At 66.3% G+C, this 55,474-nt stretch carries 57 protein-coding genes (2 of these 57 only partly in view); 38 read left to right on the forward strand and 19 right to left on the reverse strand.

The window, feature by feature from the left end:
- The 23 genes from fliL to ACW9UL_RS09425 all read left to right on the forward strand — a co-directional run.
- Window positions 1-209, forward strand: the end of a protein-coding gene (fliL, locus tag ACW9UL_RS09315) for a flagellar basal body-associated protein FliL (protein WP_457790337.1). The gene continues 310 nt to the left of window position 1, outside the view; the window shows 209 of its 519 coding nt (coding positions 311-519); the start codon falls outside the window, past its left edge; its stop codon occupies window positions 207-209.
- Between the two features lie 12 nt (window positions 210-221).
- The gene (gene fliM / locus ACW9UL_RS09320; RefSeq protein WP_457790339.1) at window positions 222-1,193 is read left to right on the forward strand and encodes a flagellar motor switch protein FliM; all 972 of its coding nucleotides are present in this window, start codon (window positions 222-224) and stop codon (window positions 1,191-1,193) included.
- 39 nt (window positions 1,194-1,232) lie between these two features.
- On the forward strand, window positions 1,233-1,703 hold the full coding sequence (gene fliN, locus ACW9UL_RS09325) for a flagellar motor switch protein FliN (protein WP_457790341.1): 471 nt from the start codon (window positions 1,233-1,235) through the stop codon (window positions 1,701-1,703).
- A 2-nt stretch (window positions 1,704-1,705) separates the two neighbouring features.
- Window positions 1,706-2,137, forward strand: a complete 432-nt coding sequence (gene fliO, locus ACW9UL_RS09330; RefSeq protein WP_457790343.1) for a flagellar biosynthetic protein FliO — start codon at window positions 1,706-1,708, stop codon at window positions 2,135-2,137.
- Window positions 2,137-2,922, forward strand: a complete 786-nt coding sequence (fliP, locus tag ACW9UL_RS09335; protein ID WP_457790345.1) for a flagellar type III secretion system pore protein FliP — start codon at window positions 2,137-2,139, stop codon at window positions 2,920-2,922. Before fliO ends, fliP begins: the two co-directional genes overlap by 1 nt.
- A 10-nt stretch (window positions 2,923-2,932) precedes the next feature.
- Entirely contained in the window at window positions 2,933-3,202 is a 270-nt protein-coding gene (fliQ, locus tag ACW9UL_RS09340) for a flagellar biosynthesis protein FliQ (RefSeq protein WP_021441781.1), read from the forward strand.
- Between the two features lie 152 nt (window positions 3,203-3,354).
- Window positions 3,355-4,131 carry a flagellar biosynthetic protein FliR gene (fliR, locus tag ACW9UL_RS09345; RefSeq protein ID WP_457790347.1) on the forward strand — a complete coding sequence of 259 codons (777 nt, stop codon included), beginning with the start codon at window positions 3,355-3,357 and terminating at the stop codon, window positions 4,129-4,131.
- Window positions 4,132-4,140: 9 nt separating this feature from the next.
- Complete coding sequence (flhB, locus tag ACW9UL_RS09350) at window positions 4,141-5,277, forward strand: flagellar biosynthesis protein FlhB (RefSeq protein ID WP_457790349.1); 1,137 nt, start codon at window positions 4,141-4,143, stop codon at window positions 5,275-5,277.
- A gap of 302 nt (window positions 5,278-5,579) precedes the next feature.
- Complete coding sequence (flhA, locus tag ACW9UL_RS09355; protein WP_457790351.1) at window positions 5,580-7,709, forward strand: flagellar biosynthesis protein FlhA; 2,130 nt, start codon at window positions 5,580-5,582, stop codon at window positions 7,707-7,709.
- Window positions 7,710-7,720: 11 nt separating this feature from the next.
- Window positions 7,721-9,031, forward strand: coding sequence for a flagellar biosynthesis GTPase FlhF (gene flhF / locus ACW9UL_RS09360; RefSeq protein WP_021441785.1), 1,311 nt, complete (start codon window positions 7,721-7,723; stop codon window positions 9,029-9,031).
- 96 nt (window positions 9,032-9,127) lie between these two features.
- Window positions 9,128-9,958, forward strand: a complete 831-nt coding sequence (fleN, locus tag ACW9UL_RS09365; protein WP_031302501.1) for a flagellar synthesis regulator FleN — start codon at window positions 9,128-9,130, stop codon at window positions 9,956-9,958.
- The gene (fliA, locus tag ACW9UL_RS09370; protein ID WP_031302503.1) at window positions 9,955-10,701 is read left to right on the forward strand and encodes an RNA polymerase sigma factor FliA; all 747 of its coding nucleotides are present in this window, start codon (window positions 9,955-9,957) and stop codon (window positions 10,699-10,701) included. Before fleN ends, fliA begins: the two co-directional genes overlap by 4 nt.
- 77 nt (window positions 10,702-10,778) lie before the next feature.
- Window positions 10,779-11,153, forward strand: coding sequence for a chemotaxis response regulator CheY (locus tag ACW9UL_RS09375; protein WP_169968482.1), 375 nt, complete (start codon window positions 10,779-10,781; stop codon window positions 11,151-11,153).
- Window positions 11,154-11,172: 19 nt separating this feature from the next.
- A complete protein-coding gene (locus tag ACW9UL_RS09380) occupies window positions 11,173-11,961 on the forward strand; it encodes a protein phosphatase CheZ (protein WP_021441788.1) in 789 nt (262 codons plus the stop codon).
- A 13-nt stretch (window positions 11,962-11,974) separates the two neighbouring features.
- The gene (locus tag ACW9UL_RS09385) at window positions 11,975-14,146 is read left to right on the forward strand and encodes a chemotaxis protein CheA (RefSeq protein ID WP_457790354.1); all 2,172 of its coding nucleotides are present in this window, start codon (window positions 11,975-11,977) and stop codon (window positions 14,144-14,146) included.
- Between the two features lie 42 nt (window positions 14,147-14,188).
- The gene (locus ACW9UL_RS09390) at window positions 14,189-15,328 is read left to right on the forward strand and encodes a protein-glutamate methylesterase/protein-glutamine glutaminase (RefSeq protein WP_457790356.1); all 1,140 of its coding nucleotides are present in this window, start codon (window positions 14,189-14,191) and stop codon (window positions 15,326-15,328) included.
- Window positions 15,329-15,353: 25 nt separating this feature from the next.
- The gene (locus ACW9UL_RS09395; protein ID WP_021444532.1) at window positions 15,354-16,094 is read left to right on the forward strand and encodes a flagellar motor protein; all 741 of its coding nucleotides are present in this window, start codon (window positions 15,354-15,356) and stop codon (window positions 16,092-16,094) included.
- A gap of 12 nt (window positions 16,095-16,106) precedes the next feature.
- Window positions 16,107-16,925, forward strand: coding sequence for a flagellar motor protein MotD (gene motD / locus ACW9UL_RS09400; RefSeq protein WP_021444533.1), 819 nt, complete (start codon window positions 16,107-16,109; stop codon window positions 16,923-16,925).
- 82 nt (window positions 16,926-17,007) lie between these two features.
- Window positions 17,008-17,796 (forward strand): ParA family protein, encoded by a 789-nt coding sequence (locus tag ACW9UL_RS09405; protein WP_457790359.1) that lies wholly within the window; start codon window positions 17,008-17,010, stop codon window positions 17,794-17,796.
- An 87-nt stretch (window positions 17,797-17,883) separates the two neighbouring features.
- Window positions 17,884-18,672, forward strand: coding sequence for a CheW domain-containing protein (locus tag ACW9UL_RS09410; RefSeq protein ID WP_457790361.1), 789 nt, complete (start codon window positions 17,884-17,886; stop codon window positions 18,670-18,672).
- A gap of 98 nt (window positions 18,673-18,770) precedes the next feature.
- A complete protein-coding gene (locus tag ACW9UL_RS09415; RefSeq protein ID WP_021445082.1) occupies window positions 18,771-19,250 on the forward strand; it encodes a chemotaxis protein CheW in 480 nt (159 codons plus the stop codon).
- Complete coding sequence (locus tag ACW9UL_RS09420) at window positions 19,250-19,648, forward strand: DUF2802 domain-containing protein (RefSeq protein ID WP_122108406.1); 399 nt, start codon at window positions 19,250-19,252, stop codon at window positions 19,646-19,648. Before ACW9UL_RS09415 ends, ACW9UL_RS09420 begins: the two co-directional genes overlap by 1 nt.
- A 116-nt stretch (window positions 19,649-19,764) precedes the next feature.
- A complete protein-coding gene (locus ACW9UL_RS09425) occupies window positions 19,765-20,208 on the forward strand; it encodes a rhodanese-like domain-containing protein (RefSeq protein ID WP_122108405.1) in 444 nt (147 codons plus the stop codon).
- Here ACW9UL_RS09425 and ACW9UL_RS09430 read toward each other — a convergent pair.
- The gene (locus tag ACW9UL_RS09430) at window positions 20,189-20,530 is read right to left on the reverse strand and encodes an EscU/YscU/HrcU family type III secretion system export apparatus switch protein (RefSeq protein ID WP_457790364.1); all 342 of its coding nucleotides are present in this window, start codon (window positions 20,528-20,530) and stop codon (window positions 20,189-20,191) included. The genes ACW9UL_RS09425 and ACW9UL_RS09430 overlap by 20 nt on opposite strands.
- Window positions 20,527-22,068 carry a flagellar hook-length control protein FliK gene (fliK, locus tag ACW9UL_RS09435; protein ID WP_397497369.1) on the reverse strand — a complete coding sequence of 514 codons (1,542 nt, stop codon included), beginning with the start codon at window positions 22,066-22,068 and terminating at the stop codon, window positions 20,527-20,529. Before fliK ends, ACW9UL_RS09430 begins: the two co-directional genes overlap by 4 nt.
- Window positions 22,069-22,229: 161 nt before the next feature.
- On the opposite strand from fliK, the gene ccmA reads away from it, so the two are divergent.
- From ccmA to ACW9UL_RS09485, 10 genes are all read left to right on the forward strand, one after another.
- Window positions 22,230-22,874 carry a cytochrome c biogenesis heme-transporting ATPase CcmA gene (gene ccmA, locus ACW9UL_RS09440; protein ID WP_457790365.1) on the forward strand — a complete coding sequence of 215 codons (645 nt, stop codon included), beginning with the start codon at window positions 22,230-22,232 and terminating at the stop codon, window positions 22,872-22,874.
- Entirely contained in the window at window positions 22,871-23,542 is a 672-nt protein-coding gene (ccmB, locus tag ACW9UL_RS09445; protein WP_122108401.1) for a heme exporter protein CcmB, read from the forward strand. Before ccmA ends, ccmB begins: the two co-directional genes overlap by 4 nt.
- Window positions 23,543-23,614: 72 nt before the next feature.
- A complete protein-coding gene (locus tag ACW9UL_RS09450) occupies window positions 23,615-24,370 on the forward strand; it encodes a heme ABC transporter permease (RefSeq protein ID WP_457790367.1) in 756 nt (251 codons plus the stop codon).
- Window positions 24,367-24,543, forward strand: a complete 177-nt coding sequence (gene ccmD / locus ACW9UL_RS09455; protein WP_021443802.1) for a heme exporter protein CcmD — start codon at window positions 24,367-24,369, stop codon at window positions 24,541-24,543. The genes ACW9UL_RS09450 and ccmD overlap by 4 nt, the downstream gene beginning before the upstream one ends.
- Window positions 24,540-25,028 carry a cytochrome c maturation protein CcmE gene (gene ccmE, locus ACW9UL_RS09460; RefSeq protein WP_457790370.1) on the forward strand — a complete coding sequence of 163 codons (489 nt, stop codon included), beginning with the start codon at window positions 24,540-24,542 and terminating at the stop codon, window positions 25,026-25,028. The genes ccmD and ccmE overlap by 4 nt, the downstream gene beginning before the upstream one ends.
- Complete coding sequence (locus ACW9UL_RS09465; RefSeq protein ID WP_397497367.1) at window positions 25,025-26,998, forward strand: heme lyase CcmF/NrfE family subunit; 1,974 nt, start codon at window positions 25,025-25,027, stop codon at window positions 26,996-26,998. The genes ccmE and ACW9UL_RS09465 overlap by 4 nt, the downstream gene beginning before the upstream one ends.
- Window positions 26,995-27,534 carry a DsbE family thiol:disulfide interchange protein gene (locus tag ACW9UL_RS09470; protein WP_457790372.1) on the forward strand — a complete coding sequence of 180 codons (540 nt, stop codon included), beginning with the start codon at window positions 26,995-26,997 and terminating at the stop codon, window positions 27,532-27,534. The genes ACW9UL_RS09465 and ACW9UL_RS09470 overlap by 4 nt, the downstream gene beginning before the upstream one ends.
- On the forward strand, window positions 27,531-28,019 hold the full coding sequence (locus tag ACW9UL_RS09475) for a cytochrome c-type biogenesis protein (RefSeq protein WP_021443798.1): 489 nt from the start codon (window positions 27,531-27,533) through the stop codon (window positions 28,017-28,019). The genes ACW9UL_RS09470 and ACW9UL_RS09475 overlap by 4 nt, the downstream gene beginning before the upstream one ends.
- Window positions 28,016-29,227 carry a c-type cytochrome biogenesis protein CcmI gene (gene ccmI / locus ACW9UL_RS09480; protein WP_457790374.1) on the forward strand — a complete coding sequence of 404 codons (1,212 nt, stop codon included), beginning with the start codon at window positions 28,016-28,018 and terminating at the stop codon, window positions 29,225-29,227. The genes ACW9UL_RS09475 and ccmI overlap by 4 nt, the downstream gene beginning before the upstream one ends.
- Window positions 29,224-29,547, forward strand: a complete 324-nt coding sequence (locus ACW9UL_RS09485) for a hypothetical protein (protein WP_457790376.1) — start codon at window positions 29,224-29,226, stop codon at window positions 29,545-29,547. The genes ccmI and ACW9UL_RS09485 overlap by 4 nt, the downstream gene beginning before the upstream one ends.
- Before the next feature lie 77 nt (window positions 29,548-29,624).
- On the opposite strand, the gene ACW9UL_RS09490 is transcribed toward ACW9UL_RS09485, so the two are convergent.
- From ACW9UL_RS09490 to gcl, 6 genes are all read right to left on the reverse strand, one after another.
- Entirely contained in the window at window positions 29,625-30,542 is a 918-nt protein-coding gene (locus ACW9UL_RS09490; protein ID WP_457790378.1) for an urea transporter, read from the reverse strand.
- Window positions 30,543-30,753: 211 nt separating this feature from the next.
- Window positions 30,754-32,169, reverse strand: coding sequence for a pyruvate kinase (pyk, locus tag ACW9UL_RS09495; RefSeq protein WP_457790380.1), 1,416 nt, complete (start codon window positions 32,167-32,169; stop codon window positions 30,754-30,756).
- Complete coding sequence (locus ACW9UL_RS09500) at window positions 32,166-33,440, reverse strand: glycerate kinase type-2 family protein (RefSeq protein ID WP_457790382.1); 1,275 nt, start codon at window positions 33,438-33,440, stop codon at window positions 32,166-32,168. The genes pyk and ACW9UL_RS09500 overlap by 4 nt, the downstream gene beginning before the upstream one ends.
- A gap of 198 nt (window positions 33,441-33,638) precedes the next feature.
- Window positions 33,639-34,529 carry a 2-hydroxy-3-oxopropionate reductase gene (locus tag ACW9UL_RS09505; protein ID WP_017679198.1) on the reverse strand — a complete coding sequence of 297 codons (891 nt, stop codon included), beginning with the start codon at window positions 34,527-34,529 and terminating at the stop codon, window positions 33,639-33,641.
- A gap of 13 nt (window positions 34,530-34,542) precedes the next feature.
- Complete coding sequence (hyi, locus tag ACW9UL_RS09510) at window positions 34,543-35,325, reverse strand: hydroxypyruvate isomerase (protein WP_457790384.1); 783 nt, start codon at window positions 35,323-35,325, stop codon at window positions 34,543-34,545.
- A 114-nt stretch (window positions 35,326-35,439) separates the two neighbouring features.
- Complete coding sequence (gene gcl, locus ACW9UL_RS09515) at window positions 35,440-37,215, reverse strand: glyoxylate carboligase (RefSeq protein ID WP_457790386.1); 1,776 nt, start codon at window positions 37,213-37,215, stop codon at window positions 35,440-35,442.
- Window positions 37,216-37,549: 334 nt separating this feature from the next.
- Between gcl and ACW9UL_RS09520 the strand changes: the two genes are divergently transcribed.
- Window positions 37,550-37,984: a GlcG/HbpS family heme-binding protein gene (locus ACW9UL_RS09520; RefSeq protein ID WP_021442614.1), complete on the forward strand. Its 435-nt coding sequence runs from the start codon at window positions 37,550-37,552 to the stop codon at window positions 37,982-37,984.
- Window positions 37,985-38,237: 253 nt separating this feature from the next.
- Here ACW9UL_RS09520 and ACW9UL_RS09525 read toward each other — a convergent pair whose 3' ends face one another.
- Window positions 38,238-38,882 (reverse strand): TetR/AcrR family transcriptional regulator, encoded by a 645-nt coding sequence (locus ACW9UL_RS09525; protein WP_021442613.1) that lies wholly within the window; start codon window positions 38,880-38,882, stop codon window positions 38,238-38,240.
- A gap of 212 nt (window positions 38,883-39,094) precedes the next feature.
- On the opposite strand from ACW9UL_RS09525, the gene moaA reads away from it, so the two are divergent.
- Window positions 39,095-40,090, forward strand: coding sequence for a GTP 3',8-cyclase MoaA (gene moaA, locus ACW9UL_RS09530; protein WP_457790389.1), 996 nt, complete (start codon window positions 39,095-39,097; stop codon window positions 40,088-40,090).
- A gap of 43 nt (window positions 40,091-40,133) precedes the next feature.
- Entirely contained in the window at window positions 40,134-40,973 is an 840-nt protein-coding gene (locus ACW9UL_RS09535) for a substrate-binding periplasmic protein (RefSeq protein WP_457790391.1), read from the forward strand.
- A 4-nt stretch (window positions 40,974-40,977) separates the two neighbouring features.
- Here the strand turns inward: ACW9UL_RS09535 and ACW9UL_RS09540 are convergent, their stop codons facing one another.
- From ACW9UL_RS09540 to puuE, 7 genes are all read right to left on the reverse strand, one after another.
- Entirely contained in the window at window positions 40,978-42,444 is a 1,467-nt protein-coding gene (locus tag ACW9UL_RS09540; protein WP_122108387.1) for an NCS1 family nucleobase:cation symporter-1, read from the reverse strand.
- A 483-nt stretch (window positions 42,445-42,927) separates the two neighbouring features.
- Window positions 42,928-43,788 (reverse strand): outer membrane protein OmpK, encoded by an 861-nt coding sequence (locus ACW9UL_RS09545; protein ID WP_457790393.1) that lies wholly within the window; start codon window positions 43,786-43,788, stop codon window positions 42,928-42,930.
- Window positions 43,789-43,864: 76 nt separating this feature from the next.
- Window positions 43,865-45,367, reverse strand: a complete 1,503-nt coding sequence (locus ACW9UL_RS09550; RefSeq protein ID WP_021443274.1) for a nucleobase:cation symporter-2 family protein — start codon at window positions 45,365-45,367, stop codon at window positions 43,865-43,867.
- 426 nt (window positions 45,368-45,793) lie between these two features.
- Window positions 45,794-47,095: a urate hydroxylase PuuD gene (locus ACW9UL_RS09555; protein WP_397485058.1), complete on the reverse strand. Its 1,302-nt coding sequence runs from the start codon at window positions 47,093-47,095 to the stop codon at window positions 45,794-45,796.
- Between the two features lie 47 nt (window positions 47,096-47,142).
- Window positions 47,143-47,646: an ureidoglycolate lyase gene (locus ACW9UL_RS09560; RefSeq protein WP_457790396.1), complete on the reverse strand. Its 504-nt coding sequence runs from the start codon at window positions 47,644-47,646 to the stop codon at window positions 47,143-47,145.
- Window positions 47,647-47,690: 44 nt separating this feature from the next.
- Window positions 47,691-48,206, reverse strand: coding sequence for a 2-oxo-4-hydroxy-4-carboxy-5-ureidoimidazoline decarboxylase (uraD, locus tag ACW9UL_RS09565; RefSeq protein ID WP_457790398.1), 516 nt, complete (start codon window positions 48,204-48,206; stop codon window positions 47,691-47,693).
- Window positions 48,203-49,147, reverse strand: a complete 945-nt coding sequence (gene puuE / locus ACW9UL_RS09570; protein WP_122108382.1) for an allantoinase PuuE — start codon at window positions 49,145-49,147, stop codon at window positions 48,203-48,205. Before puuE ends, uraD begins: the two co-directional genes overlap by 4 nt.
- 404 nt (window positions 49,148-49,551) lie before the next feature.
- Here puuE and uraH point away from each other — a divergent pair, with 404 nt between their 5' ends.
- On the forward strand, window positions 49,552-49,905 hold the full coding sequence (uraH, locus tag ACW9UL_RS09575; RefSeq protein WP_021443269.1) for a hydroxyisourate hydrolase: 354 nt from the start codon (window positions 49,552-49,554) through the stop codon (window positions 49,903-49,905).
- 476 nt (window positions 49,906-50,381) lie between these two features.
- On the opposite strand, the gene ACW9UL_RS09580 is transcribed toward uraH, so the two are convergent.
- Window positions 50,382-51,722: an NCS2 family permease gene (locus ACW9UL_RS09580; protein WP_021443268.1), complete on the reverse strand. Its 1,341-nt coding sequence runs from the start codon at window positions 51,720-51,722 to the stop codon at window positions 50,382-50,384.
- Between the two features lie 594 nt (window positions 51,723-52,316).
- Here ACW9UL_RS09580 and ACW9UL_RS09585 point away from each other — a divergent pair.
- Entirely contained in the window at window positions 52,317-53,084 is a 768-nt protein-coding gene (locus ACW9UL_RS09585) for a GntR family transcriptional regulator (protein ID WP_021443267.1), read from the forward strand.
- 141 nt (window positions 53,085-53,225) lie between these two features.
- Here the strand turns inward: ACW9UL_RS09585 and guaD are convergent, their stop codons facing one another.
- Together guaD and xdhC are read right to left on the reverse strand one after the other, a co-directional pair.
- Window positions 53,226-54,527 carry a guanine deaminase gene (gene guaD, locus ACW9UL_RS09590; protein ID WP_457790402.1) on the reverse strand — a complete coding sequence of 434 codons (1,302 nt, stop codon included), beginning with the start codon at window positions 54,525-54,527 and terminating at the stop codon, window positions 53,226-53,228.
- A gap of 169 nt (window positions 54,528-54,696) precedes the next feature.
- A protein-coding gene (gene xdhC / locus ACW9UL_RS09595; RefSeq protein WP_457790404.1) for a xanthine dehydrogenase accessory protein XdhC crosses the window boundary here: on the reverse strand, window positions 54,697-55,474 show its 3' portion. 74 nt of this gene lie beyond the right edge of the window; only the last 778 of its 852 coding nucleotides appear in the window; its start codon lies beyond the right edge, outside the window; the stop codon is at window positions 54,697-54,699.

Raw genomic sequence — 55,474 nt, forward strand, 5'->3', positions numbered from 1 at the left:
GCCTGGACAAGCTCAAGGTGCACATGCCGGTGCTGCGCAACCGCCTGGTGATGCTGCTCGCCGGCCAGGACTTCGCCACCCTGCAAACCGCGTTGGGCAAGGACATGCTGCTGCAGCAGGCGCTGGCCAGCGTGCAGGAGCTGGCCCAGCAGGAAACCGGCGGCACCGTGGTCGAGCAGGTGCTGTTCACTAACTTCGTATTGCAGTAGCCGGGAGCGAACATGGCCGTGCAAGACTTGCTGTCCCAGGACGAGATCGATGCGCTGCTGCACGGCGTCGACGACGGCCTGGTCGATACCGAGGACGCCGCCGAACCGGGTGGTGTCAGGCAGTATGACCTGACCAGCCAGGATCGCATCGTCCGCGGACGCATGCCGACCCTGGAGATGATCAACGAACGCTTCGCCCGCTACACCCGCATCAGCATGTTCAACCTGCTGCGCCGCTCGGCGGACGTGGCGGTCGGCGGCGTGCAGGTGATGAAATTCGGCGAGTACGTGCACTCGCTGTACGTGCCCACCAGCCTCAACCTGGTGAAGATGAAGCCGCTGCGTGGCACCGGCCTGTTCATTCTCGACGCCAAGCTGGTGTTCAAGCTGGTGGACAACTTCTTCGGCGGCGACGGCCGCCACGCCAAGATCGAGGGGCGCGAGTTCACCCCCACCGAGCTGCGCGTAGTGCGCATGGTGCTCGACCAGGCCTTCGTCGACCTGCGCGAGGCCTGGCACGCGGTGATGGACATCAACTTCGAGTATGTCAACTCGGAGGTCAACCCGGCGCTGGCCAATATCGTCAGCCCGAGTGAAGTCGTGGTGGTGTCCACCTTCCATATCGAACTGGACGGTGGCGGCGGCGACCTGCACATCACCATGCCCTATTCGATGATCGAGCCGATCCGCGAGATGCTCGATGCCGGCTTCCAGTCCGACGTCGACGACCAGGACGAGCGCTGGATCAAGGCCCTGCGCGAGGACATCCTCGACGTCAGCGTGCCGCTGGCCGTCACCGTGGCGCGGCGCCAGCTCAAGCTGCGCGACATCCTGCACATGCAGCCGGGCGACGTGATCCCGGTGGAGCTGCCGGACAACGTGATCATGCGCGCCAACGGCGTGCCGACTTTCAAGGTCAAGCTCGGCGCACACAAGGGCAATCTGGCCCTGCAGGTGCTCGAGCCGATCGAACGTCAGCGCTGAAGGCGCTGGCAACTCCATTGAGCCAGGCGAGGAAAGACGATGGCAACCGAAGAGAACACCTCCCCCGAGGAACAGGCGCTGGCCGACGAATGGGCAGCGGCGCTGGCCGAGGCAGCTGATGCCGGCCAGGACGATATCGACGCCATGCTGGCTGCACAGAACACTACTGCCCAGCCCGCGGCGCCGCGGGCGCCGATGGAGGAGTTCGGCAGCGCGCCGCCGCCTGGCAACCTGCCGATTAATCTGGAAGGCCCCAACCTGGACGTGATCCTGGATATCCCGGTGTCGATCTCCATGGAAGTGGGCAATACCGACATCACCATCCGCAACCTGCTGCAGCTCAACCAGGGCTCGGTGATCGAGCTGGATCGCCTGGCCGGAGAGCCGCTCGACGTGCTGGTCAACGGCACCCTGATCGCCCACGGCGAGGTGGTGGTGGTCAACGAGAAGTTCGGCATCCGCCTGACCGACGTGATCAGCCCCAGCGAACGCATCAAGAAGCTGCGCTGACCATGCTCCGCTTCCTCGCCCTGCCGTTGTCCCTGCCCATGGTGGCCCTGGCTGCCGAGCCCGCCGGCCAGGCGACCACGCCGCTGGCTGGCAGCGATATGGCCGGCCAGCTCGGCCAGTTGCTGCTCGGCCTGCTGCTGGTGATCGGCTTGATCTTCCTCCTCGCCTGGCTACTGCGCCGGGTGCAGCAGCTGGCGCCGCGCGGCGGCCAGGTGATCAAGCTGCTGGCCAGCCAGTCGCTCGGCCCGCGCGACCGCCTGGTGCTGGTGCAGGTGGGCAACGAGCAGATCCTGCTCGGCCTGTCCGCCGGGCGCATCACCCCGTTGCACGTGCTCAAGGAGCCGGTGCACCTGGCCGACGCCGAGCCGGCCACGCCGGAGTTCGCCCAGCGCCTGATGGAGCTGCTGGGCAAGGACCAGAAGGACAAATCCTGATGCTGCGCTTGTTGCTGGTGCTGCTGCTGAGCCTGGGCGCCTCGCTGGCCTATGCCGAAGATCCGCCGCTCGGCACCTCGCTGATCCAGCAGGGCGGCAACCCGCTGTCGATCCCGGCCATCACCCTGTCCACCGACGCCGAGGGCCAGCAGGAGTATTCGGTCAGCCTGCAGATCCTGCTGATCATGACCGCGCTGAGCTTCATTCCGGCGTTCGTCATGCTGATGACCAGCTTCACCCGCATCATCATCGTGTTCTCCATCCTGCGCCAGGCGCTGGGCCTGCAGCAGACGCCGTCGAACCAGATCCTGGTCGGCCTGGCGCTGTTTCTCACCCTGTTCATCATGGCTCCGGTGTTCGACCGGATTAACAGCGATGCGCTGCAGCCCTATCTCAACGAGGAAATCGTCGCCCAGGAGGCGCTGACCCGGGCCGAGGGGCCGATCCGCGACTTCATGCTGGCGCAGACCCGCGAGAGCGACCTGGAGCTGTTCGTGCGCCTGTCCAAGCGCACCGACCTCAACGGCGTCGAGGACGTGCCGCTGACCATCCTGGTGCCGGCCTTCGTCACCTCGGAGCTGAAGACCGCGTTCCAGATCGGCTTCATGATCTTCATCCCGTTTCTGATCATCGACATGGTGGTGGCCAGTATTCTCATGGCCATGGGCATGATGATGCTGTCGCCGTTGATCATCTCGCTGCCGTTCAAGATCATGCTGTTCGTCCTGGTCGACGGCTGGGCGCTGATCATGGGCACCCTGGCGGCCAGTTTCGGCACCCTGTAGCGAGGCTCAGATGACTCCCGAGATCGCCGTAGACCTGTTTCGCGAAGCGCTCTGGCTGATCGTGCTGATCGTCGGCCTGGCGGTGGTGCCGAGTCTGGTGGTCGGCCTGATCGTGGCGATGTTCCAGGCCGCCACGCAGATCAACGAACAGACCCTGAGCTTCCTGCCGCGTCTGATCGTGATGCTGCTGACCCTGATCTGGGCCGGGCCCTGGCTGGTACGCCAACTGATGGAGTACACCCAGACCCTGATCCAGAACATTCCCTACCTGATCGGTTGAGAGCTCATGAGTAAATCTACTGTGCTCGGCATCTCGCGCTTCGGCTGTGCTCGCAATGCTCATGTATTTCAATACACTGCGCTTGCTGCGCGCAGGCGAAACGCGACCTGCCTTCGCTCGCAACGTTTTTTTCACGAGCTCTGAGCCGGACGATGCTTGAGCTGAGCAACGAACAGATCGGCGGCTGGGTCGGCCAGTTCCTCCTGCCGCTGTTTCGCATCGCCGCCATGTTCATGGTCATGCCGATCATCGGCACCCAGCTGGTGCCGACGCGCGTGCGCCTGTACCTGGCCCTGGCGGTCAGCGTGCTGCTGGTGCCGACCCTGCCGCCGCTGCCGCAGGTCGATGCGCTGAGCCTGCGTAGCCTGCTGCTGATCGCCGAGCAGGTGCTGATCGGTGCCATGTTCGGCTTCGTCCTGCAGCTGTTCTTTCACCTGTTCGCCGTGGCCGGGCAGATCATCGCCATGCAGATGGGCCTGGGCTTCGCCTCCATGGTCGACCCGGCCAACGGCGTCTCGGTGCCGGTGCTCGGCCAGTTCATGCTGATGCTGGTGACCCTGCTGTTCCTGGCGATCAACGGCCATCTGGTGGTGCTGGAGATCCTGGCGGAAAGCTTCGTCACCCTGCCGTCCGGGCAGGGCCTGATGGTCAATCACTACTGGGAGCTGGCCGGCAAGCTCGGCTGGGTGATCGGCGCCGGCCTGCTGCTGACCCTGCCGGTGGTCACCGCGCTGCTGATCATCAACCTGGCCTTCGGCGTGATGACCCGCGCCGCGCCGCAACTGAACATCTTTTCCATCGGTTTCCCGCTGACCCTGGCCCTGGGCCTGGTGATCTTCTGGGTCGGCCTGTCCGATTTCGGCAGCCTGTTCCAGGCGCTGGCCAGCGAGGCCCTGCAGCAGCTGGGCGAATTCGCCCAGGCCAGGTAAGGAGGCTGCATGGCCGAGAGCGAAAGCGGCGCCGACAAAAGCGAGGAACCCACCAGTAAGCGGCTCGAAGAGTCGCGCAAGAAGGGCCAGATCGCCCGCTCCAAGGAGCTCAACACCCTGGCGGTGACCCTCACCGGCAGCGTGGCGCTGATCGTCTTCGGCGCCTACATGGGCGAGGTGCTGCTCGATCTGATGCGCGGCAACTTCAGCCTGCCGCGCGAGGTGCTGATGAACGAAGGCAGCATGGCGCAGTACCTGCTGGCTTCTGGCAAGCACGCTTTGCTGGCCTTGCAACCGTTCTTCATCGCCTTGCTGATCGCCTCGGTGATCGGCCCCATCGCCCTCGGCGGCTGGCTGTTCTCCGCCGAGGCGCTGCAGCCCAAGGCCAGCCGGATGAACCCGCTGGCCGGGCTCAAGCGGATGTTCTCGGTGCAGGCGCTGGTCGAACTGCTCAAGGCGCTGGCCAAGTTCCTGGTGATCCTGGTGGTGGCGCTGGTGGTGCTTTCGGTGGATCAGGACGACCTGCTGGCCATCGCCAACGAACCGCTCGAGCCGGCCATCCTGCACAGCCTCGAGGTGGTTGGCTGGAGCGCCTTCTGGCTGTCCTGCGGGCTGATCCTGATCGCCGCGGTGGATGTGCCGTTCCAGCTGTGGAGTCACAAGCAGAAGCTGATGATGACCAAGCAGGAGGTGCGCGACGAATACAAGGACACCGAGGGCAAGCCCGAGGTCAAGGGGCGCATCCGCCAGCTGCAGCGCGAGATGGCCGAACGCCGCATGATGCAGGCGGTGCCGCAGGCCGATGTGGTGATCACCAACCCGACCCACTTCGCCGTGGCGCTCAAGTACGACCCGGACAAGGGCGGCGCGCCGCTGCTGCTGGCCAAGGGCGGCGACTTCCTGGCGCTGAAGATCCGCGAGATCGCCCAGGAGCACCGGGTCATGCTGCTGGAGTCGCCGGCGCTGGCGCGGGCGGTGTACTACTCCACCGAGCTGGAGCAGGAAATTCCCGCCGGCCTGTACCTGGCGGTGGCCCAGGTGTTGGCCTACGTCTACCAGTTGCGCCAGTACCAGGCCGGCAAGGGCAAGCGCCCGGGGCCGCTGCCCGACCTGCCGATCCCGCCGGACCTGCGCCGCGACGAATAAAGCGGGTGGAACCCTGGTTGGGCTGAGCGCAGCGAAGCCCAACAGAAGCAGAATTGGTGTGCGGGAAGTGTTGGGCTTCGTCGCTGCGCTCCTCAACCCAACCTACGTGCTCGTAGGGTGCGCCGTGCGCGCCAAGGATCGGTAGGTTGGGCTGAGCGCAGCGAAGCCCAACAGGAGCGGAGTTGGCGGTCGGGAAGTGTTACGTGCTTGTAGCTTGCCGCTACCTTTCTGGAACGCTTCTTGCCATTACCCCAGCAGGGCGCAGTTTCGCGTCAAAAGATTGAATCGGCTGGGGTAGGGACGTGGCAGTAGATCGCGCACAAATCATTGGAGAGGTACGCAGCAACCTGGCGGGTCTGCGCCACGGCAACCTGGGTATCCCGCTGCTGCTGCTGGTCATGCTCGGCATGGTCATGCTGCCGATCCCGCCCTTTCTGCTCGACGTGCTGTTCACCTTCAGCATCGCCCTGTCCATCGTCGTCTTGCTGGTCAGCATCTACGCCCTGCGACCGCTGGATTTCGCCGTCTTCCCCACCATCCTGCTGGCGGCCACCCTGCTGCGTCTGGCGCTGAACGTCGCCTCGACCCGCGTGGTGCTGCTCAACGGCCACGAGGGCCACGGCGCTGCGGGGCAGGTGATCCAGGCCTTCGGCGAGGTGGTGATCGGCGGCAACTACGTAGTTGGTATCGTGGTGTTCGCCATCCTGATGATCATCAACTTCGTGGTGGTCACCAAGGGCGCCGGGCGCATCTCCGAGGTCAGCGCGCGTTTCACCCTGGACGCCATGCCCGGCAAGCAGATGGCCATCGACGCCGACCTCAACGCCGGCCTGATCGATCAGGCCGAGGCCAAGAAGCGCCGCAGCGAGGTGGCCCAGGAGGCCGATTTCTACGGCTCGATGGACGGTGCCAGCAAGTTCGTCCGCGGCGACGCCATCGCCGGCCTGCTGATTCTTTTCATCAACCTGATCGGCGGTATCGCCATCGGCGTGCTGCAGCACGGCCTGCCGTTCGCCGAGGCGGGCAAGGTCTACACCCTGCTGACCATCGGCGACGGCCTGGTGGCGCAGATTCCCTCCCTGCTGCTGTCCACCGCCGCCGCGGTGATGGTGACCCGGGTGTCCACCTCCGAGGACATGGGCGCCCAGGTCAATCGGCAGATGTTCGCTTCGCCGCGCGCGCTGGCGGTGGCGGCGGCGATCATGATCACCATGGGCCTGGTGCCCGGCATGCCGCATTTCTCCTTTATCAGCCTGGGCCTGGTGGCCGCCGGCGCCGCCTACTGGATCGCCAACAAGCAGCGCAAGACCAAGGAAGAGGAGGTCAGGGAAGTGCAGCGCCAGCAGGAGCTGCTGCCGGCGCAGAAGGCGCAGGAGGTCAAGGAGCTGGGCTGGGACGACGTCACCCCGGTGGACATGGTCGGCCTGGAGGTCGGCTACCGGCTGATTCCGCTGGTCGATCGCAACCAGGGGGGGCAGCTGCTGGCGCGGATCAAGGGGGTGCGCAAGAAGCTGTCGCAGGAGATGGGCTTTCTCATGCCCTCGGTGCATATCCGCGACAACCTCGACCTGGCGCCCAACGCCTACCGCTTGACCCTGATGGGCGTCAGCGTGGCCGAGGCCGAGGTCTACCCGGACCGCGAGCTGGCGATCAACCCCGGCCAGGTGTTCGGCCCGCTCAACGGCATCGCCGCCAAGGATCCGGCGTTCGGCCTGGAGGCGGTGTGGATCGACCCCAGCCAGCGCGACCAGGCGCAGTCGCTGGGCTATACCGTGGTCGACGCCAGCACCGTGGTCGCCACCCACCTCAACCAGATCCTGCACAAGCACGCCCACGAGCTGCTGGGACACGAGGAAGTGCAGCAGCTCATGCAGCTGCTGGCCAAGAGCTCGCCGAAGCTGGCCGAGGAACTGGTGCCGGGGCTGGTGTCGCTGTCGACCCTGCTCAAGGTGCTGCAGGCGCTGCTGCAGGAGCAGGTACCAGTGCGCGACATCCGCACCATCGCCGAGGCGATCGCCAACGTCGCGCCGAAGAGTCAAGATCCCGCCGCGATGGTCGCCACCGTTCGTGTGTCGCTGGCCCGCGCCATCGTGCAAAGCATCGTGGGACTAGAGCCGGAGCTGCCTGTGATCACCCTCGAGCCCAGGTTGGAACAGATATTGCTCAATAGCCTGCAGAAGGCCGGTCAGGGCAGCGAGGATGGCATCCTCCTCGAACCGGGCATGGCCGAGAAGCTGCAGCGTTCCCTGGTGGAAGCGGCGCAGCGCCAGGAAATGCTCGGCAAGCCGGTGATCCTGCTGGTGGCCGGGCCGATTCGGGCGATGTTGTCGCGCTTCGCGCGGTTGGCGGTCTCCAGCATGCACGTGCTGGCCTACCAGGAAATTCCGGACAACAAGCAGGTCACCATAGTCGCCACTGTGGGCCAGAACTGAGGTAAAGGGTCATGCAGGTCAAACGCTTCTTCGCCGCCGATATGCGGGCCGCCATGAAACTGGTGCGAGACGAGCTGGGCGCCGATGCCGCGATCATCGGCAATCGCCGGGTGGCCGGCGGCGTCGAGCTGACCGCTGCGCTGGATTACCAGGTGACGCCGGCGCCGGTACGGCCGAACCCGGCCCTGGAAGCCGAGCTGCGCAAGACCCAGGCGCGCATCGCCAGCGCCCAGGCCGAACTGGCCACCCGTGCCGAGCAGGACGCCGGCAAGGATCGCCAGCTGTTCGCCAACGAGTCGCTGGTGGCGCCGGAATTGCCGGCCACCCCGGTCAAGCCGCAGCGCCCGGCCGAGCCTGCACCGGTGCAGCCTGCGGTCGATCCGCGCGCGCTGGACGCCATGCGCTTCGAACTGCACGGCCTGCGCGAACTGATCGAAATGCAGCTCGGCTCCATCGCCTGGGGCCAGCTGCAGACCCGCCGCCCGCAACAGGCCAACCTCTGGCGCCGCCTGCAGCGCATGGGCCTGTCTGCCGAGCTGTCGCAGGCGCTGCTGAACAAGGTCGCTGACGTCGCCGAGCCGCGCCAGGCTTGGCGCATGCTGCTGGCCTACCTGGCTCACGCGATCAAGACGCCGAAAATCGAGCCGCTGGAAGAGGGTGGGGTGATCGCCCTGGTCGGCCCCGCCGGCATGGGCAAGACCACCACCCTGGCCAAGCTGGCGGCCCGTTACGTGCTTAAGCACGGCGCGCAGCAGGTCGCCCTGGTCAGCATGGACAGCTATCGCATCGGCGCGCAGGAGCAGCTCAAGACCCTGGGCCGCATCCTCGGCGTGTCGGTGACCCAGGTCGACCCTGGCCAGTCGCTGCTGCAGGCCCTGGCGCCACTGGCGAAGAAACGCGTGGTACTGATCGACACCGCCGGTCTGCCGGGCAACGACCCGGCGCTGCGCCTGCAGCTGGAGAGCCTGGCGGCGCGCGGCCTGCAGGCGAAGAATTACCTGGTCCTGGCGGCCACCAGCCAGAGCCAAGTGCTCAAGGCCGCCTACCATAGTTACAAGCGCTGCGGCCTGGCAGGCTGCATACTGACCAAGCTGGACGAAGCCGCCAGCCTGGGCGAGGCTTTAGGTCTGGCTATAAGCCAGCATCTGCCGGTAGCCTATGTCGCCGACGGCCCGCGGATTCCGGACGATCTGCAGGTGCCGCGCAGCCACCAACTGGTCAGCCGCGCGGTGGGCCTGCAGGCCGCCGAGGAGCCGAGCGAGGACGCCATGGCGCAGCTGTTCGCCGGGCTCTACCAGAGCCCGGCGCGACGCGCCGGCTGAGGCAGCGAGAAGAGAATGTTGCACCCTCGGGCGACGCCGTCGCCGGAGTGAACGGCCGGATGGCCAAGTCGAAGTTAGACAAGGTGTGTAGAAAACATGGGTATGCATCCCGTACAGGTGATCGCGGTGACCGGCGGCAAGGGTGGCGTCGGCAAGACCAATGTGTCGGTGAATCTGTCCATGGCCCTGGCCGATCTCGGTCGGCGGGTGATGCTGATGGACGCCGACCTCGGCCTGGCCAACGTCGACGTTCTGCTGGGGCTGGCGCCCAAGCGCACCCTGGCCGATGTGATCAGCGGCGAGTGCGACCTGCGCGACGTGCTGCTGCAGGGGCCGGGCGGCATCCGCATCGTGCCGGCGGCGTCCGGCACGCAGAGCATGGTCAACCTCTCGCCGATGCAGCACGCCGGGCTGATCCAGGCGTTCAGCGAGATCAGCGAGAATCTCGACGTGCTGGTGATCGACACCGCCGCCGGCATCGGCGATGCGGTGGTCAGCTTCGTCCGCGCCGCCCAGGAGATCCTGGTGGTGGTGTGCGACGAGCCGACCTCGATCACCGATGCCTACGCGCTGATCAAGCTGCTCAACCGCGACCACGGCATCAGCCGCTTCCGCGTGCTGGCCAACATGGCCCACAGCCCGCAGGAAGGGCGCAACCTCTTTGCTAAGCTGACCAAGGTGACCGATCGCTTCCTCGACGTCGCCCTGCAGTACGTCGGCGCCGTGCCCTACGACGAGTGCGTGCGCAAGGCCGTGCAGAAGCAGCGCGCCGTCTACGAAGCCTTCCCACGATCCAAGTGCGCCCTGGCGTTCAAGGCGATAGCCCAGAAGGTCGATACCTGGCCGCTGCCGGCCAACCCCCGCGGCCATCTGGAGTTTTTCGTCGAACGTCTGGTGCAGCAACCGACGGCAGACAGCGCCGTATGACAGCAGCTTCTGGACTTCGTATGTACAACAAGGCGCAGGCGCAGGATTCGCAGCACCAGTTGATCGAGCGCTATGCGCCTCTGGTCAAACGTATCGCCTATCACCTGCTGGCCCGTCTGCCGGCCAGCGTGCAGGTCGACGACCTGATCCAGGCCGGCATGATCGGCCTGCTCGAGGCCTCGCGTAAATACGACTCCAGCAAGGGTGCCAGCTTCGAAACCTTCGCCGGCATCCGCATCCGCGGCTCCATGCTCGACGAAGTGCGCAAGGGCGACTGGGCGCCGCGTTCGGTGCACCGCAACAGCCGCATGGTCAGCGACGCGATCCGCGTCGTGGAAGCGAGAACCGGGCGCGACGCTAAAGATCAGGAGGTTGCGGCCGAACTCCAATTGAGTCTGGAAGATTACTACGGCATCCTTGGCGACACTTTGGGCAGCCGCCTGTTCAGTTTCGACGACCTGTTGCAGGACGGCGAGCACGGCGGGCTGCACGAAGACGCCGGGCACACCCACCTCGAACCTTCGCGGGACCTCGAAGACGAACGCTTCCAGGCGGCATTGGCCGAGGCCATCGCCGGTCTGCCGGAGCGCGAACGTCTGGTGCTGGCGCTGTATTACGATGAAGAACTGAACTTGAAGGAAATCGGCGAAGTGCTGGGGGTCAGCGAGTCGCGCGTCAGCCAGTTGCACAGCCAGTGCGCCGCGCGTCTGCGTGCGCGCCTGGGCGAGTGGCGCGCCAGCTGAGTCGGTTTCACGATTAAAGGACGTCATTGCGTGTGCAATACGTTTGGGACTGTACGGAGGTCGACTTGGACAAGAACATGAAAATCCTCATCGTTGACGATTTCTCGACGATGCGACGGATCATCAAGAACCTCTTGCGTGATTTGGGTTTCACCAACACCGCAGAGGCCGACGATGGCACCTCGGCGCTGCCCATGCTGCAGAGCGGCAGTTTCGACTTCCTGGTGACCGACTGGAACATGCCCGGCATGACCGGCATCGACCTGCTGCGTGCGGTGCGCGCCGACGAGCGCCTCAAGCACCTGCCGGTGCTGATGGTCACCGCCGAGGCCAAGCGCGATCAGATCATCGAGGCGGCCCAGGCCGGCGTGAACGGCTATGTGGTCAAACCCTTCACCGCCCAGGTGCTGAAGGAAAAGATCGAGAAGATCTTCGAGCGGGTCAACGGCTGATGTCGGCCGCGAGGGTGCTATGGAACACGATGACTCCATCTTGGGCGACCTCGAGTCGACCCTGAAAAGCAACGCCCGCGAGTTGGTCGACAGCCTGGAAAAAGGCAACTTCGGCGCCGCGGTACAACTGATCAACGAGCTCAACAAGGTCCGCGACCGCGGGCTGTACCACGAGGTCGGCAAGCTGACCCGCGAGCTGCACAACGCCATCGTCAACTTCCAGCTCGATCCGCGCATGCCGCACGCCCAGGAGCTGTCGCAGATCGCCGATGCCACCGAGCGCCTGAATTACGTGGTCACCATGACCGAGAAGGCGGCCAATCGCACCATGGACCTGGTCGAGCAGAGCGCACCGCTGGTCAACGACCTCAGCGACGAAGCGCAGAGCCTCAGCGCCGAATGGGGCCGCTTCATGCGCCGCGAGATGGGCGCCGAGGGCTTTCGTGAGCTGGCCAAGCGTATCGAGCTGTTCCTCGCCCGCAGCGAGCGCGACAGCAGCAAGCTGTCCGGTCATCTCAACGACATTCTGCTGGCGCAGGACTACCAGGACCTCACCGGGCAGGTGATCAAGCGCGTCACCCAGCTGGTCACCGAGGTGGAAAGCAACCTGCTCAAACTGGTGCTGATGGCCAGCCAGGTCGACCGTTTCGCCGGCATTCAGCACGACCATGAGCAGCTGCGCGCCGAACAGGAAAAATTAAAAGAGCCATCTCGGGGTGAAGGTCCGCAGATTCATGCCGATAAGCGTGATGACGTCGCCTCCAGTCAGGACGATGTCGACGACCTGCTGTCCAGTCTAGGATTCTAAGGAGTTCCCCCCTATGAGCTTCGGCGCCGATGAAGAAATCCTCCAGGACTTCCTGGTAGAGGCCGGCGAGATCCTCGAACAGTTGTCCGAACAGTTGGTCGAGCTGGAAAGCCGCCCGGACGACATGAACCTGCTCAACGCCATTTTCCGCGGTTTCCATACCGTCAAGGGCGGGGCGGGATTCCTCCAGCTCAACGAGCTGGTGGAGTGCTGTCATATCGCCGAGAACGTCTTCGACATCCTGCGCAAGGGTGAGCGACGCGTCGACGCCGAGCTGATGGACGTGGTGCTCGAAGCCCTGGATGCGGTCAACGGCATGTTCGGCCAGGTGCGCGAGCGCAGCGAGCCGACCCCGGCGTCGGCCGAGCTGCTGGCGGCGCTGTCGCGGCTGGCCGAGCCGGCTGGTGCCGAGCCCGCCGCCGTGGCGCCTGCTGCCGCGCCGAAGTCCGAAGTCGCCGCCTCCGGCGACATCACCGACAGCGAGTTCGAGCAGCTGCTCGATGCCCTCGGCGAAGCGCCGGCCGGCGACAGCGTGGCGGCCAGCGACGAGATCACCGACGACGAATTCGAATCCCTGCTCGATCAGCTGCACGGCAAGGGCCAGTTCTCCGCGGCGGCTGAGAGCTCCGTCGGCGCGGCCGTCGCGGTCGCGGCCGTCGCGGCGCCGGCCGGCGACGAAATCACCGACGACGAATTCGAGGCGCTGCTCGACCAGTTGCACGGCAAGGGCCAGTTCGCCGGTGCAGTCGAAGCGCCAGCGCCGGCCGGCCCGGTGGCGGCGGCGAGCAGCGACGAGATCACCGACGACGAATTCGAATCCCTGCTCGACCAGTTGCACGGCAAGGGCAAGTTCGTCCCGCCCAGCGAGACCGCTGCCGCTCCGGTGGCCAAGCCGGCTGCCCCGGTTGCCCCAGCCAAGCCGGCTGCGGCGAAGCCGGCGGCCAAGGCCGAACCGGCCGCACACCGCCCGCCTGCAGCTCCGGCGCCCGCGGCGGACAAGGCGCCGGCGGCCAGCGAGGCGGAAACCACGGTGCGGGTCGATACCGCGCGCCTCGACGAGATCATGAACATGGTCGGCGAGCTGGTGCTGGTGCGTAACCGCCTGGTGCGCCTGGGCCTCAACAGTGGCGACGAGGCCATGTCCAAGGCGGTGTCCAACCTCGACGTGGTCACCGCCGACCTGCAGACCGCGGTGATGAAGACCCGCATGCAGCCGATCAAGAAGGTCTTCGGTCGCTTCCCGCGCCTGGTACGCGACCTGGCGCGCAACCTGAAGAAGGAAATCAACCTCGAGCTGGTGGGCGAGGAAACCGACCTCGACAAGAACCTGGTCGAGGCCCTGGCCGACCCGCTGGTGCACCTGGTGCGCAACGCCGTCGATCACGGCGTGGAGACCCCGGAAGAACGCGAGAAGGCCGGCAAGCCACGCGGCGGGCGGGTGGTGCTGTCCGCCGAGCAGGAGGGCGACCACATCCTCTTGTCGATCACCGACGACGGCAAGGGCATGGACGCCGACGTGCTGCGCGCCAAGGCGGTGGAGAAGGGCCTGCTGGACAAGGATGCAGCCGACCGCCTGAACGAGTTCGAGTGCTACAACCTGATCTTCGCCCCGGGTTTCTCGACCAAGACCGAGATTTCCGACGTGTCCGGCCGCGGCGTCGGCATGGACGTGGTCAAGACCAAGATTTCCCAGCTCAACGGCACGGTCAACGTGTTCTCGCAGAAGGGGGCGGGCTCGAAGATCATCATCAAGGTGCCGCTGACCCTGGCGATCATGCCGACCTTGATGGTGATGCTGGAGAACCAGGCCTTCGCCTTCCCGCTGGTCAACGTCAACGAGATCTTCCACCTCGACCTGTCGCGCACCAACGTGGTCGACGGCCAGGAGGTGGTGATCGTCCGCGACAAGGCGCTGCCGCTGTTTTACCTCAAGCGCTGGCTGGTGCCGCAGGCCTTCCACGAGGGCCAGCGCGAAGGCCATGTGGTGATCCTCACCGTGGGCAGCCAGCGCATCGGCTTCGTCGTCGACCAGCTGGTGGGCCAGGAAGAGGTGGTGATCAAGCCGCTGGGCAAGATGCTCCAGGGCACCCCGGGCATGTCCGGCGCCACGATCACCGGCGACGGGCGCATCGCCCTGATTCTCGACGTACCGAGCATGCTCAAGCGCTACGCTCGACGTTTCTGATGGTTGCGGCGTCGGTCGGTCCGGCGCCGTTTAGGAGTGTGTATGGCAGTCAAGGTTTTGGTGGTGGACGACTCCGGCTTCTTCCGCCGGCGCGTTTCGGAAATTCTGTCTGCCGACCCCAATATCCAGGTGGTGGGCACGGCCACCAATGGCCGCGAGGCCATCGACCAGGCGCTGGCGCTCAAGCCCGACGTGATCACCATGGACTACGAGATGCCGATGATGGACGGCATCACCGCGGTGCGGAACATCATGCAGCGCTGTCCGACGCCGGTGCTGATGTTTTCCTCGCTGACCCACGAAGGCGCTCGCGTCACCCTCGACGCCCTGGACGCCGGCGCGGTGGATTTTTTGCCGAAGAATTTCGAGGACATCTCGCGCAACCCGGAGAAGGTCAAGCAGCTGCTGTGCGAGAAGGTGCACAGCATCGCGCGCAGCAACCGCCGTTTTAGTTCGGCCGCGGTCGCTCCGGCGCCGGCTACGGCCAGCCCTGTGCCCGCGCCGGGCAGCCGGCCGGCGGCAACCACGGCCCGCCCGGCCGGCCTGCAGCCGCGCCCGGCGAGCCCGGTTGCGGCGCCCGGCGGCGCAGTCGGCGCCAGTTCCGCGGCGCCCAAGCGCAAGGCCTACAAGCTGGTGGCCATCGGTACCTCCACCGGCGGCCCGGTGGCCCTGCAGCGGGTGCTGACCCAGCTGCCGGCCAATTTCCCGGCGCCGCTGGTGCTCGTCCAGCACATGCCGGCAGCCTTCACCAAGGCCTTCGCCGAGCGTCTGGACAAGCTCTGCCGCATCCAGGTCAAGGAGGCCGAGGACGGCGACCTGCTGCGCCCCGGCCTGGCCCTGCTGGCCCCCGGCGGCAAGCAGATGATGGTCGACGCCCGCGGCGCGGTGAAGATCCTGCCCGGCGACGAGCGCCTGAACTACAAGCCCTGCGTCGATATCACCTTCGGCTCGGCGGCCAAGTCCTATGGCGACAAGGTGCTGGCCGTGGTGCTCACCGGCATGGGCGCCGACGGCCGCGAAGGCGCGCGCCTGCTCAAGCAGGGCGGCAGCCAGGTATGGGCGCAGGACGAGGCCAGCTGCGTGATCTACGGCATGCCCATGGCGGTGGTCAAGGCCAACCTGGCCGACGCGGTCTACGGCCTCGACGAGATCGGCCGGCACCTGACCGAGGCCTGCCTGTAATGAACCCTCACACGGGCGCGTGCGCATGGATGTACTGAGCCTGATCGGCGTCATTCTGGCGTTCGTCGCGATTCTCGGCGGCAACTACCTGGAGGGCGGCCACGCCGGCGCGCTGCTCAACGGTCCGGCGGCGCTGATCGTAATCGGCGGCACCCTCGGCGCGGCCTTCCTGCAGGCGCCGGTCAGCGTGTTCAAGCGCGCCATGGCCATCCAGCGCTGGATCTTCTTCCCGCCGCGCATCGACCTGATCGGCGGTATCAACCGCGTGGTCGGCTGGAGCATGGTGGCGCGCAAGGAAGGCCTGCTAGGTCTCGAGGCGGTGGCCGACGCCGAGCCCGACCCCTATGCGCGCAAGGGCCTGCAGCTGCTGGTCGACGGCGCCGAACCGGAATCCATCCGCAGCATCCTCGAGGTCGATCTGTACACCCAGGAGGCGCGCGATATCCAGGCGGCCAAGGTGTTCGAGAGCATGGGCGGCTACGCGCCGACCATCGGCATCATCGGCGCGGTGATGGGGCTGATCCACGTGATGGGTAACCTGGCCGACCCGAGCATGCTCGGCAGCGGCATCGCCGTGGCCTTCGTCGCCACCATCTACGGCGTCGGCTTCGCCAACCTGCTGCTGCTGCCGGCCGGTAACAAGCTCAAGGCCATCGCCATGCGCCAGTCGCGTTACCGCGAGATGCTGCTGGAGGGCATCCTGTCCATCGCCGAGGGTGAGAACCCGCGGTCCATCGAGCTGAAGCTGCAAGGCTTCATGGACTGATGGAGGGCTGTCATGGCGCGTCGGCGGCAGCATGAAGAACACGAGAATCACGAGCGCTGGCTGGTGTCCTACGCGGACTTCATCACCCTGCTGTTCGCCTTCTTCGTGGTGATGTACTCGATCTCCTCACTCAACGAGGGCAAGTACAAGATTCTCTCCGAGACCCTGACCGGCGTGTTCAACCAGCCGGATCGCTCGATCAAGCCGATCCCGGTGGGCGAGGAGCGGCCGCGCACCGGCGAGCCCGAGCGCGCCTCGCTGGACGAGGCCAATAGCGAGACCCCGGACGACTCCCTGCAGGACATCGCCGCCAGCGTGCGCCAGGCTTTCGGCGAGCTGATCCAGAACGAGCAGCTGACCGTGCGCGGCAACGAGATGTGGATCGAGATCGAGCTGAGTTCCAGCCTGCTGTTCCCCAGCGGCGACGCGCTGCCGAACAACCAGGCGTTCGACATCATCGAGAAGGTCGCCAAGATTCTGGCGCCTTATCAGAATCCGGTGAAGGTGGAAGGTTTCACCGACAACCTGCCGATCCAGACCAGCCAGTTTCCGACCAACTGGGAGCTGTCTTCGGCGCGGGCGGCGAGCATCGTGCGTATGCTGGCCATGGACGGCGTCGATCCGGCGCGGTTGGCGGCGGTCGGCTACGGCGAGTTCCAGCCGGTGGCGGACAACGCCACGGCCGAAGGGCGGGGGCGCAACCGCCGCGTGGTGCTGGTGATTTCGCGCAACCTCGACACCCGGCGCAGCGCCGGCAGCACCGCGGCGCAGCAGTCCGGCGCTGGCACGCAACCTGCACCGGCGCCTGTGTCGGAGGTTCCGCAATCGTGAGCCGTCAAATCCCAGTCGCCTGCTGCGTGCCGGCGACAACCGTTCTCGGCCTGAGTGCTTCACGCCGGGAGGATGAAAGAAGATGAAAGTCTGGGCAGTAGCCAATCAGAAGGGTGGTGTCGGCAAGACCACCACCTCCATCGCCCTGGCCGGCCTGCTGGCCGATGCCGGCAAGCGGGTGGTGGTGGTCGACCTCGACCCGCACGGGTCGATGACCAGTTATTTCGGCCATGATCCCGATACGCTGGAGCACAGCTGCTTCGACCTGTTCCTGCACCAGGGCGGCGTGCCCCAGGGCCTGCCCAGGCAGCTGCTGCACGGTACCAGCCACGAACGCATCTCCCTGCTGCCGTCGAGCACCGCGCTGGCCACCCTGGAGCGCCAGTCGCCGGGGCAGAGCGGCCTGGGCCTGGTGATCGCCAAGAGCCTGGCGCAGCTGTGGGAGGATTTCGATCACGCCATCATCGACAGCCCGCCGCTGCTCGGCGTGCTGATGGTCAATGCCCTGGCCGCCAGCCAGCAGCTGGTGATCCCGGTGCAGACCGAGTTTCTCGCGGTCAAGGGCCTGGAGCGCATGGTCAGCACCCTGGCCATGATCAACCGCTCGCGCAAGCAGGCGCTGCCCTACACCATAGTGCCGACCCTGTTCGACCGCCGTACCCAGGCCTCGATGAGCACCCTGCGGGTGCTGCGCAACAGCTATCCCGAGCACCTCTGGCAGGCCTACATCCCGGTCGATACTCGTCTGCGCGATGCCAGCCGGGCCGGGCGCACGCCCTCGCAGTTCGATGCCGGCAGTCGCGGGGTGATCGCCTATCGGGCGTTGCTCAAGCACCTGCTGAGCCATCAACCGGCAGCGCAGGTGGCCTGACATGCCCGTCTGTGTTGAACTGGCGCACTCAAGTCGGGCCGGGCTGCGGCCGATAGGCTGTACAGGTCTCCATCACGGGTTTCAGTCATGAGTCGTACCCTCGCCACCGCCACGCGTTCCCAGCTGGCCCTGCAGTCCTACCTCGACGGTCTGTTGCAGGAGGCCGCGGCCGAGCTGGAGATGTCCGTCAGCCTCGAGGAATTCGAGAGCGCGGTACTCGAGGAGCAGGTGCGCGATGCGCGCCTGACGGCGCCTGCGCCGGTCGCTCCCGTACCTGTCGTCGCGCCGCGCGCGCCGGTGGCCCTGGTGGTCGCGCCTGAGGTGGAGGTGCAGGCCCCGCCGCTTGCCGCGCCGCTCGAAACGCCGCCGGCATATCCGGCCGCGCTGCAGCTGGAGGGGCGGCCGAGCTGGGCCGAGGAGCCGTTCGAGTGCCTGCTGTTCGACGTCGCCGGCCTGACCCTGGCCGTGCCGCTGATCTGCCTGGGCTCGATCTATCCGCTGGAGGGCCAGGAGCTGACGCCGCTGTTCGGCCAGCCGGACTGGTTTCTCGGCATCCTGCCGAGCCAGGCGGGCAACCTCAAGGTGCTGGACACCGCACGCTGGGTGATGCCCGATCGCTACCGCGAGGATTTCCGCGAGGGCCTGCAGTACGTGATCTCGGTGCAGGGCTATGAATGGGGGCTGGCGGTGCATCAGGTCAGCCGCTCGATCCGTCTCGACCCGGCCGAGGTCAAGTGGCGCAGCCAGCGCACCCAGCGGCCCTGGCTGGCCGGTACGGTGATCGAGCACATGTGCGCGTTGCTCGACGTGGCGGCACTCGCCGAATTGATCGCCAGCGGCGGCGCCAAGCGCCTCGCCGCCGGCAAGCTGCACTGAGAATTGGCGGGCCCGCGCGTGCGCCGGGCTCTAAAGTTGATGACAAGCGGGTCGACCCGCGCATGCCGCAGCGAGCGGTTTTTGACGAGGCTAGGGACATGAAGAAAAGTTCTGCACAGGGTGCCGAAGATCCGATTCTGCAGTGGGTGACCTTTCGCCTGGACAACGAGACCTATGGCATCAACGTGATGCAGGTGCAGGAAGTGCTGCGCTACACCGAGATCGCCCCGGTGCCGGGGGCGCCGAGCTACGTGCTGGGCATCATCAACCTGCGCGGCAATGTGGTCACCGTGATCGACACCCGCCAGCGCTTCGGCCTGGGCTCGGCGCCGGTCACCGACAACACCCGCATCGTCATCATCGAGGCGGACAAGCAGGTGGTGGGCATCCTGGTCGACAGCGTGGCCGAGGTGGTCTACCTGCGCCAGTCGGAGATCGAGACCGCGCCGAACGTGGGCAACGACGAGTCGGCCAAGTTCATCCAGGGCGTGTGCAACAAGAACGGCGAACTGCTGATCCTGGTCGAGCTGGACAAGATGATGACCGAGGAAGAGTGGTCGGAGCTGGAGAGTATCTAGTGCTCGAAGCCGCCCTGATCGCCCTGGCGCTGCTCTGCGTGGCGCTGGGCATCGTCTGCCATGGCCTGTACCGCAACCAGCAGCGCATGCTGGCGGAGCAGGCCAAGTGCGATGCCGTGCGCGACGCGCGGATCAAGGAGCTGGGCAAACGCCTGGATGCCTACCTGACCGGCAGCATCCGCATGGGCGAGGAGTTGCACGAGCTGCGCCGGGTGGTGGCGCCGCTGCCGGACAAACTCAGTCAGATCGAGCAGCGCGACCCCAGCAGCCTGTCCTTCACCCAGGCCGCGCGCCTGGTCGGCATGGGCGCCAGCGTCGAGGATCTGACCCAGTCCTGCGGCCTGAGCCAGGCCGAGGCCGAACTGATCAGCCGCCTGCACCAGTCCAAGGCGCAATAACCGACGCATAGTCGTCGGCGTTCTTAAAAGCTCGTCCGATCTTCGCCAATCAATCCTAGTACGCCCCCTGGCCACGCCTAAGCTGATGCTGTAGGCATCGCCGCGGGGTGTTCGTCATGCATCGCCTGATTCTGCTGTTGGTCGGCTGGCTGCTGTGCCTGCCGCTCGCCGCCCAGGACGCGCCGCTGGAGGTACGTGGCGCGATCACGGTCAACGTGCTGCAGGCCAAGCACCTGTACGACCACGGCGCGCTGTTCATCGACGTGCGTCCGTCGCGCGAATGGGGCTGGGGCCATGTCCACGGTGCCCTGCACATGGACCTGGCCGGACGCTTCGCCGGGCTGCAGCAGAGGCACTGGCCGCGCGAGCTGCCACTGGTGATCTACTGCGACAGCGAGGTTTGCCCGCAAAGCGCGCAGGCGGTGCAGCAGGCGGTGGCCTGGGGCTTCAGTCGGGTGTTCTATTTCCGCGGCGGCTACTTCGCCTGGCAGCTGTTCGACTTCCCCAGCGGCAAGGGCGCGGCCGGCGAGGCGCTGGCGGTCAGTCTGCCGGTCCCTTGAGCCGCGGCAGTGGCGGGCTGACGTCGCGCTCGGCGTCGGCCGCGAAGCCGGGCGGGGTCTTGCCCTGCAGGTACCAGGCGAAGGCGATGATCTCGGCGATGCAGCGGTACAGCGCCTCGGGGATGGCGTCGCCCAGCTCCAGGCGGGCCAGCAGGCGCACCAGTTCGGCATTCTCGTAGATCGGCACCTCGTATTCGCGGGCGATGGCGAGGATGGCCTCGGCCAGCTCGTCGTCGCCCTTGGCGCTGAGCACGGGGGCGTTGTGCCCGTCGTAGTTGAGGGCGATGGCCTGGCGCGGCTCGGCCTTGCTCTTGCGGCTCATGCGGTTTCGTCCACCCAGCGTTGTTCCAGCGTGGTTTTCGGCCCCTGCGGCGGCAGGCCCTGGCTGCAGGCCAGTTCGCCGACCTCGAGGCCGGCGGCCTGCAGGCGTTCGCGCAGGTTGCCGAGTTCGGCGCCGATCAGATTGGCGGTATCGGCGCGCTCGGCCCACAGCTGGCTGGACAGGCTGCCGCGCAGCAGCTGGGCGCGCACCTGCAGCGGGCCGAGGTGGTCGAGGTCGAAGGCCAGCTCGACGCGCCAGAGGGTTTCCTTATGCTCCGGCTTGTCCGCCTTGCCGCTGTCCTCGCGCTGCAGCTTGATCTGCAGCGGGATCAGCTCCTGCTGGTGGCGCATGGGCAGCTCCAGCTGCCAGGTGGTCAGCAGGTTGCCGTTGGCATCTACCTGGGTCTGCGCCAGGCTCGACAGCTGGTGGGTCTGCAGGCGCGAGACGGCCGCGGCGGCGAGTTTGAGCAGGGTTTCCAGGTCGGCCTCGCCATCCAGGTTCTGCAGCAGCCGCGACGGCAGGGGAAAGCCCAGGGCCTGTTGGCGCGCGGCGCCGGCGGGGCTGAGACCGCCGAGCATCTGCCGGGCCAGCGCCGGCAGCGCCTGGCCCATGGCGCCCTGCAGGCCGGCAAGGGTGGCGGCGCCGCCGGGCAGTTGTGGCAACAACTGGGCGATCAGGCGCAGCAGGTTGGCTTTCAGGTCCTGGGGCAGGGCGGCGGTCTGGCCCTGCAGCAGCTTGGCTTCCAGCAGCACGCCGCTGCCTTCCAGGGCCTGGGCCAGGCCCTTGGCCGTGCTCAGTTGGGTGCTGTCGGGCAGAGCACCGAGCAGGCGCTCGATGCCGCTGCGCAGCTCGCCGCTCAGTTCGGCCTTGCCAGCCAGGCCCTGCAGCCCCTTGAGCAGGCCCTCCAGCGAGGCCTGGCGATTGTGCTGGGCGGCCAGTTGCTGGCCCAGCACCAGTTGATCGAGGCGGCCGCTGAGCGGCAGGAAATTCAGGCTCTGGCTGCCCTGTACCTGGGCGCTGAGCAGGCTGCCCAGAGGCAGCGCCAGCGGGCTGTCGAGGGCCAGCTGGCGGCCGGCCAGCGGGGTGTTGAGCAGGTTGACCAGCAGCCGGTAGACCGCCTGCGCACCCTGCGGCGGCAACGGTTCGCGGCTGGTCACCTTGCCCTGCACCAGGGTGCCGGGCGGCAGTTGTTGCAGGTCGAGGCTGGTCAGCGGCTTGTCACCGCCGGCCTGCAGCGCCAGGGCCAGGCGGGTGTCGGACAGCGCGGTGACCAGCAGCGCGCTGCCCTGGGCCAGCGGGCGCGGGCTCTCGGCCTGCAGGGTGGCCTGGCGCCCGCCCGCCAGGGTCAGCTTGAGCAGCAGTTGGAAACTCTGCGCCTGTTCCTTGAGGGCGATCACCTCGGCCTTGGCGCTTTCGCCGGCCGCCAGCAGGCCGTCCAGCGGCTGCAGCAGGCGCACGGCCAGGTCGGCGGCGCTGACGGCGGGGCGCACCGCCGGCGGCGTGGCGGGAAGCGGACGGGGACTGCTGATTTCGCTCATGAGCGCTCGGTAGGCCGAAAGTCTATTAACACCCTGTCGAAAATGCTGACTGCGGGGACAGTGATGCGACATGTATAATGCCGCCCCGTTCCGCACCGCACTTCCGGCTCGCGTCAGTATAGCGGCCGGGGCACCGCCGACTTTAACCCTGCCAGGTAGCGATGACACCTCCCGCCCCCCTTCTCGAAGCCGTGGCGCTCAGCTGTGAGCGGGATTGGCGCATGCTTTTCGAACACCTGCATTTTCATCTGCAGGCCGGCGACATGCTGCAGATCAGCGGCCCCAACGGCAGCGGCAAGACCAGCCTGCTGCGCCTGCTGGCCGGGCTGATGCAGCCCACCGCCGGCAGCATCCGCCTGCAGGGTAGGCCGCTGGCCGAACAGCGCGGCGAACAGGCGCGCAATCTCTTGTGGATCGGCCACGCCGCCGGCATCAAGGGCCTGCTGAGCGCCGAGGAAAACCTGGCCTGGCTTTGCGCGCTGCACACCCCGGTCGGCCGCGAGGCGATCTGGCAGGCGCTGGCCGCGGTCGGCCTGCGCGGCTTCGAGGACGTGCCCAGCCACACCCTGTCCGCCGGTCAGCAGCGCCGCGTCGCCCTGGCGCGCCTGTACCTGGCCGATGCGCCGCCGCTGTGGGTGCTCGACGAGCCTTTCACCGCCCTCGACAAGCAAGGGGTGGCGCAGCTGGAGCAGCACCTGGCGGCGCACTGCGAGCGCGGCGGGGTGGTGGTGCTGACCACCCACCACAGCCTGCAGCACAAGCCGGCCACCTACCGCGAACTGGACCTGGGGCAGCACGCCGCATGAGCAACGTCTTCAGCCTGCTGCTCGCCCGTGAAATGCGCCTGCTGGCGCGGCGTCCGGCCGAGCTGGCCAACCCGCTGGTGTTCTTCGCCATAGTGGTCGCGCTGTTTCCGCTGGCGGTGGGGCCGGAGACGCAATTGTTGCAAACCCTTTCGCCGGGGCTGGTGTGGGTGGCGGCGCTATTGGCCGTGCTGCTCTCGCTGGACGGGCTTTTCCGCAGCGATTTCGAGGACGGCTCGCTGGAACAGTGGGTCCTTTCGTCGCACCCCCTGCCTCTTCTGGTGTTGGCCAAGGTGCTGGCACACTGGCTGTTCAGCGGTCTGGCGCTGGTGCTGCTGGCGCCCCTGCTGGCGCTGATGCTCGGCCTGCCCGGGCGCTGCCTGCCGGTGCTGCTGCTGTCGCTGCTGCTCGGCACCCCGGTGCTGAGCCTGCTCGGCGCGGTGGGCGCGGCGCTCACCGTCGGTCTCAAACGCGGCGGCCTGCTGCTGGCGCTGCTGATTCTGCCGCTGTACATCCCGGTGCTGATTCTCGGCAGCGGGGCACTGCAGGCGGCCCTGCAAGGATTGCCGGCGACCGGCCACCTGTTGTGGCTGGCCAGCCTCACCGCCCTGGCGGTGACCCTGACACCTTTTGCAATTGCCGCCGGCCTGACCATCAGCGTCGGCGAATAATAACGAACCGTGAACCGTGGCCCGCGCTTCCCCGGATTGCATCCGGGCCACGTTTGAGTGATGAGTCGAGCGATGAACTGGACGTGGTTTCACAAGTGGGGTTCGCCCAAGTGGTTCTATGAGATCAGCGGCCGCTGGCTGCCCTGGCTGAGCATCGCCGCCGGGCTGCTGATCGCCACCGGGCTGGTCTGGGGCCTGGCCTTCGCGCCGCCGGACTACCAGCAGGGCAACAGCTTCCGGATCATCTACATCCACGTACCGGCGGCCTTCCTCGCCCAGTCGATCTACGTGATGCTGGCGGTCGCCGGCCTGGTCGGTCTGGTGTGGAAGATGAAGCTGGCCGACGTCGCCCTGCAGCAGGCCGCGCCCATCGGCGCCTGGATGACCGCCATCGCCCTGCTCACCGGCGCCATCTGGGGCAAGCCGACCTGGGGCACCTATTGGGTGTGGGACGCGCGCCTGACCTCGATGCTGATCCTGCTGTTCCTCTACTTCGGCGTGATCGCCCTGGGCAACGCCATCAGCAACCGCGACAGCGCGGCCAAGGCCTGCGCGGTGCTGGCCATAGTCGGGGTGGTCAATATCCCGATCATCAAGTACTCGGTGGAGTGGTGGAACTCGCTGCACCAGACCGCCACCTTCAAGATCACCGAGAAGCCGGCCATGCCGGTGGAAATGTGGCTACCGCTGCTGCTCGCCGTGCTCGGCTTCTACTGCTTCTTCGGCGCCGTGCTGCTCTACCGCATGCGCACCGAGGTGCTCAAGCGCGAGGCGCGCAGCAGTTGGGTGAAAGCCGAGGTCGAATCCCTGGTGGAGGGCAAGGCATGAGTTTTTCCTCCTTCGCCGAGTTTCTCGCCATGGGCAGCCATGGCGCCTACGTGTGGAGCGCCTACGGCATCAGCCTGGCGGTGCTGGCGCTGAATGTGGCGTGGCCGATCCTGGCGCGCCGCCGTTACCTGCAAGACGAGGCGCGCCGTTTGCGCCGGGAGAAGTCGAAGTGAATCCGGTCCGCAAGAAACGTCTGTACATCGTCCTGGCCATCCTCTGCGGCGTTAGCATCGCCGTGGCCCTGGCGCTGACCGCGCTGCAGGAGAACATCAACCTGTTTTACACCCCGACCCAGATCGCCGACGGCGAGGCGCCGCTCGATACCCGCATCCGCGCCGGCGGGCTGGTGGAGGAGGGCTCGGTGAAGCGCTCGCCGGACAGCCTGGAGGTGGACTTCGTGGTCACCGACGGCGCCAAGGGCATCACCATCCGCTACCTGGGCATCCTCCCCGACCTGTTCCGCGAGGGCCAGGGCATCGTCGCCCTGGGCAAGGTCAACGAGCAGGGCGTGCTGGTGGCCGACGAGGTGCTGGCCAAGCACGACGAGAACTACATGCCGCCGGAAGTGATGCAGGCGCTGGAAAAGAGCGGCATGAAGCAGCAGCACGACACCGCCACCGCCGGCAAACAGGCCTACCAGCAGGAGAGTGCGCAATGATCCCCGAGCTCGGCCATCTGGCGATGATCCTGGCGCTGTGCCTGTGCCTGGTGCAGGCCACGCTACCGCTGATCGGCGCCTGGCGCGGCGACCACCAGTGGATGAGCCTGGCGCAGCCGGCCGCCTGGGGCCAGTTCGCCTTCCTGCTGTTTTCCTTCCTCTGCCTGACCTACGCCTTCATGGTCGACGACTTCTCCGTCGCCTACGTGGCCAACAACTCCAACAGCGCGCTGCCCTGGTACTACAAGTTCAGCGCCGTGTGGGGCGCCCACGAAGGCTCGCTGCTGCTGTGGGCGCTGATCCTGGCCGGCTGGACCTTCGCCGTGGCGATCTTCTCCCGCCACTTGCCGGAAGAGATGCTGGCCCGCGTGCTGGCGGTGATGGGCATGATCAGCATCGGCTTCCTGCTGTTTCTGATCGTCACCTCCAACCCCTTCGAGCGCCTGCTGCCGAATGCGCCGATGGACGGCCGCGACCTCAACCCGCTGCTGCAGGACTTCGGCCTGATCGTCCATCCGCCGATGCTGTACATGGGCTACGTCGGCTTCTCGGTGGCCTTCGCCTTCGCCATCGCCGCGCTGCTCGGCGGCAAGTTGGACGCCGCCTGGGCGCGCTGGTCGCGTCCGTGGACCATAGTCGCCTGGGCCTTCCTCGGCATCGGTATCGCCCTGGGCTCCTGGTGGGCCTACTACGAGCTGGGCTGGGGCGGCTGGTGGTTCTGGGACCCGGTGGAGAACGCCTCCTTTATGCCCTGGCTGGTGGGGACGGCTTTGATTCACTCGCTGGCGGTGACCGAGAAGCGCGGCGTGTTCAAGAGCTGGACCGTGCTGCTGGCCATCGCCGCCTTCTCCCTCAGCCTGCTCGGTACCTTCCTGGTGCGTTCCGGGGTGCTGACCTCGGTACATGCCTTCGCCACCGACCCCGAGCGCGGCGTGTTCATCCTCGCCTTCCTGCTGCTGGTGGTGGGCGGCTCGCTGGCGCTGTTCGCCCTGCGCGCGCCGGTGGTGCGCAGCCAGGTCGGCTTCGGCCTGTGGTCGCGCGAGACCCTGCTGCTGGTCAACAACATCGTGCTGGTGGTGGCCGCGGCGATGATCCTGCTCGGCACCCTCTACCCGCTGGTGCTCGACGCACTGACCGGGGCCAAGCTGTCGGTCGGCCCGCCTTACTTCAACGCGCTGTTCGTGCCGCTGATGGCGCTGCTGATGGCAGTGATCAGCGTCGGCGTGCTGGTGCGCTGGAAGGACACCCCGCTGCACTGGCTCGGGCGCATGCTGGCGCCGGTGTTGGTGGCCAGCGTGGTGCTGGCGCTGGTCGCCACCTTCGTCCACGGCGACTTCCACTGGGCGGTGCTCGCCGTCTGCCTGCTGGCGGCCTGGGTGGTGCTGGCCGGTGCCCGCGACATCCTCGACAAGACCCGTCACAAGGGCCTGCTCAAGGGCCTGCCGAGCCTCGGTCGCAGCTACTGGGGCATGCAGATGGCACATTTCGGTTTCGCGGTATGCGCCCTCGGCGTGGTGCTGACCAGCCTGGGCAGCTACGAGCGCGACCTGCGCATGGCGCCGGGCGATTCGGTGGAACTCGGCGGTTATCGCTTCCAGTTCGACGGTGCGGTGCACCATGAGGGCCCCAACTTCATCTCCGACAAGGGCACGGTGCGGGTGTTCGACGGCGAGCGGCAGATCAAGGTGCTGCACCCGGAGAAGCGTCTGTACACCGTGCAGCAGGCGACCATGACCGAGGCGGGCATCGACGCCGGCTTCACCCGCGACCTCTTCGTCGCCCTCGGCGAGCCGCTGGAGCAGGGCGCCTGGGCGGTGCGCGTGCACATCAAACCCTTCGTCCGCTGGATCTGGCTGGGCGCGCTGCTGATGGGCCTTGGCGGTTTCCTCGCCGCCAGCGATTCGCGTTACCGGATCAAGGTGCGCACCCGCGTGCGCGAGGCGCTCGGCATGGCGGAGGCCAAGGCATGAAACGACTGTTGCTGCTGCTGCCGCTGCTGGCCTTTCTCGGCATCACGGTATTTCTCTACCGCGGGCTGTTCCTCGACCCCTCCGAGCTGCCCTCGGCGCTGATCGGCAAGCCCTTTCCGGCCTTCAGCCTGCCGGCGCTGGACGATCCGGCGCGCACCCTGACTCAGGAGGACCTCAAGGGCAAACCGGCGCTGGTCAACGTCTGGGCTACCTGGTGCCCGGCCTGTCGCCACGAGCACCCGGTGCTGAACAAGCTGGCCGAGGCCGGCGTGGTGATCCACGGGGTCAACTACAAGGACGAACGCGAGCCGGCGCAGCAATGGCTGCGCGACCTGCACAACCCCTACCAGCTCAATATCGAGGACGCCAAGGGCAGCCTGGGCCTGGACCTGGGCGTGTACGGCGCGCCGGAAACCTTCTTCGTCGATGCCCAGGGCATTATCCGCCACAAGTTCGTCGGCACCATCGACGAGCGCGTCTGGCGCGAGAAGCTGGCGCCGATCTACCAGCAACTGGCCGACGAGGTGCAGCCATGAAGCGCCTGCTGCTCAGTTGCGGCCTCAGCCTCGGCCTGCTGGCCGGCGCCCAGGCGGCCATCGACACCTTCGAGTTCGCCAGCGAGGCGGAGCGCCAGCGCTACCGCAACCTGATCGAAGAACTGCGCTGCCCCAAGTGCCAGAACCAGAACATCGCCGATTCCGACGCGCCGATCGCCATGGACCTGCGCCGCGAGATCTTCCGCATGCTGGAGGAGGGCAAGAGCAACGAGCAGATCATCGACTTCCTGGTCTCGCGCTACGGCGACTTCGTGCTCTACAACCCGCCCGTCACCGGGCGCACCCTGCTGCTCTGGTACGGCCCGGCCGGCCTGCTGCTGATCGGCTTCGGCGTGCTCGGGACCATCGTCCTGCGCCGCCGCAAGCAGCAGAAGACGCGCCCGGCCGCCGGCCTCTCCGCCGATGAGCAGCAGCGCCTCGCCGCGCTGCTCGAGCAAAACTCTCAGGACAAGAAAGACCAATGATCGATTTCTGGTTGCCCGCCGGGTTGCTGCTGCTGACCGCCCTGGCGTTTCTGCTGATCCCGGTGCTGCGCATTCGCAAGCTGCAGGCCGAGGAAGACCGCACCGCCCTCAACGTCACCCTCTACCAGGAGCGCCTGCAGGAGCTGGAAACTCAGCGCCAGGCCGGCGTGCTCGACGACGCCCAGCTCGAGGCTGGCCGCGCCGAGGCCGCGCGCGAACTGCTGGCCGACACCGAAGGCGTGCAGCGCCGCAGCGGCGTGCTCGGCGGCAAGATCCCGCTGCTCGCCGCCATCCTGGTGCCGCTGCTGGGCGTCGGCCTGTACATGCACTGGGGCGCCCTGGCTCAGGTCGTGCAGACCCGCCAGCTGGCCGCGCAGCAGCCGCAGAGCATCGAAGAGATGACCGCGCGCCTGGAACAGTCGCTCAAGGACAACCCGGAATCGGCCGAGGCCTGGTACTTCCTCGGCCGCACCTATATGGCCCAGGAGCGCGCCGCTGATGCGGCCAAGGCCTTCGAGCAGGCGGTGAAGCTGGCCGGCCGTGCGCCGGAGCTGCTCGGCCAGTGGGCGCAGGCGCTGTACTTCGCCGGCGGCAAGCAGTGGAATGACCAGCTGCAGGCGCTGACCGACGAGGCGCTGAAGGCCGACCCGCAAGAGGTGACCAGCCTCGGCCTGCTCGGCATCGCCGCCTACGAGAGCCAGCGTTACGCCGATGCGGTGCGCTACTGGGAGCGTCTGGTGGCGGTGCTGCCGGAACAGGACCCCTCGCGCGCGGCGATTGCCGGCGGCATCGAGCGCGCCCGTCAGCAGATCGGCGAAGGCGAGCAGCCGCCGGCCGCCGCCGCGCCGGGCGCCAAGGTGCATGCCCTGGAAGTCAGCGTGGCGCTGTCGCCCGAGGTGCAGGCGCAGGTACAGCCGGACGACAGCGTCTTCGTCTTCGCCCGTGCCTTGAGCGGCCCGCCCATGCCGCTGGCGGTCAAGCGCCTGAAGGTTTCCGACCTGCCGGCGCAGGTCAGCCTGTCGGATGTCGATGCGATGATGCCCGAGCTCAAGCTGTCGGCCTTCGAACAGGTGCAGCTGGTGGCGCGGGTATCGCGCGAGGGCAATGCCACCCGCGGCGAGTGGATCGGCCAGCGCGGGCCGGTGTCGAACACCGCGCGCGACACCCAGGCGCTGCTGATCGACAGCCGCGACGGCCAGGCGCAATGAAGCGCCTGGCGCTGCTCGGCGCGCTCAGCCTGAGCCTGGTCGGTTGCGCCGTGCAGCCGAGTGCGCCGCTCGGCTCGCTGCCGCCGGTGCAGCAGCCGTCCCACCCGCGCTACGCGCCGCCGCCGGGCGTGGCCAGCCACTGGAACCCGGCGCTGGGCGTCTACGTGGTCGAGGGCGCGCGCGACCTCTACTACCGCGAGCGCATCTTCTATCGCTGGGCCAGCGGCTGGAGCTGGTCGCCGCAGCCCGGCGGGCCCTGGCGCGCCACCGACAGCAGCGGCATCCCGCCGGGGCTCTACCGGCAGTACCAGAGTCGCTGAAGTCGGCTTCTCCGCTCGACGCACGGCGCCCCCAGGGCGCCGTTTTGCGTACTGGGGATCGGCCCGGTCGAGACTGTTCAGGGTTGGCGCCGCGGCGCGCTGTCCTTCACCGCCTGACGCCAGCGTTGCGCGCTGGCCTTGACCAGCCAGCAGGCGAGGATGAAGGGCATGGTCAGCGCCGGTATTTCGAGAGCGGCGAAACCCGGTTGCAGCAGCAGGGCCAGCAGCAGGCCGCACAGCGGCGCGAGGGGGGGGCGCTGTACCTGGGCCAACGCGATGGCGGCGAGGCTGGCGTTGTAGCCGTAGAGTCCGGCCAGGGCGCCGTCACTGGGCCAGCCCTGCAGCAGGGCGAGGGCGAAGCCGGCGCTCGAGCCCAGCACGGCCCACAGCGCGGCGCGGCGGTCGGCCAGCAGCAGGCCGAGCAGCAGGGCGAGGCCGGCCAGCGGCGCGTCGAGGAAGATCACCTGGCCCAGGCCGCGCAGCACCGCCAGCAGCAGCTCCACGCCGACCAGCTCGGGCATGCCGGGCGCTGCCGCTGGCGGCGCCGGCGGCAGGCCCAGCGGGGCGGCCAGGGCCAGCAGTGCCCAGCCCAGCAAGACGAACGGGAAGGTGAAGGCCGGCAGCCAGCCATACTGGCGCATGCGCCGCATCCAGGGGGCCAGCAGCAGGCTGGAGAGCCCGGCGCTGGCGACGATCAGCAGCGGCAGCAGCGGCGTCCAGGCCAGTTTCAGGCTGAGCAGCAGGCCGAGCAGGATGCCGTTGTAGCCGTACAGGCCGATGGCGATGTCCGCCTGCGGGTAGCCGCGGCGCTGCGCCACCAGCATCGAGGCCAGGCCGCCGAGCAGCGCGCCGCCGAGCAGGTCGGGTGCGCCGAGCACGATCGCCAGCAGCACCAGCAGGCCGCAACCGGGGTGTTGCTGCAGGAAGATCTGGGCGAAGCCGCAAAGCAGGGCGCGCAGGCCCTGCAGGGCAGGGTGGGAAGAGAGAGGCGACATGCTGGACTCGAAACAAAAAGAGGCGTCCGATGGGCGCCTGCAAACTGGTTATGCCCGTGCGGGGCTCGGGGAACGCGTTCTTCCTGGATTCATTCGCGGCGGAAGCCGCTCCCACAAGGCCGCGTGTAGTGCGGATGAAGTCGGGGAAACAGGGGGATTTCCCCGGATTTCATCCGGGCTCCGGTGCTTTATTGCGTTGAGCGCCGCCGGCTCAATGCAGGGTTTCGATCCTCAGGCTGTTGGTGCTGCCGGGCTGGCCGAAGGGTTCGCCGGCGGTGATCACCACGGTGTCGCCGCGCTGGGCCATGCCCTGGGCCTGGGCGATCTCCAGTGCGGTGCTGGTGACTTCCTCGACCTTGTGCAGGCGCTCGTTGACCACCGAGTAGATGCCCCAGGCCACGGTCAGGCGCCGCGCGGTGGTCAGGCTCGGGGTCAGGCTGAGGATCGGCGCCTTGGGCCGCTCGCGCGAGGCGCGCAGGCTGGAGCTGCCGGATTCGGTGTAGTTGACCAATGCCGCCACAGGCAGGATCGCGCTGATACGGCGGATGGCGCAGCTGATGGCGTCGCTGGCGGTGGCCTCGGCCTGCGGGCGGCCGACGTCGAGCTGGCTCTGGTAGTCCGGGCCGTTCTCCACCTGGCGGATGATCTTGCTCATCATCTGCACGGTTTCCAGCGGGTAGTCGCCGGAGGCGGTCTCGGCCGACAGCATCACCGCATCGGCGCCTTCGGCGACGGCGTTGGCCACGTCGGTGACTTCGGCGCGGGTCGGCGCCGGCGAGAAGCGCATGGATTCGAGCATCTGCGTGGCGACGACCACCGGGCGGCCCAGTTGGCGGCAGGTGCGCACGATGTCCTTCTGGATGCGCGGCACGTTCTCGGCCGGCACTTCCACGCCCAGGTCACCGCGCGCCACCATGATGGCGTCACACAGCTTGGCGATTTCTTCGAGATGCTGCACCGCCGAGGGCTTCTCGATCTTGGCCATGAGGAAGGCCTTGCCCTGGATCAGTTCACGGGCCTCGACTATGTCCTCGGGGCGCTGCACGAACGACAGCGCCACCCAGTCCACGCCCAGCTCCAGGCCGAACGCCAGGTCGCGGCGGTCCTTCTCGGTCAGCGGCGACAGCTGCAGCACGGCCTCGGGCACGTTGACGCCCTTGCGGTCGGACAGCTCGCCACCGGCGACCACCTCGGTGATCACGGCATCGGCCTGCTTGGCGGTCACCTTCAGGCGCAGGCGGCCGTCGTCCAGCAGCAGGCTCATGCCCGGCTGCAGGGCTTCGATGATTTCCGGGTGGGGCAGGTTGACCCGGCTGGCGTCGCCGGGCGTGGCGTCCAGGTCCAGGCGCAGGCTCTGGCCGTTGACCAGTTGCACCTTGCCGTCGGCAAAGCGGCCGACACGCAGCTTCGGCCCCTGCAGGTCCATGAGGATGCCGATGGGCTGGCCCAGCTCGCGCTCCACCTCGCGCACCCACTGGTAACGCTGGGCGTGATCGGCGTGTTCGCCGTGGCTGAAGTTGAGGCGGAACAGGTTGACCCCGGCTTCCACCAGCTGGCGGATATGCGCGGCGTCGCGGATCGCCGGCCCGAGGGTGGCGAGGATCTTCACTTTCTTGTCGGCGTTCATTGGGCAGGGCTCTCAAGGATCAGAATGGCGCGGAAATCGTTGACGTTGGTACGGGTCGGCCCGGTGACTATCAGCTCGTCGAGGGCGGCGAAGTAGCCATAGCCGTTGTTGTTGTCCAGTTCGTCGCGGGCAGACAGGCCCTTGATGCCGGCGCGGGCATGGCTGTAGGGGGTCATGATGGCGCCGGCGTTGTCTTCGGAGCCGTCGATGCCGTCGGTGTCGCCGGCCAGCGCGTAGACGCCGGGCAGGCCCTTGAGGCTATCGGTGAGGCTGAGGAGGAATTCGGCGTTGCGCCCGCCGCGACCGTTGCCGCGCACGGTGACGGTGGTTTCGCCGCCGGAGAGGATCACGCACGGCGGTTTGATCGGCTGGCCGTGCAGCTGCACCTGGCGGGCGATGCCGGCATGCACCTTGGCCACGTCACGCGACTCGCCTTCCAGGTCGCCGAGAATCAGCACTGGCAGACCGGCCGCTTCGGCCTTGGCGGCGGCGGCGTCGAGCGATTGCTGCGGCGTGGCAATCAGCTGGAAGTGGCTGCGGGCGAGTACCGGGTCGCCCGGCTTGACCGTTTCCGAGCGCGGGTCCTGCAGCCAGGCGCGCACGTTGGCCGGGATGTCGATGGCGTAGCGGGCAAGAATGGCCAGGGCTTCGGCCGAGGTGGTGGGGTCGCCCACGGTGGGGCCGGAGGCGATCACCGTGGCCTCGTCGCCGGGCACGTCGGAGATGGCGTAGGTGTAGACCGTGGCCGGCCAGCAGGCCTTGGCCAGGCGACCGCCCTTGATCGCCGAGAGGTGCTTGCGCACGCAGTTCATCTCGCCGATGGTGGCGCCGGATTTGAGCAGCGCCTTGTTGATAGCCTGCTTGTCCTTAAGGCTGATGCCCTCTGCCGGCAGGGCCAGCAGCGAGGAGCCGCCGCCGGAGAGGAGGAAGATCACCCGGTCGTCTTCGGCCAGGTTCGACACCAGCTCCAGCACACGGCGCGCGACGCGCTCGCCGGCGTCGTCCGGTACCGGGTGAGCGGCTTCCACCACTTCGATCTTCTTGCAGTCGGCGCCGTGCTCGTAGCGGGTCACCACCAGGCCGCTGACCTCGCCTTGCCACTCCTGCTCGATCACCTCGGCCATGGCCGCGGCAGCCTTGCCGGCGCCGATGACGATGACGCGGCCGCTGCGGTCGGCGGGCAGGTGGTCGGCCAGCACCTGGCGCGGATGCGCGGCGGCGATGGCGGTGGCGAACAGGTCGCGCAGCAGGCGTTGCGGATCGAAGGTCATGGCGGCTTTCTCTTGTTCTGGGGTGACGCTGGATCGATTCCAGTCCGCAGGCGCCGCATGGCAGCGCCTGGGGAGTGGAATCGACCGACCTGGCAATCGGGCCGTGACACCTCCTGCCAGGAAGGTCGAAAGGGTGCCGGGGCTCGCCCGGCCAATCGGTGCGCACGGCGCACCCTACCGTGCGCCGTGTGCGGCGATTTACTCGCCGCGGATATTGAAGTTGGCCATGTGCTCCAGACCCTTGATCAGGGCTGAGTGGTCCCAGCCGCTGCCGCCGAGGGCCGCGCAGGTGCTGAACACCTGCTGGGCATTGGCGGTGTTGGGCAGGTTCAGGCCCAGCTCGCGGGCGCCGGACAGCGCCAGGTTGAGGTCCTTCTGGTGCAGGCTGATGCGGAAGCCCGGATCGAAGGTGCCCTTGATCATGCGCTCGCCGTGCACTTCGAGGATCTTCGAGCCGGCGAAGCCGCCCATCAGCGCTTCACGCACCTTGGCCGGGTCGGCGCCGTTCTTGGCGGCGAACAGCAGGGCTTCGGCGACTGCCTGGATGTTCAGCGCGACGATGATCTGGTTGGCCACCTTGGCGGTCTGGCCGTCGCCGTTGCCGCCGACGCGGGTGATGTTCTTACCCATGGCCTGGAACAGCGGCAGGGCGCGTTCGAAGGCGTTCGGGCAACCACCGACCATGATCGACAGGGTCGCGGCCTTGGCGCCGACTTCGCCGCCGGACACCGGGGCGTCCAGGTAGGCGGCGCCGGTGGCCTTGATCTTCTCGGCGAAGGCCTTGGTGGCGGTGGGGGAGATCGAGCTCATGTCGATCACCACCTTGCCGGCGCCGACGCCCTGGGCGATGCCGTTGTCGCGGAACAGCACGTCTTCGACCTGCGGGGTGTCCGGGACCATGACGATGATGAATTCGGCTTCCTGGGCCACTTCCTTCGGGTTGGCCAGGGCGATGCCGTTGTCGCCCAGCAGGTCGGCCGGCGCCTTGTCGAAGTGCTCGGAGAAGAACAGGGTGTGGCCGGCCTTCTGCAGGTTCTGCGCCATGGGCTTGCCCATGATGCCGGTGCCGATAAATCCGATTTTAGCCATGCGTAGAGTCTCCTCAGATTGCGTTGTGCGCTTTCATCCAGCCGAGGCCGGCAGCGGTGGTGGTTGCCGGCTTGTATTCACAGCCGATCCAGCCCTGGTAGCCGATGCGGTCCAGGTGCTCGAAGAGGAAGCGGTAGTTGATCTCGCCGGTGCCCGGCTCATTGCGGCCCGGGTTGTCGGCCAGCTGCACGTGGTTGATCGCGGCCAGGTGGCTCTCCACCGTGCGGGCCAGGTCACCTTCCATGATCTGCATGTGGTAGATGTCGTACTGCAGGTATAGGTTGGTGCTGCCGACCTTGTCGCGGGTGTCCAGGGCCTGCTTGGTGTTGTTCAGGTAGAAGCCGGGGATGTCGCGGGTGTTGATGGCTTCCATGACCAGGCGGATACCGGCGCCGGCCAGCTTGTCGGCGGCGTAGCGCAGGTTGTCGACGAAGGTCTTTTCCACGGTCGCGCAGTCCAGGCCCTGCGGGCGGATGCCGGCCAGGCAGTTGATCTGCTTGTTGCCCAGCACCTTGGCGTAGGCGATGGCCTGGTCGACGCCGGCGCGGAATTCCTCGACGCGATCCGGATGGCAGGCGATGCCGCGCTCGCCCTTGCCCCAGTCGCCGGCCGGCAGGTTAAACAGCACCTGCTCGAGCTGGTTGGCGTCCAGGCGGGCCTTGATCTCTTCCACCGGGAAGTCATAGGGGAAGAGGTATTCCACGCCGCTGAAACCGGCTTCGGCGGCGGCGGCGAAACGGTCCAGGAAGTCCACTTCGGTGAACAGCATGGACAGGTTGGCAGCAAAACGGGGCATGGTGTGCTCCTTGTCGTAGCCCGGATGCAATCCGGGGCGGTGTTGCGGTCTTCCCGGATTGCATCCGGGCTACGTCGTGGTGGCCGGGTGCGCGTGGCACACCCGGCGTACGGATCAATCCAGCAGCGAGATGGCGGTCGGCGCGTCGACGCCGCGCTCGGCCAGTTCCTCGAACTCGTTGATGGCGTTGATCTCGGTGCCCATGGAGATGTTGGTGACGCGCTCCAGGATGATCTCCACCACCACCGGCACGCGGTGCTCGGCCATCAGGCGCTTGGCTTCGGCGAAGGCGTTCTGCAGCTCGTTCGGGTCGAACACGCGGATCGCCTTGCAGCCCAGGCCCTCGACCACGGCGACGTGATCGACGCCGTAACCGTCGAGCTCCGGCGCGTTGATGTTCTCGAACGCCAGCTGCACGCAGTAGTCGATGTCGAAGCCGCGCTGCGCCTGGCGGATCAGGCCCAGGTAGGAGTTGTTCACCAGCACGTGGATGTACGGCAGGTTGAACTGCGCGCCGACGGCCAGCTCCTCGATCATGAACTGGAAGTCGTAGTCGCCGGACAGCGCCACCACGTTGCGGTTCGGGTCGGCCTTGACCACGCCGAGGGCCGCCGGAATGGTCCAGCCCAGCGGGCCGGCCTGGCCGCAGTTGATCCAGTGGCGCGGCTTGTACACGTGGAGGAACTGCGCGCCGGCGATCTGCGACAGGCCGATGGTGCTGACGTAGCAGGTGTCCTTGCCGAAGGCTTCGTTCATCTCTTCGTAGACGCGCTGCGGCTTGGCCGGCACGTTGTCGAAGTGGGTCTTGCGCTGCAGGGTGCGCTTGCGCTCGCGGCAGGCTTCGACCCAGGCGCTGCGGTCCTTCAGCTTGCCGGCGGCCTGCCACTCGCGGGCCACCTCGAGGAAGGCGTCCAGCGCGGCGCCGGCGTCGGAGACGATGCCCAGGTCCGGGTTGAACACGCGGCCGATCTGCGTCGGTTCGATGTCGACGTGGATGAACTTGCGGCCCTCGGTGTAGACCTCCACCGAACCGGTGTGACGGTTGGCCCAGCGGTTGCCGATGCCGAACACCAGGTCGGAGGCGAGCAGGGTGGCGTTGCCGTAGCGGTGCGAGGTCTGCAGGCCGACCATGCCGACCATCAGCTTATGGTCGTCGGGGATCGCGCCCCAGCCCATCAGGGTCGGCACCACCGGTACGCCGGTCAGCTCGGCGAATTCCACCAGCTTGTCCGCCGCGTCGGCGTTGAAGATGCCGCCACCGGCGACCAGCAGCGGGCGCTCGGCCTCGTTGAGCAGGGCGATGGCTTTCTCGGCCTGGATGCGGCTGGTGGTCGGCTTGGCCACCGGCAGCGGCTCGTAGGCGTCGATATCGAATTCGATCTCGGCCATCTGCACGTCGAACGGCAGGTCGATCAGCACCGGGCCGGGACGGCCGCTGCGCATTTCCTGGAAGGCGCGCTGGAAGGCGCGCGGCACCTGGCCGGGTTCCATCACGGTGGTCGCCCACTTGGTTACCGGGCCGACGATGCTGGTGATGTCGACCGCCTGGAAATCTTCCTTGTGCATGCGCGCACGCGGCGCCTGGCCGGTGATGCACAGAATCGGGATGGAGTCGGCCGACGCCGAGTACAGGCCGGTGACCATGTCGGTGCCGGCCGGGCCCGAGGTACCGATGCACACGCCGATGTTGCCGGCATTGGTGCGGGTGTAACCCTCGGCCATGTGCGAAGCGCCTTCGACGTGACGGGCCAGGACGTGATCGATGCCACCGAGTTTCTTCAGTGCGGCATACAGGGGGTTGATGGCAGCGCCGGGGACGCCGAACGCGGTATCGACGCCTTCGCGGCGCATCACCAGTACGGCTGCCTCGATTGCTCTCATTCTGGCCATAATCTTGTGCCTCTTTTGTTATCAGATTGTATACAAAACGCCTGTCTCGGATTCTATGCAGGCCATGACTTTGCGGTCAACAATTTTTCCGGTGCAGCCTGTCGCCTGGCCAAATTCTTTTGAAACGCCCGTTTGACGGGGTTGGCAGTGCAGGCGAAGAGGTGTGTCGCGCTAACTGTATACAATAAAAAATAATATTGTATGTAGTGGTTGAATTTTTTGTTTCTGGTGGGATAGTGAGGGCGAGCTTTGGATTGCCCGGGGCTGTCGGCATGCGCAGTGCCGGCCTCGCTCCGGGCGTTTCGTTCCCTTCGTCACTTCAGGAGTCATCCGCATGAGCAACTTGAACCTGCAAACCGCCAACGCCATCGGTAACCGCGCGCTGGCCGTGGGCCGCGAGATAAAGGCGGCGCCGCTGACCGTCGCCGTACTGGATGCCGGCGGGCATCTGATCTGCCTGCAGCGCGAGGACGGCGCCAGCCTGCTGCGCCCGCAGATCGCCATCGGCAAGGCCTGGGGCGCGCTGGCCCTGGGCAAGGGCTCGCGCCTGATCGCCGCCGACGCGCAGCAGCGCCCGGCCTTTATCGGGGCGGTGAACAACCTGGCCCAGGGCAGCCTGGTGCCGGCGCCGGGTGGCGTGCTGATCCGCGACGAGCGCGGCGAAGTGATCGGCGCCGTCGGCATCACCGGCGACACCTCGGATATCGACGAGCAGTGTGCGGTCAGCGCGCTGGAGTCGCTGGGGCTGAAGGCGGATGCCGGGGCGTAGGGTGGGCCGGGCGCACCGGCTTTACCGTCGGTGCGCGTTACGCCCGGATTGAATTCGGGCTACGACTGTGGGGGGATTGGCCGCGACTGCGGCTTGGAGGCGTCGCCGCTAAAGCGCCGCCGAGGTTGCGTAGGGTGGATGTCGCTTTTGACATCCACCGGAGCGGTGGATCGGTAAAGCGCGATCCGTCCTGCAGGCTGCCGAACATCTCTTTAACTCGGTACGCACGGCGCACCCTGCTGCGGTCAGCCGCTTAGACGCTGCTCACCAGCTCGGAAGCCGTGGACGGCGCCGGAGCCACTTCGCACCCCTTGAGCACCAGGCGGATGATGGTCTGCGCCGCAGCTTCGTAGTCGGCGTCGTCCAGGCTGGCCTTGCCGGTGACGGTGGAGATCTGCCAGTCGAAGTCGGCATAGGTCTGGGTCGCGGCCCAGATGCTGAACAGCAGGTGGTGCGGGTCGACCTGCGCCATCAGGCCCTGGTCGACCCAACGCTGGATGCAGGCGATGTTGTGCTTGGCCTGGGCATTGAGCTGTTCGGTCTGCTCCGGCGACAGGTGCGGCGCGCCGTGCATGATCTCGCTGGCGAATACCTTGGAGGCGTAAGGCAGCTCGCGGGAGATGCGGATCTTCGAGCGGATGTAGGCGGTCAGCACCTCGCTCGGGTGGCCCGCCTGGTTGAACGGCGCGGAGGCGGCCAGCAGCGGCTCGATAATGCTTTCCAGCACCTCGCGGTAGAGGTTTTCCTTGGACTTGAAGTAGTAGTAGACGTTGGGCTTGGGCAGGCCTGCCTTGGCCGCAATGTCGCTGGTCTTGGTGGCGGCGAAGCCCTTGTCGGCGAACTCTTCGCTGGCCGCGCGCAGGATCAGCTCTTTGTTTCGTTCGCGAATGCTGGTCATAAGGCCCTGTGATCTGCTCAGCCGCCGGGCGGCGGTCGGGCATGGTAGCACCGGCCTTGCGCGGGGCTCAAGCCAGCGGCCACGGGCCGCACAGCGGCTATCTGACCCTCGGGTCAAATTCCTGTATACAAAAAATCGCTTTTCTGTTTCTATCCCTGTCAGCGATATCCATAACAAAAAGTCTCGGCGCGCGACGCTGCAGGAGACCGGCTGTGCATACGACCCAACTCGTCGACCCCTTCGGCCGGCGCATCACCTACCTGCGGCTGTCGGTCACCGACCGCTGCGACTTTCGCTGCACCTACTGCATGAGCGAGGACATGGTCTTCGCCCCGCGCCAGCAGATTCTCAGTCTGGAAGAACTCTACGCCGTGGCCGACGCCTTTATCGGTCTCGGGGTGCGGCGCGTGCGCATCACCGGCGGCGAACCGCTGGTGCGCAAGAACCTGCTGAGCCTGCTGCAGCGCCTGGGCGCGCGCGCGGAGCTGGACGACCTGGCGATCACCACCAACGGCACGCAGCTGGCCGAGCTGGCGCCGCAGCTGCGCGCGGCCGGCGTGCGCCGCCTGAACGTCAGTCTGGATTCGCTCAAGCGCGAGCGTTTCGCCGCCTTCACCCGGCGCGACAAGCTCGACCAGGTGCTGGCCGGCATCGACGCGGCGCGCGCCGCCGGTTTCGAGCGGATCAAGCTCAACAGCGTGGTGCAGCGCGGGCGCAACGACGACGAGGTGCTCGATCTGGTCGAGTTCGCCATCGCCCGCGGCCTGGACATCAGCTTTATCGAGGAAATGCCGCTGGGCAGCGTGGTCAGTCACAGGCGCGAGCAGACCTTCTGCTCCAGCGACGAGGTGCGCGCGCGCATCGAGCAGCGCCATGCGCTGGTGCGCAGCAGCCAGGTCACCGGCGGGCCGTCGCGCTACTGGCAGGTGGTCGGCAGCGAGACGCGGGTCGGTTTTATCTCCCCGCACAGCCACAACTTCTGCGGCGACTGCAACCGCGTGCGGGTCACCGCCGAGGGCAAGCTGGTGCTCTGCCTCGGCCACGACAACGCGCTGGATCTCAAGCGCCTGCTGCGCGCCCACCCCGGCGACGGCGCGCACCTGCGCCAGGCGCTGATCGAGGCGCTGCGCCTGAAACCCGAGCGGCACCACTTCGCCAGCGACGAGCAGGTACAGGTGGTGCGCTTTATGAGCATGACCGGCGGCTGAGCCGCCTGACCGGATTCCCAGAACAACAATAAGGAGGCTTGCAATGAAGCCCGTACCACTGTGTCTGCTGTCTGCCGTTCTGCTGACGCCCACTGCCCTGGCGCAAAGCTATGTGGTCGGCGTCGAGGATCTGCCGTTCGCCCCGCACTACAGCCTCGACGCCCAGGGCGACTACCGCGGTTTCGCCCGCGAGGTGCTGGATGCCTTCGCCGCCGACAGCGGTATCAGCCTGAGTTACAAGGCGCTGCCGGTGGAGCAGCTGTTGCCGGCGCTGCAGCGCGGCGAGATCGATTTCAAGTACCCGGACAGCCCGCACTGGGCGCAGGCGCAGAAGGACGGCATGACCCTGCACTACAGCCAGGCGGTGGTCGATTACGTCGACGGCGTGCTGGTGGCGCCGCAGCGCCAGGGCCAGGCGCTGGAGGGCATCGCTCGCCTGGCCATGGTGCAGGGCTGGACGCCGCGCGGTTACGAGCAGCGCATCGACAGCGGGCAGATCCGCCTGAGCTACAGCGACGATCTGCGCCAGATGATTCGCCAGGCGCTGAAGCAGGACACCGACGGCGCCTACTTCAACGTGGTGGTGGCGACCCATTACCTCGACAACATCCGCGCCCGCCCCGGCGCCCTGGTGTTCGACCCCAAGCTGCCGCACACCCGCGGCAGCTTCCACCTGTCGAGCGCTCGCCAGCCCGAGCTGATCGCGCGCTTCGACCGTTTTCTCGGCGAGCGCGCGGCGCAGGTCGCGGCGCTGAAGGACAAGCACCGGGTCGAGGCCAATCTGGACAGCGAGTACATCGGCCTGGAGCAGTGGAAGGTGGACTTTCTCGAACGCCAGAAAGCCAAAGCCGGCGCACGGGCGCCGGCTTCGTCCACCCCGTGAGGCTTCAGACGACAGCGCTGGCGCGCTTCACCGCCTGGGCCTGGCCACGCATCAGTCCGTAGTGCAGGGCTGCGCCGAGCAGTGCGCCGAAGATCCAGGCGTAGCCGGACAGCTGGCTCAGGCCCGGGGTCCATACCGAGGCGACGGAGAACACCGAGGCCACCGCGAAGGCGATCAGCGCCTTGCGGTTCCAGCCGCCGTCGAAGTAGTAGGCCGAGCCGACCTCGGCGCTGAACAGCTGCTGCAGGTCGAGCTTGCCGCGGCGCACCAGGTAGTAGTCGGCGACGATGATGCCGTACAGCGGCGCCAGCACCGCGCCCAAGGTGTCGACGAAGGCGGCGATGCCGACGTTGCTGATGAAGGCCACCCACAGCGCGCCGATGAAGAAGGCGATGGCCGCGGTGATGAAGCCGCCGGTGCGCGCGCTGATATGCGCCGGCGCCAGGTTGGCCAGGTCGTAGGCCGGCGGGATGAAGTTGGCCACCAGGTTGATGCCCACGGTCGCGGCGAAGAAGGTCAGCGCGGCGATGATGGTCAGGCTCAGGTTGTCCACCCGCGCGACGATGTCGGTGGGGTTGGTCAGCGTCTCGCCGAACACCACCACGGTGCCGGCGGTGATCACCAGGGCGATCAGCGAGAAGAACGCCAGGCTCACCGGCAGGCCGAGGAAGTTGCCGACGGTCATCTGCTTCTCGCTTTTGACGAAGCGGGCGAAGTCGCCGTAGTTGATCACCACCGCAGCGAAGTAGGCGACCATGGTGCCGACCACGGCGAAGAAGGCGGCTACCGGGCCGGCGGCATACTCGCCGCTGCCGTCGAAGATGTTGCCCAGCTCGCCGAGCAGGCTGGGGCCGGCCTGGTACCAGATCATCGCCATCAGCGCGATCATCACCACGTAGACCAGCGGCCCGGCCCAGTTGAGGAACTTGGTGATCCAGTCGATGCCGCGGATGAACAGCGCCACCTGGAACACGCAGACGATCAGGTAGGACAGCCAGCCGATGGCGGTCATGCCGAGGAAGGTGGCCGGCGCCTCGGGCTGCAGCAGCGAGTTGAGCAGCAGCGCCACCGCGGTGGAGGCGAAGTAGGTCTGCACGCCGTACCAGAAAATCGCGACTATGCCGCGTACCAGGGCCGGGAAGTTGGCGCCGCGCACGCCCATGCTGGCACGGGCGAACACCGGGAAGGGAATGCCGTACTTCACGCTCGGCTTGCCGGTCAGCTGCACCAGGCCCATGACGATGAAACCGGCGAGGACGATGCCGGCCAGCACCGCCCAGCCGTTGAGCCCGTAGGAGATGAACAGGGTGGCGGCCAGGGTGTAGCCGAACAGGCTCTGGATGTCGTTGGACCAGACGTTGAAGATCTCGAACCAGCCCCATTTGCGTTTCTCCGGGGCGAGCGGGGCGAGGTCCTCGTTGTGCAGCGAGGTATCGATGTGCTTGATGCGGAATTCTTCGGCGTTGGACATGGACAGCTCCCAGTTTTGTTCTTGCGCCTTGGCGGCGTATGAGGAGATTTGTCTGCAGGTTCCGTTCCGTTTTTGTAGACGCCGTTCGGCCGATCTTATGTATACAGCCGTTTCGGCAGAATTTCGGTAGGAACCTGATTGCCTTGTACACATAAAATGCGCCGCTGAATATGGCTTTCTGACAAATTGCACACAAAAAACATATTTATTGTGTGCAAAAACTTGACCTGCTGGTCAATTGTATGCTTGCAAAGCATTGATGGAGAAGCCGGATAGGGCGGCTCGATCCTGCACCGATGCGGTGCTGGGCCTGGTTCGTAAGCGCCCGGTTGGTGCGGGGGGGAAGCCGGTTTGGTAAAGGCGCTGCTCCGTGCGCCCCTTGCGCTCGGCGCAAAGAAAAAGGGGGAGGGGCGTAAGGCCCATCCCCCTTTTTACCCGGCCGCCGTCCCTACCCGACGTCGGCCAAGTGGGGTGTGGCAGTGGTCAGAAGTGGTACTTGACCAGTGCCTGCACGGCGGTCTGGTCGAAGCCGTCGGTGGAACCGTCCACCGGCTTCACGCCGTACTTTTTGTGCCACATGTTCACTTCGGTGCCGACGTAGAGCTGGCGTTCCTTGCCGAACAGGGCCTTGCCGGCGTCCCACTTGACCTGGATCGAGGAGCCCACCGAGGTCTGGGTGCCGGCATCGCTGGACGGCGAGCGCCAGTCGACGAAGCCGTCGACCAAAAAGTCCTGCTGGCCGACGCTGAAGGGGTAGGCGGCGGAGACGGTCAGCTGGGTGGCGTAGCCGTTGCTGTCGCTGTCGGCGAAGAAGGTGTGGTTGTTGATCTTCACCCGGTACAGGTTGGTCTTGAAGAAGGCGAAACCGGGCACGTCCCAGTCCAGGCCGACGCCGTACAGGTAGTTCTCCGGGCCGGGGCCGCCTTCGCCTTTCTCGTAGGTGAAGGCGGCGTAGACGTCCTTGATCGGGCCGGCGGCCAGCTTCTGCCCGGTCAGCCAGCTGAGGCTGACGCGCGGGGAGAACTCCATGTAGTAAAAGGAATCCTTGTCGTGCTGGCGGAAGGTACCGTTGTCGAAGCTGCCGCGCGACTGCACGTTGTCGGCGCGGATGTAGTCGAGGAAGTAGAACACGTCGCCCCAGGCCCAGCCGCTGGCGTGCTCGAAGGTGAAGGTGGTCTGGGTGCGCTGCTCCTCGCCATTGAAGTTCATGCGCTGGAAATTTTCGCCGTACAGGTAGGACAGGCTGTTGTCCTGCCAGTAGAGCAGGTCGCCGGCGAGCGCCTGCTGGCCGGAGAACAGTCCGGCGGAGAGGGCGAGGCAGTGGGGCAGATGCTTGAGTTTCATGGATTTTCCTTATTGTTGGAGTGCAAGCAGGTAGCTCCCGGCGGCGCGCCGCCGGGAGGGGAAGCGAGGTTGGTGGTCAGCTCGGTCGCGCGTCCGGGGTAAGGTCGCGGCTGAGGGTCTTGAGGCTGCCGTCGTCGACGGCCTCGTCGTCCTGGCGGTTCTGCAGCACGGTGTGCAGGTGTGCCTCGGGGTCGTAGTCGTCTTCCTCGACCTCGTGGGTCTCGTCGGGCAGGAAGATGTTCAGCACGATGGCGCTGAAGGCGCCGATGGTGATCGGCGAGCCGAAGATGTTTTTCAGCACGTCCGGCATGTGCGACAGCACGTCCGGCACGCCGGCCACGCCCAGGCCCAGGCCCAGGGAGATGGCCACGATCAGCACGTTGCGGCGGTGCAGGCCGGCTTCGCTGAGGATCTTGATGCCGGCCACGGCGACGGTGCCGAACATGATCAGGGTGGCGCCGCCGAGCACCGGCTTGGGCATCAGCTGCAGCACCGCGCCGACCACCGGGAACAGGCCGAGCAGCACCAGGATGCCGGCGATGTAGAAGCCCACGTGGCGGCTGGCCACGCCGGTGAGCTGGATCACCCCGTTGTTCTGGCTGAAGGTGGTCATCGGCAGGCTGTTGAACATGGCGGCGACCGCCGAGTTGCAGCCGTCGGCCAGTACCCCGGACTTGATCCGGCGCATGTACAGCGGGCCCTTGACCGGCTGCTTGGAGATGATCGAGTTGGCGGTCAGGTCGCCGGCGGTCTCCAGCGGGGTGATCAGGAAGATCACCGCGATCGGCACGAAGGCGATCCAGTCGAAGCCGAAGCCGTACTTGAACGGCTGCGGCACGCTGATCAGCGGCACCTCGGCCATGTTGGCGAAATCCACCCGGCCGGTGAACCAGGCAACGGTGAAGCCCAGGGCCAGGCCGATGATCACCGCCGACAGGCGCAGCACCTGCGAGGAGGCGCGGTTGAGCAGGACGATGGTGCCCAGCACCAGGCCGCCGAGGGCCAGGTGATGCAGGGCGCCGAGGTCTGGCGCGCCGTAGCCGCCGGCCAAGTCGGTCATGCCCACCTTGATCAGCGACAGGCCCATCAGGCAGATGATGGTGCCGGTGACCACCGGGGTGATCACCTTGCGCAGCTTGTTGATGAACTGGCTGAAGGCGATCTCGACGAAGGCGGCGCAGAAGCAGATGCCGAACAGCGTGGCGAGTATCTCCTCCTCGCTGGCGCCGCGGCCCTTGACGATGAAGCCGGCACTGAGCACCACGCTGAGAAAGCCGAAGCTGGTGCCCTGCAGGCACAGCAGGCCGGAGCCGATCGGGCCGATGCGCTTGGCCTGGACGAAGGTGCCGAGGCCGGAGACGAACAGCGCCATGCTCACCAGGTAGGGCACGTGGGCGCCGAGGCCGAGGGCGCTGCCGACGATCAGGGTGGGGGTGATGATGCCGACGAAGCTGGCCAGCACATGCTGCAGCGCCGCGAAGATGGCAGGGGCGAAGGCTGGGGTGTCGTCCAGCTGGTAGATCAGGTCGCTGTTGCCGGAAGGCGCAGCTGGGGCTTGGGTGTTGCGGTCTGTGGTCATGTCATAGCCTGCCAGTTGTTTTTATATGGTCATGGGCTTACACGAGGCTTCACGGCACCTCTGCTCTGCTCGAAGGAAAACTGTCCAATCGGTCAGAATGTGCCGACTATACAACTTGTGGACATGGTTAAAAACAATTTATTTGTGGATTGTGCACAAAAACTGAACCGCCGGTCAGCTTGCGCTGCCGGCGGTTCGGCGGTTCGGCGGTTCGGCGGGGTGTCGGGTTGGCGGTTGAGTCGCTCCCGCACGAAGCAGGGGCGTAGGGTGGGCTTTAGCCCACCAACGGTGGTCAGCGTGGGCTAAAGCGGATCGCCGCCCGGCCCGCCCTACAAGGCCCCCGAGCCTGCCCTGGCTAGCCACAGCTAACAGGGACATCGCCAAAAAAAATGCCGCGCCCAGTCACGGGCGCGGCATGTGTGGCAATCAGTTAGTCTGGGCGCCCTGGGCGATCCAGCTGCCGATCAAATCGCGCTCGTCCTGGGTCATCTGGGTGATGTTGCCCAGCGGCATGATCTGCGTGGCCACGGTCTGCGCATGGATCTTGGCCGCCTGCGCCTTCATCTGCTCGGGGGTGTCGAGCATGAAACCGGCCGGCGCGGTGCTGAACATCGGGCTGCTCGGGGTGGCCGAGTGGCAGACGGTGCAGCGCTCGTGGATCACGCTCTCGACCTTGGCGAAGTCGGCGCTGCCAGTGCTGGCGGTTGCGTCGGCTGCGGCGCTTTCGCTGGCGGCGGGCGCCGCGGGGGCGGCTTCGCTCACTTCCTCGACCTTGGCCAGGGTTTCGCTGGCGGCCTGTTCGACCACGGCCACCGGTGCGGCGGTCGGCGCCTGACGTACCGGGGCGGTGACGTAGGCCAGGCAGATCATGCCCAGCGCCGCGGCCGGCAGGGTCCAGACGTACTTGCTGCTGTCGTGGCGGGTGTTGAAGTAGTGACGCACCAGCACGGCCAGGATCGCGATACCGGCCAGGATCAGCCAGTTGTACTGGCTGCCGTAGGTGCTCGGGAAGTGGTTGCTGATCATGATGAACAGCACCGGCAGGGTGAAGTAGTTGTTGTGGCGCGAGCGCAGCAGGCCCTTGGCCGGCAGGGTCGGATCGGGCGTGGTGTTGTCTTCGATCGCCTTAACCAGCGCGCGCTGGGCCGGCATGATGGTGAAGAACACGTTGCCGACCATGATGGTGCCGATGATGGCGCCGACATGGATGTACGCCGCGCGGCCGCTGAAGATCTGGCTGAAGCCGTAGGCGGCGGCGATGATCAGGACGAACAGCACTGCGCCGAGCAGGGCCGGGCGCTTGCCCAGCGGCGAATCGCAGAGGAAGTGATAGGCCACGTAGCCGGCGATCATCGAGCCGAAGCCGATGACGATGCCCATGGCCGGTGCCAGCTCGACGCCCGGCTTGATCAGGTACAGGCTGGGGTTGAGGTAGTACACCACCAGCATCAGGGCGATGCCCGACAGCCAGGTGGCATAGGCCTCCCATTTGAACCAGTGCAGGTTCTCCGGCATTTTCGGCGGAGCCAGCTTGTACTTTTCCAGGTGGTAGATGCCGCCGCCGTGAATCGCCCAGAGGTCGCCCGAGAGGCCCTCGCGGGGGTTGCTACGGTTGAGGTTGTTCTCCAGCCAGACGAAATAGAAGGATGCGCCGATCCAGGCGATACCGGTGATCATATGGATCCAGCGGATGCCCAGGTTTAGCCATTCGGTGAAATGTGCTTCCACGATCTGTACCTCTTTCCCGGGATAGGCACGCCAGCCCCGGGCTTCTCTTATTGGTGGGGGTTGAGGAGAAGGAGCTCGTCCTCATTGAAGAAATGCTCATCGCAGTTGTTGCCGGAACCACTGCGATCAACCACCAGGAAGTCATCCCGCTTTTCGATCGTCAGCACCGGGTGGTGCCAGACGCCGCGATGGTAATTTATGCCCTGCCTGCCATTGCTGAGGAAGGCACGGACGGACCCTGATACAGGTACATCGCCAACTGGCGCGACCACGATCAGAAAGGGGTTGCCGAGCAGCGGTATGAAAGCCTGGCTGCCCAGCGGATGGCGTTCCAGCATGCGGATGGTCAAGGGCATCTGCAGCGACTCGGCGCTGAAGATACTGATGATGGCCCGATCCTCCGGCTGCGCGGTCTCCACCGTGGCCAGCTTGTGATAGCGGCGGGTGGAGCCGTTGTTGATCATGAAGAAGTCGCTGCCCTCGGTTTCGATCACGTCACCGAAAGGGGCGAAGGCTTCTTTGCTCAGGGGCTCGATGGTCAGGCTACGCATGGCTGTTCTACTTGTTCGATTCGGTTGTCGGGGCTGCGCCAGCCTTACAGCTGCTGCAGGCGGAATAGGGCGATCTTGTTGATCTCGGCCAGGGCGGTGGCGAATTCCTGCTCCGGCGTGTTGTGGATGCGCTCCTCGAAGGCGGCCAGAATCTGGTGGCGGTTGCTGCCCTTGACCGCCTTGATGAAGGGGAAGCCGAACTTGGCCTTGTAGGCGTCGTTGAGTTCGGTGAAGCGGGCGAACTCCTCGGCGGTGCATTCATGGATGCCGGCGCCGGACTGCTCGGCGGTGCTGGAGGCGGTCAGCTCGCCACGCACTGCAGCCTTGCCGGCCAGGTCCGGGTGCGCGTTGATCAGCGCCAGCTGCGCCTCATGACTGGCGGACAGGAGGATGTCGGCCATGCGCTGCTGCAGGCCGTCGATCTCGTCGACGCTAGCGTCCAGGCCGAGATCGTAGGCCTTCTCGGCGACCCAGGGCGAGTGCTCGTAGATGTCGGCGAAGGCGGCAACGAAGGCCTCGCGGCTCAGCTGGGACGGGGTCAGGGTCTGGAAACGGCTCATTTGCTGCTCTCTTGTTCGGCGGTCGCACGGAAGGGGTGGGTGGCGTGCCAGTGCTTGGCGATGTCGACGCGGCGGGCGCACCAGACCTTGTCGTGGCTCTTCACGTAGTCGAGGAAGCGTGCCAGCGAAGCCAGGCGCGCCGGGCGGCCGAGCAGGCGGCAGTGCATGCCGATCGACAGCATCTTCGGTGCGCCGGCCTCGCCCTCGGCGTAGAGCACGTCGAAGGCATCCTTGAGGTATTCGAAGAAATCGTCGCCCTTGTTGAAGCCCTGCACCTGGGTGAAGCGCATGTCGTTGGTGTCCAGGGTGTAGGGGATCACCAGGTGCGGCTTCTCCGCAGTGCTGGCCGGGTCCCAGTAGGGCAGGTCGTCGTCGTAGGTGTCGGAGTCGTAGAGGAAACCGCCTTCCTCGCGCACGATGCGCCGGGTGTTCGGGCCCAGGCGACCGGTGTACCAGCCCAGCGGGCGCTCGCCGGTCAGCTCGGTGAGGATGCGGATGGCCTCGAGCATGTGCTCGCGCTCGGTGGCCTCGTCCATGTTCTGGTAATCGATCCAGCGGTAGCCGTGGCTGCAGATCTCGTGACCGGCGGCGACCATCTGGCGGATCGCCTCGGGATGACGCTGGGCGGCCATGGCCACGGCGAACACGGTCAGCGGAATGTCGTGTTTCTTGAACAGGTTGAGCAGGCGCCACACGCCGGCGCGGCTGCCGTACTCGTAGAGCGACTCCATGCACAGGTTGCGCTGGCCCTGCAGCGGCTGGGCGGCGACCATCTCGGAGAGAAAGGCCTCGGACTCCTTGTCGCCATGGAGGATGTTGCGCTCGCCGCCTTCCTCGTAGTTGAGCACGAAGGACAGGGCGATGCGGGCATCGCCCGGCCAGTGCGGATGCGGAGGGGTGTCGCCGTAGCCGATCAAATCGCGTGGGTAATCAGCGCTCACTGCAGTCTTCCTATCTGGAACGTTGCGGTCACTGCGCGCCTCGGGATCGGAAGGCTGCGCGACCGGGATGGCTAATTGTATACAAAGTTAGTTGCCGTTTGTAAATCGACTTTTCGTCATTTTCTTCCCTGGTCGAGCAAGCAAGAATCTTGCCTGATTGGTCAGCTATGTGCTCCGCTGCTGGCGTGGCTGCTGAGTTGCATGCCGATGGGGCGCGAACGATCCGGTTGTCAGGTCGGGCTTTTTGCTGGATTTATTGTGTACAATTTTTGTGTAAAGTGTTTTATATTCGCTCTACGTGCTATCCTGCCAGAGCGTCGGAGCACTGCGACGAGCCGATTTCAACAGAGTAGAGGAGGTGTGGTGTCCGTGTAGCCGCAGGCCGCGACGGGCGCCCGAGAGCCATGGGACGTTTGACTACGCATGTACTGGACGCCGCGCACGGTTGTCCGGGGAGTGACATCAAGGTCGAGCTGTACCGCGTCGAAGGCGCGCAGCTGGAGCTGATCAACAGCGTTACCACCAACCACGACGGCCGTTGCGATGCGCCGGTGCTGCAGGGCGAGGACTACCGCACGGGCGTCTACCAGCTGCACTTCCACGCTGGCGACTATTACCGCGCCCGTGGCGTGAAGCTGCCGGATACGGCGTTCCTCGATGTAGTGGTGCTGCGCTTCGGCATCGACGCCGGCCAGGAGCACTACCATGTGCCGCTACTGATTTCCCCCTACAGCTACTCCACCTACCGCGGTAGCTGAGTGACTGGCGGGCCAGCTGCCCGTCAGACGAATGCTTGTCACCCTCAGACTCGTTCGAGTCCTTAGGCCCGCTCACACTGCGGGCTTTTTTTTGCCCGCGTTGCAGGGCTGTGTTGCCAGTCGCTTTGTGGGGCTGGCGGCGCTGGGAGTGTCATGGGGATCGCCACGTCACCCGAGCGCCGGGTAACCCAGCATAGCGCTTGTCGCTAGGCCGCCTGGTCGGCCACCAGTGGGGGAGCCGCATCTGGGGGGCGCTGCGCGCACCAGGTTCGACGCCTTCCACGGTACCAAGTGTGGATGCGCTGCGCGGGGCGCCCCCCAACCGGGCTATCGCTGCCTGTGCCTGGCCCGGATGCAATCCGCGAAAGGCTGGGCGACATGCTTGCGGGGCGCGCCGAGGCTGCGCGTCCCGACGCCAATGGCCAAACGAAAAGCCCCGGCACATGGCCGGGGCTTCGATCAACACCAGGTTGCCGTCAGAGGAAGGCGAACTTGGCGATAAAGATCACGCACAGCACGTACAGGCTCAGCGAGACCTTGTCGCGCTGGCCGGTCAGCAGCTTCAGCGTGGCGTAGGTGAGGAAGCCCAGGGCGATGCCGTTGGCGATGGAGAAGGTCAGCGGCATCATCACCACGGTGACGATGGCCGGGATGGTGTCGGTGTGGTCCTTCCAGTCGATATGGGCCATGCCGCTCATCATCAGCATCGCCACGTAGATCAGCGCGCCGGCGGTGGCGTAGGCGGGGATCATGCCGGCCAGCGGGGCGAAGAACATCGCCGCGAGGAACAGCACGCCCACGGCCACGGCGGTCAAACCGGTGCGGCCGCCGGCGGCCACGCCCGAGGCGCTCTCCACGTAGCTGGTCACCGGCGGGCAGCCGACCACGGCGCCGACCACGCTGGAGGTGGAGTCGGCCTTGAGCGCGCGGGACAGGTTCTGGATCTTGCCATCTTCGTCCACCAGGTTGGCGCGGTGGGCCACGCCCATCAGGGTGCCGGCGGTGTCGAACATGTTCACGAAGAGGAAGGCGAGGATCACGCTGATCATGGCCACGTTGAAGGCCCCGGCGATGTCCATGGCCAGGAAGGTCGGCGCCAGGCTCGGCGGCATCGACACCAGGCCGCCGTACTCCACCAGACCCAGGGCCCAGCCCAGCGCGGTGACGCCGAGCATGCTGAAGAGGATGGCGCCGAACACGTTGCGGTGGCTGAGCACGGCGATCAGCAGGAAGCACACGGCGGCGAGCAGGGCGTTGGGGTTGCCGAACGAGCCCATGGTCAGCAGGGTGGCCGGGCTGTCGACGACTATGCCGGCGGTCTTCAGGCCGATCAGGCCGAGGAACAGGCCGACCCCGGCGCCCATGGCGAAGCGCAGGCTCATGGGGATGCTGTTGAGCAGCCACTCGCGGATCTTTGACAGGCTCATGATCATGAACAGCACGCCGGAGATGAAAACCGCGCCGAGGGCGATCTGCCAGCTGTAGCCCATCTCGCCGACCACGGTGTAGGTGAAGAAGGCGTTGAGGCCCATGCCCGGCGCCAGGCCCACCGGCCAGTTGGCGTACAGGCCCATGAGGAAGCAGCCCAGCGCCGCACCGATGCAGGTGGCGACGAAGGCCGCGCCGTGGTCGACGCCGGCACCGGCCATGATGTTGGGGTTGACGAAGATGATGTAGGCCATGGTGACGAAGGTCGTCAGGCCGGCCAGCAACTCGGTTTTGATGGTGGTGCGGTGCTCGGTCAGCTTGAAGAAACGGTCGAGCAGACCGGTTCTTGCCAGTTGAGACGCGTGTTGTTCTTGTTTGACGCTTTCCACAGCGGGTACTCCTCATCTCTCTTGTTGTGTACCGCCCAGAGCCTTGCGCGAGGACAGCGGCTCTCTGAGGCAGGCGGTGCGTTCGCGGTGCTTCCTGGCTAAGTTGTTGACCGAGCGGTCAAGAAGTCACTCAGGCGCGATTATGCTGTTGTATACAAAAAATGCAATTAATGTTTTTAATGTTGCACAAATCGAACCCTGGGCCAATTTCGCCGCGAGAACGGGTGTAATTGGCGACAATGGCCGTCGCCGATTTTTAGAAAATTCATTTAAAACAAATAGATAGGATTTTGTGTGACGCCGTGCTCGGCATCGCGATCGAGGTCGCCGGACAGGGGGCTATGCCTGGTTAGCCGGTAATGGCCTGAGAAATGCCGGCTATATAAGGAAAGAATTTGAGCCGGCCCGCCGTTCGTCGCTTGCCCCCGGCTGAGCCCGAAAAGGGGTGGTCATACAACTCTGGTGCATCGATTGGTTGAATTGTGTACAATTGTCCGAATTTTTTTCCGATGATTTTTCTCCCGGTGCTTGTCAGCTACCGGGTAGAACACAGTAGAGTCGCAGTGTCGCCGACTCTCATTGACGCGAGCCAGAATGAACGATCAATTGCAGCCCCTCAAGAAGCAGCCGCGCACCGGCAAAAGCAGCCGCAGCGGGACTCAGGACGATGTCGTATACGCCCATATCTTCGATGCCATTCTCGAACAGCGTCTGGCGCCCGGCACCAAGCTGAGCGAAGAGGCCCTGGGCGAGATCTTCGGCGTCAGCCGTACCATCATTCGTCGCGCGCTGTCGCGCCTGGCCCACGAGGGCGTGGTGCTGCTGCGACCGAACCGCGGTGCGGTGGTCGCCAGCCCCAGCGTCGAAGAAGCCCGGCAGATCTTCTACGCGCGCCGTCTGGTCGAGCGCGCCATCACCGAGCTGGCCGTCGAACACGCCACCGCCGAGCAACTGGCCGAGCTGCGGCAGATGGTCAAGGACGAGCAGGACAGTTTCTCCCGCGGCGATCGCGGCGCCGGCATCCGCCTGTCCGGCGAGTTCCACCTCAAGCTGGCCGAGGCCGCGCGTAATGCGCCGCTGGTGAGCTTCCAGCGCAGCCTGGTGTCGCAGACCTCGCTGATCATCGCCCAGTACGAAAGCGGCAGCCGCTCGCATTGTTCCTACGACGAGCACAACCAGCTGATCGACGCCATCGAGGCGCGCGATGCCGAGCGTGCGGTGCACCTGATGATGCACCACATGGACCATATCGACAGCAAGCTCAATCTGGACGAGGAAAGCGCCTCGGATGACCTGCACGCGGTGTTCTCGCACCTGCTGCAGACCAAGAAGAAGTCCGGGCGTAGCGCCGCCAACCGCTGATTGACGGCGCTGTAGAAAAAAGCCCCGATGTTCGCGCCTCGGGGCTTTTTTGTTTCAGCGGGGTAGGGGGTGCTGTGCGCACCACGGCCCCTGGAAAATCGCTGGTGCGCGCGACCTGGGCGGACCCGCGACCCCCTACGCTTAGCGCTGGTGCACCGACACGCCGGCGGCGAAGGTTTCCTTCACCGAGCGGTCGTCGCCGAGCATGGTCAGGGCGAACAACCGCTCTTCCAGGCTCCTGGCCTGCTGCATGCGGTAGCTCATCAGTGGCGTGGCGTTGTAGTCCAGCACCAGGAAGTCGGCGTCCTTGCCGGGCAGGAAGTTGCCCAGCCGGTCGTCCAGGTACAGCGCATTGGCGCCGCCCAGGGTGGCCAGGTACAGCGACTTGAACGGGTCGAGCTTCTTGCCCTGCAGCTGCATGATCTTGTACGCCTCGTTCAGCGATTGCAGCTGGCTGAAGCTGGTGCCGGCGCCGACGTCGGTGCCCAGGCCGACGCGTACGCCGTGTGCTTCCAGCTTGTTCAGGTCGAAAAGGCCGCTGCCCAGGAACAGGTTGGAGGTGGGGCAGAAGGCCACCGCCGAGCCGGTTTCGGCCAGGCGCTGGCACTCCTCGTTGCACAGGTGCACGCCATGGGCGAACACCGCGCGCGGGCCGATCAGCTTGTGGTGGTCGTAGACGTCGAGATAGCCCTTGCGCTCGGGGAACAGCGCCTTGACCCATTCGATCTCCTTGCGGTTCTCGGACAGGTGGGTGTGCATGTAGAGGTCCGGGTACTCGCCCAGCAGCTTGCCGGCCAACTCCAGTTGCTCCGGCGTGCTAGTGGGGGCGAAGCGCGGGGTGACCGCATAGTGCAGGCGACCCTTGCCGTGCCAGCGCTCGATCAGCGCCTTGCTCTCGGCGTAGCCGGTTTCGGCGGTGTCGGTCAGGTAGTCCGGGGCGTTGCGATCCATCAGCACCTTGCCGGCGATCATGCGCAGGTTGAGCTTGTCGGCCTGCTCGAAGAAGGCGTCTACCGACTGCGGGTGCACGGTGCCGAACACCAGGGCGGTGGTGGTGCCGTTGCGCAACAGTTCCTTGAGGAAGATCGCCGCTACATCGCTGGCATGGGCCTTGTCTTCGAATTGCCGCTCGGTAGGGAAGGTGTAGGTGTTGAGCCAGTCCAGCAACTGCTCGCCGTAGGAGGCGATCATGCCGGTCTGCGGGTAGTGGATATGGGTGTCGATGAAGCCGGGGGTGATCAGCGCGTCGCGGTAGTGCTGGACGTCGACGCCGGCCAGTTTCGGCAGCAGCTCGGCAGCAGCGCCGACCTGGGCGACCTTGCCATTTTCGATCAGCAGGATGCCGTCCTCGAAATACTCATAGGACTGCTCGACGCCGACCACGGCCGGGTCGGCGAGGCTGTGCAAAATGGCGGCGCGGTAGGCTTTGACGTTGGTGGTCATGGGGCTCAAATCTCAGATCAAGGTAGTACGGGTAGGTTGGGCTGAGCTCCGCGAAGCCCAACACGACGGTCGTGAGCCTGGCGTTGCCGCAAACCGGGCAGCCGGGCGGAGTGCTGCGCACTCCCTGTTGGGCCGGGCCGCGATCGGCTTCGCAGCGCTCAGCGCCAACCTACGGCTGGGTGCGGCGCGAGGCGGGCAGCAGTTTGGCGACGCTGGACTCGCCCTTCTTCACGTCCTGGCCGGCTCTTTTTTCACCAAATAGGGCGTTATAGGTGGCGATCACCTCGCCGGCGATGGACACGGCGATTTCCACCGGTAGCTTGCCTTTCACTTCGGGCAGGCCCATGGGGCAGCGCATGCGCGCCATCAGGGGTTCCTCGAAGCCGCGTTCGCGCAGGCGATGCTCGAACTTGACGCGCTTGGTCTTCGAGCCGATCAGGCCGTAGTAGGCGAAATCGCCGCGCTTGAGGATCGCCGCGGTCAGCTCCAGATCGAGCTGGTGGTTGTGGGTCATGACGATGTAGTAGCTGCCGGGCGGCATGTTCTCCACCTCGTCGACTACTTCGTCATTGACGATCTTCTCCACGCCGGCAGGGACTTGCTCGGGGAATTCGTTCTCCCGCGAGTCGATCCAGCGTACCTTGCACGGCAGGCTGGCGAGCAGCGGCACCAGCGCGCGGCCGACATGGCCGGCGCCGAACACGGCGATCTGCGCCTGCGGCTGGCCCATGGGCTCGAACAGCAGCACGGTGGCGCCGCCGCAGCACTGGCCCAGGCTGGCGCCGAGGGAGAAGCGCTCCAGGCGGGTGTCCTGGCTGCGGCTGGCGAGCATCTCGCGGGCCATTTCCATGGCCTTGTATTCCAGATGGCCGCCGCCGATGGTTTCGAAGATGCGCTCGGCGGTGACCACCATCTTCGAGCCGGCGTTGCGCGGCGTCGAGCCGCGT

Source organism: Pseudomonas sp. PL-6, assembly GCF_054110165.1.

Coding starts and splice junctions, on each gene's coding strand:
- fliM (WP_457790339.1), top strand. CDS start 222: ATGGCCGTGCAAGACTTGCTGTCCCAGGACGAGATCGATGCGCTGCTG.
- fliN (WP_457790341.1), top strand. CDS start 1,233: ATGGCAACCGAAGAGAACACCTCCCCCGAGGAACAGGCGCTGGCCGAC.
- fliO (WP_457790343.1), top strand. CDS start 1,706: ATGCTCCGCTTCCTCGCCCTGCCGTTGTCCCTGCCCATGGTGGCCCTG.
- fliP (WP_457790345.1), top strand. CDS start 2,137: ATGCTGCGCTTGTTGCTGGTGCTGCTGCTGAGCCTGGGCGCCTCGCTG.
- fliQ (WP_021441781.1), top strand. CDS start 2,933: ATGACTCCCGAGATCGCCGTAGACCTGTTTCGCGAAGCGCTCTGGCTG.
- fliR (WP_457790347.1), top strand. CDS start 3,355: ATGCTTGAGCTGAGCAACGAACAGATCGGCGGCTGGGTCGGCCAGTTC.
- flhB (WP_457790349.1), top strand. CDS start 4,141: ATGGCCGAGAGCGAAAGCGGCGCCGACAAAAGCGAGGAACCCACCAGT.
- flhF (WP_021441785.1), top strand. CDS start 7,721: ATGCAGGTCAAACGCTTCTTCGCCGCCGATATGCGGGCCGCCATGAAA.
- fleN (WP_031302501.1), top strand. CDS start 9,128: ATGGGTATGCATCCCGTACAGGTGATCGCGGTGACCGGCGGCAAGGGT.
- fliA (WP_031302503.1), top strand. CDS start 9,955: ATGACAGCAGCTTCTGGACTTCGTATGTACAACAAGGCGCAGGCGCAG.
- ACW9UL_RS09375 (WP_169968482.1), top strand. CDS start 10,779: ATGAAAATCCTCATCGTTGACGATTTCTCGACGATGCGACGGATCATC.
- ACW9UL_RS09380 (WP_021441788.1), top strand. CDS start 11,173: ATGGAACACGATGACTCCATCTTGGGCGACCTCGAGTCGACCCTGAAA.
- ACW9UL_RS09385 (WP_457790354.1), top strand. CDS start 11,975: ATGAGCTTCGGCGCCGATGAAGAAATCCTCCAGGACTTCCTGGTAGAG.
- ACW9UL_RS09390 (WP_457790356.1), top strand. CDS start 14,189: ATGGCAGTCAAGGTTTTGGTGGTGGACGACTCCGGCTTCTTCCGCCGG.
- ACW9UL_RS09395 (WP_021444532.1), top strand. CDS start 15,354: ATGGATGTACTGAGCCTGATCGGCGTCATTCTGGCGTTCGTCGCGATT.
- motD (WP_021444533.1), top strand. CDS start 16,107: ATGGCGCGTCGGCGGCAGCATGAAGAACACGAGAATCACGAGCGCTGG.
- ACW9UL_RS09405 (WP_457790359.1), top strand. CDS start 17,008: ATGAAAGTCTGGGCAGTAGCCAATCAGAAGGGTGGTGTCGGCAAGACC.
- ACW9UL_RS09410 (WP_457790361.1), top strand. CDS start 17,884: ATGAGTCGTACCCTCGCCACCGCCACGCGTTCCCAGCTGGCCCTGCAG.
- ACW9UL_RS09415 (WP_021445082.1), top strand. CDS start 18,771: ATGAAGAAAAGTTCTGCACAGGGTGCCGAAGATCCGATTCTGCAGTGG.
- ACW9UL_RS09425 (WP_122108405.1), top strand. CDS start 19,765: ATGCATCGCCTGATTCTGCTGTTGGTCGGCTGGCTGCTGTGCCTGCCG.
- ACW9UL_RS09430 (WP_457790364.1), bottom strand. CDS start 20,530: ATGAGCCGCAAGAGCAAGGCCGAGCCGCGCCAGGCCATCGCCCTCAAC.
- fliK (WP_397497369.1), bottom strand. CDS start 22,068: ATGAGCGAAATCAGCAGTCCCCGTCCGCTTCCCGCCACGCCGCCGGCG.
- ccmA (WP_457790365.1), top strand. CDS start 22,230: ATGACACCTCCCGCCCCCCTTCTCGAAGCCGTGGCGCTCAGCTGTGAG.
- ccmB (WP_122108401.1), top strand. CDS start 22,871: ATGAGCAACGTCTTCAGCCTGCTGCTCGCCCGTGAAATGCGCCTGCTG.
- ACW9UL_RS09450 (WP_457790367.1), top strand. CDS start 23,615: ATGAACTGGACGTGGTTTCACAAGTGGGGTTCGCCCAAGTGGTTCTAT.
- ccmD (WP_021443802.1), top strand. CDS start 24,367: ATGAGTTTTTCCTCCTTCGCCGAGTTTCTCGCCATGGGCAGCCATGGC.
- ACW9UL_RS09465 (WP_397497367.1), top strand. CDS start 25,025: ATGATCCCCGAGCTCGGCCATCTGGCGATGATCCTGGCGCTGTGCCTG.
- ACW9UL_RS09470 (WP_457790372.1), top strand. CDS start 26,995: ATGAAACGACTGTTGCTGCTGCTGCCGCTGCTGGCCTTTCTCGGCATC.
- ACW9UL_RS09475 (WP_021443798.1), top strand. CDS start 27,531: ATGAAGCGCCTGCTGCTCAGTTGCGGCCTCAGCCTCGGCCTGCTGGCC.
- ccmI (WP_457790374.1), top strand. CDS start 28,016: ATGATCGATTTCTGGTTGCCCGCCGGGTTGCTGCTGCTGACCGCCCTG.
- ACW9UL_RS09485 (WP_457790376.1), top strand. CDS start 29,224: ATGAAGCGCCTGGCGCTGCTCGGCGCGCTCAGCCTGAGCCTGGTCGGT.
- ACW9UL_RS09490 (WP_457790378.1), bottom strand. CDS start 30,542: ATGTCGCCTCTCTCTTCCCACCCTGCCCTGCAGGGCCTGCGCGCCCTG.
- pyk (WP_457790380.1), bottom strand. CDS start 32,169: ATGAACGCCGACAAGAAAGTGAAGATCCTCGCCACCCTCGGGCCGGCG.
- ACW9UL_RS09500 (WP_457790382.1), bottom strand. CDS start 33,440: ATGACCTTCGATCCGCAACGCCTGCTGCGCGACCTGTTCGCCACCGCC.
- ACW9UL_RS09505 (WP_017679198.1), bottom strand. CDS start 34,529: ATGGCTAAAATCGGATTTATCGGCACCGGCATCATGGGCAAGCCCATG.
- hyi (WP_457790384.1), bottom strand. CDS start 35,325: ATGCCCCGTTTTGCTGCCAACCTGTCCATGCTGTTCACCGAAGTGGAC.
- gcl (WP_457790386.1), bottom strand. CDS start 37,215: ATGGCCAGAATGAGAGCAATCGAGGCAGCCGTACTGGTGATGCGCCGC.
- ACW9UL_RS09520 (WP_021442614.1), top strand. CDS start 37,550: ATGAGCAACTTGAACCTGCAAACCGCCAACGCCATCGGTAACCGCGCG.
- ACW9UL_RS09525 (WP_021442613.1), bottom strand. CDS start 38,882: ATGACCAGCATTCGCGAACGAAACAAAGAGCTGATCCTGCGCGCGGCC.
- ACW9UL_RS09535 (WP_457790391.1), top strand. CDS start 40,134: ATGAAGCCCGTACCACTGTGTCTGCTGTCTGCCGTTCTGCTGACGCCC.
- ACW9UL_RS09540 (WP_122108387.1), bottom strand. CDS start 42,444: ATGTCCAACGCCGAAGAATTCCGCATCAAGCACATCGATACCTCGCTG.
- ACW9UL_RS09545 (WP_457790393.1), bottom strand. CDS start 43,788: ATGAAACTCAAGCATCTGCCCCACTGCCTCGCCCTCTCCGCCGGACTG.
- ACW9UL_RS09550 (WP_021443274.1), bottom strand. CDS start 45,367: ATGACCACAGACCGCAACACCCAAGCCCCAGCTGCGCCTTCCGGCAAC.
- ACW9UL_RS09560 (WP_457790396.1), bottom strand. CDS start 47,646: ATGCGTAGCCTGACCATCGAGCCCCTGAGCAAAGAAGCCTTCGCCCCT.
- uraD (WP_457790398.1), bottom strand. CDS start 48,206: ATGAGCCGTTTCCAGACCCTGACCCCGTCCCAGCTGAGCCGCGAGGCC.
- uraH (WP_021443269.1), top strand. CDS start 49,552: ATGGGACGTTTGACTACGCATGTACTGGACGCCGCGCACGGTTGTCCG.
- ACW9UL_RS09585 (WP_021443267.1), top strand. CDS start 52,317: ATGAACGATCAATTGCAGCCCCTCAAGAAGCAGCCGCGCACCGGCAAA.
- guaD (WP_457790402.1), bottom strand. CDS start 54,527: ATGACCACCAACGTCAAAGCCTACCGCGCCGCCATTTTGCACAGCCTC.